The sequence below is a fragment of the Photobacterium sp. WH24 genome, from assembly GCF_019204055.1.
Taxonomy (GTDB): Bacteria; Pseudomonadota; Gammaproteobacteria; order Enterobacterales; family Vibrionaceae; genus Photobacterium; species Photobacterium arenosum.
On record NZ_JAGSOZ010000014.1, the window covers coordinates 57,672 to 101,929 of the forward strand.

A 44,258-nucleotide genomic window follows, 5' to 3' on the forward strand; every position below is an offset into this window, starting at 1 on the left:
AGTGGTCGCCCGGTAATTGGTAAGACATTCAATACAAACGCGCCGTAACCTGGCGGATACGGCGCGTTTTGATTAGCGAAGTAAGCAATGACTCACATCGCTTCCAGCTTGGCGTACTGAGTCACCAGCCACTTGATGCCTTCCCCGTTGAAAGCCACCTGAACCCGGCTCTGGGTGCCGCTGCCTTCAAAATTGATGATGGTGCCTTCCCCGAATTTGGGATGCTGTACCCGCTGGCCCAGATTAAAACCGGTCTGATTAAAGTTATCATTGACCTGGGTCTGGCTGAAACGGCCGCCCGTTGACGGACGCGACACCTGCGCTTTCATCCGCACTTCTTCGATAAACTCTTCCGGGATTTCCCGGACAAAACGCGACACTTTATGGAAATTGTCTTTGCCGTACAAACGCCGCATTTCGGCATGGGTGATAAACAGCTTTTCCATCGCCCGGGTCATACCCACATAGCACAGGCGGCGCTCTTCTTCGAGGCGGCCATGCTCTTCGGAGGTGCGAAAGCTCGGGAACATGCCTTCTTCGACTCCCACCATAAAGACCACAGGGAATTCCAGCCCTTTGGCGCTGTGCAAGGTCATCAGCTGAACGGCATCATCGTATTCATCGGCCTGGCCTTCGCCGGCCTCCAGCGCGGCATGCGACAGAAAGGCTGCCAGCGGGCTCATTTCCTGGGCTTCTTCCGGCACTTCAAACTGACGGGTGGCGGTCACCAGCTCTTCCAGGTTTTCAATCCTGGCCTGGGCTTTCTCGCCTTTTTCCTGCTCGTACATGGCCCGCAGACCCGATGCGCGAATAGCCTCGTCGGTCTGCTGATACAGCGGCAAGTCGCGGGTGTCGTCTTCCAGCGCATTCACCAGCTCAACAAAGCGGCGCAGTGAATTGGCCGCGCGCCCTGCCAGGACTTTTTCGTCCAGCAGTTCAACACTGGCCCGCCACATAGTGATACCGCGATCGCGGGCCGCCATGCGTATGGTATCCAGAGTGCGCTCACCCAAGCCCCTGGCCGGGGTATTGACCACCCGCTCAAACGAGGCGTCATCATTGCGGTTCGAGATCAGACGCAGGTACGACAGCGCATCTTTGATTTCCTGACGCTCGAAGAAACGCATGCCGCCATAAATCCGGTACGGCATACCGGCCTGGATCAGGGCTTCTTCCAGCACCCGCGACTGGGCATTGCTGCGATACAGCATGGCCGTGTCATTAAGCGCGCCGCCGCTGTCCTGCCAGCTTTTAATCTTACCCACCACAAAACGGGCTTCATCCAGCTCGTTAAAGGCCGAGTAAACGGAAATCTTTTCCCCTTCGCTGCCGTCGGTCCACAGATTCTTGCCCATACGTTCATTGTTATGGGCAATCAGGGCGTTGGCGGCCTGAAGAATGTTGCCGGTCGAGCGATAATTCTGCTCCAGAAAAATACTGGAAGTATTGGCAAACTCGCGCAGGAAGCGCTGGATATTTTCAACCTTGGCACCCCGCCAGCCATAGATAGACTGGTCATCGTCACCAACTATCATCACATGGCATTCCGGGCCGGCCATCAGGCGCAGCCAGGCAAACTGGATGTTGTTGGTATCCTGAAACTCGTCCACCAGTATGTGCTTGAAGCGCACCTGGTAGTGCTCGCGGATATGCTTGTTGTACTTCAGCAGCTCAAAAGCACGCAGCAGCAATTCGGCAAAATCGACCAGACCGGCGCGATCGCAGGCTTCCTGATAGGCGGTATAGAGCCGCAGCCAGGTCTGTTCAACCGGGTCATTAAAGGTTTCGACATGCGCCGGGCGCAGCCCCTCATCTTTCTTGCCGTTGATATACCAGGCCGCCTGACGGGCCGGCCACTGCTTTTCATCCAGGTTCTGGGCTTTGATCAGGCGGCGCAGCAGGCGCATCTGATCATCAGAATCGATGATGTTGAAATCTTCCGGCAATTTGGCGTCGAGATAATGGGCGCGCAGCATGCGGTGGCTCAGGCCGTGAAAGGTGCCGTTCCACATCCCGGCGCAGTTGCCCTGCATCAGCGCATTGATGCGTCCGCGCATCTCTGCCGCAGCTTTGTTGGTGAATGTCACCGACATCAGTGAGAAAGGCGAGGCTTCTTCTACCCGCAGCAACCAGGCGATCCGGTGCACCAGCACCCGTGTTTTACCACTGCCGGCGCCGGCCAGTACCAAGTGATTCCCCAGCGGTGCCGCCACCGCTTCGCGTTGTTTGTCATTAAGACCATCTAACAAGAGTGAAACGTCCATCGCCTTTCTACTGGTTATTTATACACTGGCGGTGATTATAACAGCTCAGCCAGAGAATGCCTGCCCTGTCGCCGGCTTCTTTCTGCCCCCCGTCACCGACCCACAATCACTTTTCAGCAAAAAATCACACCTGATTGAAATTTATCCGCCCGCCAGCCTTTCTAGTCTTTATAAGAGGGTCTAGTCTGCAAATGAGCCACTCAGTGGTGGCCAGGTACTGCAAGACGGACGTTCGTTCACCGCAACATCTCACTGTTTACTGAAAGAGGAATGATAATGAACAAGAGCCACTTAGCCTTAGCCTCCGCCGTCTCCGGTCTGTTAATTCTGGCCGGTACACTTTCTGCACCTGCTATTGCCGCCGAGGCCAAAGAAAAATGCTACGGCGTTGCCAAAGCCGGTAAAAATGACTGCGCCACCAAAACCGGCTCCTGTGCCGGTACCGCCAAAACCGATGCTCAGAAAGACGCCTTTATCATGGTGCCCAAAGGTCTGTGTGACCGTCTGGCAGGCGGCAGCACGCAAAGCAGTTAATCATGATGCGTGATCATACCTTTGAACAGGTGGGGGTTGGCCTGCGTGCGCCCCACCTGAGTCTGTTTGCCGCGATGAACCCGCCTGAAGTCGGTTGGCTGGAGATTCACAGCGAAAACTATTTCAACCCCGACAGCCCGGCACGCCGCAGTCTCAACACCATCGCTGACCATACTCCCATCAGCTGCCACGGTATCGGCCTGTCACTGGGCTCTGCCGATCCGCTGGATGTCCGCCACCTGGCTCAGCTCAAACGCCTGATCGACGACATTCAGCCCCTGGCCGTATCCGACCATTTAAGCTGGAGTTCGATCAGCGGCCAGTATTTCAACGATCTGCTGCCCATTCCCTACACGGAACAAGCGCTGAATGTGGTTTGCACTAAAATCAGTCAGGTGCAGGAGACGCTGGGACGCCAGCTACTGCTCGAGAACCCGTCCAGCTACCTGAGCTTCCACCATGCCACGTATACCGAGTGGGATTTTCTGGATCTTGTCCAGCAGCGCACCGGCTGCGGCCTGCTGCTGGATCTCAATAACATCTACGTCAGCAGTTTCAATCACGGCTTTGACTGTGCCACCTATCTGGCGGCGCTGAACCCTAACGCCGTCAAAGAAATCCACCTGGCTGGCTTTACGGTCAAACAACTTGATGAGGGTGAAATCTGGATTGATACTCACAGCCGCCCGGTCAGTGATCCCGTCTGGCAACTGTACCGGGACTGGGTACAAACTCACGGCTCAGTGCCGACCCTGATCGAATGGGACCTCGACATTCCCCCGCTGGCAGTGCTGCTGGGCGAAGCCGAAAAGGCCCGGCAGATCCTGCGTAACACCCACCCTGGCGGAGGCAATCATGAAAGATGATGCGCCTGATCTGGCCACCCTGCAGACGAGTTTTGCCCAGGCCTTACAATACCGGCCAAGCGATGTCGCCGGCCTGATCACCGATAACCTTTTCAGCGCCGAACAGCGGCTGCAAATCTACCGCAACAACTTTGTGATCAGCCTGAGCGAAGTGCTGGAAGCGACCTATCCGGCAGTCAAAGCCGTGGTGGGTGACGAGTGTTTTTCCGCACTGGCCCGCCAGCATATTCTGACCACACCGTTGGAGCAGGGCGATGTCAGCCATTATGGCGGCGGTTTTGACCAGACGATTTGTGCTCAGGCAACACTTACCGATGCTGTGCCTTATCTGGCCGATCTGGCGGCCTTAGAGTGGCTGGTCGACCGGGCGTCTATGTGCAATGCGGCCCTGGCGGCGTTTCCGCTGGAAAAACTGCAGGGGCTGACAGAGCAGCGTCTGGCTGAAGCCAGATTGATCCCTCATCCTGCCTGCTGGTTGCTGGACAGCGACTATGCAGTTGCGTCGCTGTGGCTGGCGATACGCGATGAACAGCTGGACGGATTGACCATCCGGACGAGTGAATCCGCCATAGTGCTGCCCGGACCGGCCGTGATCGCCACCACTCAGGCGGGAACCGCACTGGTGCAGCTGGCGCGCCAACATCAACCACTGGGACAAGCCAGCCAGGACATGCTGGCGGTGCTGGGGGAGCTGATTGCTGCACAGGTTTTTAGCGATATTCTCTATGCTGATGAGATGTAATCACCTTTTTTGCCACTTTGGTTTCACTACTCGATCAAAGTGGCTCGCCTGCAGTCCAGGAGGCTGACATGCTCTACCTTATTAAAGACACAGATACCCGGTTCAGCCGTCTGCTGGCGCCGCTGATCCCCCTGCTGTTGTTATTCACCCGCTTGTGGGTGGCCTGGGTCTTTTTCAACTCAGGTATGATCAAATACCAGAGCTGGGACAGCACCCTGTATCTGTTTGAATATGAATATCAGGTTCCGCTGCTGCCCTGGCGGATAGCGGCCTATCTGGGCACGGCAACTGAGCTGATAGTGCCTGTGTTTCTGGTACTGGGCTTGCTGACCCGGCCGATGGCACTGCTGCTGTTTGTCTTCAACATCATAGCCGTGGTGTCCTATCCGCTGCTGTGGGAGAAAGGCTTTTTTGACCACCAGCTGTGGGGCATGATGCTGCTGGTGAATGTATTCTGGGGCGCGGGGCTGGTGTCTCTGGATCATCTGTCCGGCCTGGCGCGACGGCCCAGCCGCTTACTGGAATAGGCTCACACCAGTAACAGCAGCTGATCCAGAGTGTGGATTTCAACATCCGGCAGCCATGTCGCTTTAGACTCCTGATGCATCTGACGTGACTGATCATTAAACCAGCAGGCTTGAAAACCGCTGCGACGGGCGCCGGCCACATCGCTGATCAGGTGATCGCCGACATGAAGAATATCCGCCGCCGACACTCCCAACAGTGCCTGAGCCTGGATAAATAAATCCGGCGCCGGTTTGGACAAGCCGTCACGGCCTGCCACCAATACCCGGGAGAAATACTGGCCCAGGCCGATTTTATCCGCGTCCACATTGCCGTTAGTGATCGCCAGCAGCGGCACCCGCGTGGCCAGTTCGCTGAGCACGGCATGGGTCATATCAGGCACATCGACCTGATTTCTGACGGTTAATACTATGTGCAGCCCTTCTTCCGTCGCCTCCGCGGCCTGGGTCTGCGAATAGCCGAGCCGGATCAGACCGGTACGCAGCATCACCCGGCGCCACTCGGTGACATCGTGGCGCAGCATAGGGTTGTCCTTTGCCAATTGGTATTTGAGCCGCTGCCAGTCTGCGGGCGTCAATGCATGTGAAGCCGGATGCGCGGCGGCCAGCCAGTCATACATCGCCTGCTCGGCGCGCAGAATCACCGGATGGTTATCGTACAGGGTATCGTCCAGATCAAAGGTGAGTGCTTTGGGAGAACGAAAACTGCGGTAAAACTGCATGACACCGGCTCCTTATTTGGTCTTCTTGGCACGCGGATGTGCCTGATCATACACCTTGGCTAAATGCTGAAAGTCTAAATGGGTGTAGATTTGTGTGGTACTGAGATTGGCGTGGCCCAGCAGCTCCTGCACCGCGCGAAGATCACCGCTGGACTCCAGCATATGAGTGGCAAAACTGTGACGCAGCTTGTGTGGATTAATATGACTGGACACCGCTTGCTTTTGTCCCCATTCCGCCATACGTTTCTGCACGTTACGGTTGGAGATGCGCTGGCCCAGCTTGGACACAAACAATGCCGGTTCACCGGGAGCGGCCAGTTGTCCGCGCATTTTCAGCCAGATCCCCACCCATTCCCGGGCCAGACCGGCAAAAGGGACAATGCGTTCTTTGTCGCCTTTACCTATCACCCGCAGATCGCCCTTGCTCAGGCTGATGTCTTTCACGTTCAGCCCAACCAGTTCCGACAAGCGCAGGCCCGCGCCATACATAAGTTCCATCATGGCGCGATCCCGGACCGACAAGGGATCATTCTCATCAACACTGAGCAGCTGATCCATCTCATCGACATCGAGGTTTTTGGGGAGAGGCCGGGATTTACGCGGTGCTGACACCCCTTTGGCCGGATTGGCCTTCAGCTCTCCCTGATGGACCAGATAATCCAGAAAGCTGCGCAACGCGGATAATCGCATAGCCAGGCTGCTGGCCTTGAGGCCGTCGCGCATCCCTTTGCTCGCCACCTGACGAACCCAGGCAGCATCTAAGGTGTGCCAGTCGGAGACCCCCAGTTCGAGCAGTTGCTCAGCCACTGTGGTCAGCTGGCGCTTGTAGTTCTGCTGGGTATGCAGACTCAGCTCCCGCTCACTGCGCAGATACTCGTAAAAGCGGTCAAGTGAGCGGGTCAGACTGGCCGGCAAACTCATTCAATAACCTCACGGCTGTATTCCCAGTGGCGGATCAAGCGTCCCAGCACGTCGGCCAACTGAGTCACAAACAGGGTGTCCATCCCGGGTTGAAAATGGCCGCCATCCCGGCTGGCAAAACACAGTACACCGTCAGGCCGTTCCGATTCACCCAGCTTGAGCACGATGAATGAGCCCAGCTGAGGGGGCTGTTCGAACAGCATTTCGCTTTCGGCACTGCGCAGTCGGCCAAGATAAACATCCTGCGGGTTGAGCCGGGCGCGTCGAAACCCTTCAAACGCCTGCCGGCTCAGCGACAGTTCGGCGTCCATGCTGTCAAACAACCGTACACTGACCCGTAAATCCAGTTCCGTCGCCAGTGCAGTCAGCACACTCAGCGCCTGGTAAATATTGTGGGTCTGAAACAATTGCTGCTGGGCACGAGCAAAGGCAGCAAATAACGCGCTGTTACTGGCCGCGACAGACATCATGCCATCGATCTGCTTTTCCAGTTCCGCCACTTTATGGCGCAGCCGCTCCATCTGGCGCTCCACCAGCGAAACCGATCCGCGCTCGGTATGGGGCAGCCTGAGCTGCTCCAGCAGCTCGGGCTGCTGGATAAAAAAGTCAGGATTGGCAGTTAAAAAAGCCGCGATCGCCTGCGGGTTGAGCGCTGCACCCTCATCATCCGCAGGGCGTTGGTTCAGTTGGGTCATCTCAGTCATCACTTGCAGATTTGGTTAGGCTCAATGGGGCCAGACAGCCCCACCGGCAACTTGCCATTTGCCACACTTCAGAGCGTGATTTGGCCATCGAACACATGAGCAACAGGCCCGGTCATATACAGAGGCTGACCATCGCCAGCCCAGCGAATATGCAGATCGCCACCGGGCAGGCTGACGGTCACATTGCTGTCCAGCAAGCCCTGGCGCTGACCGATAGCAACAGCAGCGCAGGCTCCGCTGCCACACGCTTGGGTTTCGCCCGCACCGCGTTCGTAGACCCGCAGGCGGACGGCAGCGCGCGACACTACCTGCATAAAGCCGACATTAACCCGCTCAGGAAAACGTTCATGGCTTTCCAGCAGCGGGCCGAGCGTCTCGACATCCGCCGTATCCACATTATCCACCACGGTCACACAGTGCGGATTGCCCATACTGGCGGCACCGCAGAATACGGTGCTATCTTCCGCGCGCAGTATGTAGGTTTTTTCTTCCTGTTTGGCCTTGAACGGAATTTTTTCCGGCGTGAACTCAGGGACGCCCATGTTGACCGTCACCTGGTTGTCGTTCTCCAACTGCAGCACCATCTTGCCCGATTTGGTACTGACCGCGATCCGGTACTTATTGGTCAGCCCTTTCATAGAGACAAAGCGGGCAAAACAACGGGCCCCGTTACCGCACTGCGACACTTCGCTGCCATCGGCATTAAAAATGCGATAGTGAAAATCCGTCTCGGGATCATAAGGCGGCTCTACGACCAGAAGCTGATCAAAACCCACCCCGCGATGCCGATCCGCCAGACGCCTGATGGCGTCCGGGGAGAAGAAGATGTTCTGGGTCACACAGTCGACGACCATGAAATCATTGCCCAAACCATGCATCTTAGAAAATTGAAACTGCATCGGCGTTCTCTCGCTTATGGGTTAAGGCAACAGGCGCTCAGACTGCCACAACTGACTCAGTGTTTCACGTTCACGCACCACGTGAGCCTGATCGCCATCTACCATGATTTCCGCTACACGCGGACGGGTGTTGTAGTTGGATGACATCACAAACCCGTAGGCACCGGCAGAACGCACGGCGACCAGATCGCCCTGCTCCAGCTTCAGCAGGCGCTCTTTACCAATGTAGTCGCCGGTTTCACAGATCGGGCCGACAAAGTCGTATTCCAGCGGCTCGCCGTCACGCGGAACAACCGGCACTATCGCCTGCCAGGCATGATACAGGGTCGGGCGGATCAGATCGTTCATGGCGGCATCAACGATGGCGAAGTTTTTGTGCTCAGTATGCTTGAGGTACTCAACACGGGTCACCAGTACACCGGCATTGGCGGCAATCGCACGGCCCGGCTCAAAAATCAGCTCCAGATCCATGTGATTTTCCAGACGCTCCAGCAGTGCTTTCGCGTAATCAGATGGCAGTGGCGGCTGCTCATCATTGTAGGTCACACCCAGACCACCGCCGACATCCAGATGGCGGATCACTATGCCTTCTGCTTTCAGGGTATCAATCAGGGCCAGCAGGCGATCTGTGGCATCAATGAAGGGCGTCAGCTCTGTCAGCTGTGAACCGATATGGCAGTCCATGCCAATCACATTGAGATTCGGCAGGCTGTGTGCCAGACGGTACACTTCCGGGGCACGGTCAAAGGCAATGCCGAACTTGTTGTCACGCAGGCCGGTGGAAATATACGGGTGCGTCTTGGCATCCACATCCGGGTTGATGCGCAGCGACACAGACGCCACTTTGCCCATCTCAGCGGCAACCTGATTCAGGCGCTCCAGCTCAGGCTCTGATTCAACATTAAAACACTTGATGTCCAGTTCAAGCGCCCGGCGCATTTCTGCGGCGGTTTTACCGACACCGGAGAAAACAACTTTCCCGGCATCACCGCCTGCGGCAATAACGCGTTCCAGCTCGCCGACAGAGACAATATCAAACCCTGAACCCAGTCGGGCCAGCACATTCAGTACCCCGAGGTTTGAGTTTGCTTTCACCGCGTAGCAGATCAGATGCGGATGATCAGCTACCGCACTGTCAAACGCACGCCAGTGGCGTTCCAGGGTCGCGCGGGAGTATACATAGAGCGGCGTGCCAAAACGTTCAGCCAGGTCAGTTACTGCGATATCTTCAGCGTAAAGCTGGCCGTCTTGCTGATAATTAAAATAATCCAATGTGGTCTCTTCCCTGTTATGGCCGCGGTTATTCGGTTTGCTCTGTCTGTTCGGTGTCATCGGCTGGCATATACAGCGGACCACTCTGGCCGCAGCCTGCCAATGTCAGTACTGTCAGAATAAATGTTGCTATTAAACCTGTACGCATTTTTAAAGCCAGTGATAATGATTGCAATGCCCTCTATAATCGCACCCACACTAGGAAAAGCAATAGGACTTACAGGATGAACGATACTGAATTTCATAAACTGGCTGATCAGGTACTTATGCATATCGAGGAAGGCATCGATCAGTCCGGCGCAGACATCGAATATGAGACAACAGGCAACGTGCTGACACTGGAGTTTGAAAACCGCAGCCAGATCGTCATCAACCGTCAGGAACCGCTGCATGAAATCTGGGTGGCATCCAAATCAGGCGGCTATCACTTCAAATATAACGACGGGATCTGGCTCTGCACCCGCAGCGGCGAAGAGCTGATTTCACTGATTAAGCGCGAGTGCTCGGTTCACGCGCAAGAAAGTGTCGACTGGTAAAAACAATGCCGGCGCAGCAGATAACACTCTCTGCTGCGCCGGCAATCTGGCACCCAATATGACAAAACAGCTTTAAGACAGACTCATCTGCCCGCCTTTGCCGGCTTCATCCATATTGGCCTGGTTATCGGCCGCCAGCCGACGCTCAGCCTGATACCCGCTCTTGTAAGGTAACACCTGACACTCACCCTCCTGGCCATACACAATATGGTAGAACTGAGGCAGGTTAAAATTGATGAAATTCGAACTGTAACTGAACCTGTCCTGCGCCGAGGTATAAAAACGGTTCACGCCATGGACCATTTCATCCATGTTGCCGCTGCACTGGCGATAAACTTCAATCCGGTTGGTTTCGTCCAGGATATAAATATTGAAACCGTGGTTTTCACAGTCTTCAAAGAAGAACTGGATCAGGCCTTCACTGGCGTAAGCATCGACAATGGACGGCGGATGCGGCTCATCGGTTTTCCCCATCACCACGCTAGCACTGCCCAGCAGCTTATTACTGGAAATACAGCGGTAGAAGTCGACCGAGTTTTCCAGCTTCTGCACCGAGACCCCGCGACGCTCAAAGAACAAACCATGTGTCTGGCTGCCAATGCGGATCGCTTTAAAACGGCGCTGCTTCTCCTGCTGCTCCACCGGCATCAGACGCATCTCAATACACTCGGCCACCAGCTGATACACCAGGTTGCGGATCATCCCGCGCATGTGTTTGCTGTAGCAAAACACATCGACCGATTCGGGCGAAATGGCATCCTGATGCATCTTGCTCAAAATGGTCTTCAGTGCATCCATCATGGCGTTTTCACCCTTGAAGTTCAGGGTACGCACTTCATTCCATGAGTTACGGTAAACCAGATCGACGCTGCCGACCAGACAAGTCTGCTCAGGGCCAAAGCTGAAGATATCGGTATTTTTGAAATCAAACTTCACCGCCCGGCTTTTCATTTCTTCCGTCGGGTCCTGCTCCAGATTGATGAAAATCCCTAACTGGCGGATTTCACACGGGCTGGACAGAGCCTTCAGTCCTGGCTTGGGACGGCGGATCGAAAAGGTATTGCGGATATCGCTCACCATCTGATACAGCTTGTCGATATCCATGGCCGAATCGCGCACCACAGTGTGCAGGTTGGTCGTTTCGGTCAGCAGGCCGTTGAAATAGGCCCAGGCCACCAACTTGCTCAGGTAGCGGTTATGCTCTAACGACGGCTGACCCAGAATGGCGTACGGATCCAGCGGCTGCTTGTACAGGTACCAGCCCGCGGTGTTAGTCCGGCCGGCAGGCACCTGAATAAAGGTCAGATCCCCTTCGTGCAAGTCTGGCGACACCTGCGGGTTGAGCAGGGTCACTTTGCCGGGCAGTACCTCAAAGGCCGCATACAGCTTACGGGCCAGAATACTGATATCTTCCGGGCTGATGGACGAGGTAATGTCATTGCGACGCGCAAACAGGATCAGGTTTCGATAACTGAGCATCAGGGCGTCAAGCAGCTCGTTGTGAGCCCGCTTGACCTGCTCCACCTTCCAGTTGCGGCGGTTATCCAGCTCTTCAATGACCTCACGGGACCATTGCCACTCAGAGGTCAGCTCTGCCAGTACCTCACGACGCCAGGCGACTGAGCCAATACCGGGCTCACGAGTCAGTTTTTCGTGGGTTTTCAGATAGAAACAGCGACGCACCAGATCCAGACGGCGGTGATCGTTAATCCGCTCCAGATAACGGGTCACTTTTTCCAGCATCAGGTAGTAGGCATCCATCGCGTAGTGCGACGACTGCTCGGAGAAAAAGCGCCGCTTGCCGTCCACGCTCAGGAGTTGCGTGTGGGGGTACTCGCAGGAATAAGCTTCCAGCAAAATGGCTTTCAGCACCGATTTATAGGGAGAGTCGATACTTTTGTACAGATGCCACAGGCTGGAACCGAAATATTCTTCAGCCGGAATGCGGCACAGGCCGCCAAAGTCAATCCACTCATCGCGGTTGATATAACCATTGGCCGCCAGATAAGCGACGTAATCGTCATAACACTCTTCCATTTCCGGCGGTACCAGATACCACAAGAAGCGCTGTCCTGCCAAATGCACGGCCGAGCGGTAAAACTCGTCCAGCAACAGCAAATGCTGACTGGAACCACAGTTATCGCCACTCAGGGCTTCCGAACGGTTATGGCGGAAACGGTTATCATCGATCAGGAAAAAGTTAGCTTCCACGCCCTGTGTCTGCGCCCAGCCGGACACGGCTTTACACTTGGTAAGCAGCGCTTCACGCTCATCTAACGGCATACGGGTGCGGATACAAACCCAGATATCCAGATCACTGGTCAGGCTCTGGCCCAGCGACGAGGTGCTGCCCATCGCGTATAAACCCAGAATGTCACCATCCGGTGAGTCATGAAAAAAAGAAGCGGGAAGATCGAAAGCAAAATGCTCACGGATCAGCGTCGACTGACGTGATGTAGGAACAAATGACGCAATACCTTGCGGTACTTCGGCATCCTGGTAGCCAGGCAATGCGGGATGGTTAACATGCAACAGCACAGGCAGCACACTGAACACCTGCTCAGATTGTGCGTTCATGGCAAGACGCGCACGTTCAACCCGACGGTGGTTATGCTTATCCAACCTGCCAATTAAGGTATTAATATAATTTTGCAAATTACTCTTCCAAGAGCTACCAGCATCCAGAGCGGCCCGAATCTTGTCATCGTTAGGGGACTCTGTGAGCCATTCGTGAGCAAAAACGTGATCAATCTAACAGTTTTCAGGCATTCCGTAAAGTCTGCACGGTCAATCAAGCGGAAACCTGCTTCGTGATGCTCAATTCCATTCTGTATCACCACAAAATAGTACAATGACTCGAAATCGCCAGCACCTTGGACTTTGGAAGCCAGATCACACTCAGTAATGTGACATATCTCCCATAAGCGATATCACAGAACCGGACAAATGCGCTTCACCGCACCGGCAACAACATCTACATTACCTTACCCGTATCGGAGTGGTACGATTAGTATATTTAGAGCAATTAGATGGACCCCCAAGCTATGACTGAGATGCCAATCCGGATCGCAACCCGAAAAAGCCCACTCGCCCTATGGCAGGCGGAATATGTTAAGGCCGCACTGGAGCAGGCCCACCCAGGCATTACTGTCGAACTGGTTCCTATGGTCACCAAAGGCGACATCATTCTTGATACCCCGCTGGCCAAAGTGGGTGGTAAAGGTTTGTTTGTCAAAGAGCTGGAACAGGCGATGCTGGAAGGTCGCGCTGATATTGCAGTCCACTCCATGAAGGATGTGCCGGTCGAATTCCCCGACGGTCTGGGACTGGTCACTATCTGTGAGCGTGAAGACCCGCGCGATGCGTTCGTGTCCAATCACTACGCCGATCTGGACGCGCTGCCACAAGGCGCCATAGTTGGCACCTCCAGCCTGCGTCGCCAGTGCCAGCTGCTGGCCAGCCGCCCGGATCTGCAGATTAAAACCCTGCGCGGCAACGTAGCGACCCGTCTGCGGAAATTGGATGAAGGCGAGTACGACGCCATAGTGCTGGCCTGTGCCGGTCTGAAGCGCCTGAAAATGGACGACCGCATCCGCTGTGCCCTTGCCCCTGAAGTCAGCCTGCCGGCTGTCGGCCAGGGCGCCGTAGGCATTGAATGCCGTCTGGACGATACCCGTATCCGCGGCTTGCTGGAGGCCTTAAGTGACACCACCACCACCACCCGCGTTTTATGTGAGCGGGCGATGAACAACCGGCTGGAAGGCGGCTGTCAGGTGCCGATCGGCAGCTATGCTGAACTGGAAGGCGATCAAATCTGGTTACGCGCTCTGGTGGGTGAGCCGGATGGCAGCAAAATTGTCGCCGGTGAAATTCGCGGACCGATTGCGGAGGCGGAAAACCTGGGCACTCAACTGGCCGAAGAGCTGCTCGAACGCGGGGCTCGCGAGATACTGACCCGACTGTACGACGAGGCCGAATGACAGTCCTGATCACCCGACCGGCCCCGCACGGCGAGGCACTGGCACAAGCATTGGCCGCTCAAGGCATCAAGGCACTGGTTCAGCCACTGCTGACCATAGCCCCCGGTGCCGGCCTGCTGACTCTGGGTGATCAGCTCGCCACACTGAAAAAAGGCGATTGTCTTATTGCTGTCAGCCCCCACGCGGTAAAAATGGCACATACTTACCTGACCGAAAAAGAGATTTGCTGGCCCGATAGCCTTCATTATATCGCCGTCGGCCAGCAAACCGCCGCCACACTGGCAAACGCCTGCGGTCAGCATGTCGATGCACCGCAGCAGGAAGACAGTGAGGGGCTGCTGGCCCTGCCAGCACTGATGACACCGGCAGGGCGCAATGTACTGATACTGCGCGGCAACGGCGGCCGCGAACTGATTTTCGAGACACTGACTGAACGTCAGGCCAATGTCTCCTACTGTGAAACTTATGCCCGACACTGGCTGGCACTCAATGGCGCTGTTTTGAGCCAGCAGTGGCAACAACAGGGTGTGGACTCACTGGTGGTCACCAGTGGTCAGCAACTGGAATACCTGTACCGACTGATGCCGGCGCAGGCAAAGCCATGGCTGATGACATGCCACTTGCTGGTACCCAGCAAGCGAATTGCCCGTCAAGCCAGGGACATTGGCTTTTGCCATATAACGACTGTGGGCAGTGCCAGCAATGCCACACTGCTTGCTACACTAAGTACAACAGGCACAACGGGATAAACGGATGACTGAGAAGAAAACCAATAACGATACCCCTAAGACAGACAAGCAGTCTGATGCCTCTTCCAAGGCCAAGGAAACGCCACACACTGCCGGCACGCCACCCAAGTCGTCTGCCGCCAGCCAGCCTGCTGCCCCCGCCGAGTCAGGCAAAGGCAGCAAAACCGGCTGGGTCGCCATTGCTCTGGTTATCCTGTTGGGTGCTGGCCTGTATTATCACGGCCACCAGCAAAACCGTGACCAGCTGGCACAGGTGAGTGCGCTGCAAGCCCAGCTCAATACCCTGAAAAGCGAGCTGGCTAAAAATACCCAGGATGTCAGAAGTGAGGTTGATCAGCGCTTACTCAGCGCCTCAGGCAAGCTGGAGCAGCAGAACAATGACATTAAAGGCCTGCAGTTGGCGATGTCGGAAGTCAAAGGCCGTCGCCCGAATGACTGGTTACTGGCCGAAGCGGATTACCTGACCCGTATGGCGGGGCGCAAACTCTGGCTAGAGCACGATGTGGCCAGTGCCACCGTATTACTGGAAACTGCCGATAACCGCCTTGCCCAGCTCAATGATCCGAGCCTGACGGCACTGCGCAGTGCCATGAACGACGACATTGCCAGCCTCAAAGCCGTGGCCCGTGTTGACCGTGACGGTATCGTATTACGCCTGACCAGCCTGCAGCAGATGGTCGCCAATTTGCCGCTGGCCAACGCGATCGTGCCTGAGTCACTGGAACAGCCACAGAGTGAAACGGTCAGCGAGTCGGTGTCCGACTGGCAGTCCAACCTGATGACTTCCCTGAAGCAGTTCAGCGAACACTTTGTGACTTACCGTAAGCGCGATGGCAATGTCATTCCGCTCTTGTCCCCGGAACAGGATTTCTACCTGCAGGAAAACATCAAATCCAAGCTGGAAACCGCCATTAAAGCTGTGTATCGCGAACAGGGTGAGCTGTACACCCAGTCCCTGACCATGGCCAAAGACTGGGCCAGCCAGTTCTACAACACTGACGATGTTAAAACGCAGAGCTTCATTAAAGGCCTCAATGAGATGGCCGGCCAGAATATTGAAGCCAGCTACCCTGAGCAGCTGAAATCGCCCTCGCTGTTAGCGGATCTGGTGAACCAGCGCCTGCGGCAACAAATCGCTCCCATTAAGACTGAGGAGGATCCGGCATGATTAAACTTCTCCTGCTGGTCGCCGCGCTGATTGCCGGCATCGTTGTCGGCCCCATGCTGGCCGGCAACCAGGGCTATGTGCTGATCTCCGCCGCCAACCAGACACTGGAAATGAGCCTGACCACGCTGCTCTTACTGGTTATTGTACTTTTCGGTGCGTTTTTTCTGCTTGAGCATCTGCTGAAGTGGCTGCTGTCACTGAGCAGTGTCACCCGCGGCTGGTTCTCCGACCGTAAAACCCGCAAAGCACGTGAGCTGACTTCCAGCGGCCTGGTCAAAGTACTGGAAGGTGACTGGAAACAAGCGGAAAAGCTGGTCGTCAAATCGGCGAATCACAGCGAAACCCCGCTACTGAACTATCTTGCCGCAGCGGAAGCCGCGCAGGGACAGGGGCAGTTGCATCAGCGTGACGAATACCTGCGTCTGGCGGCCGAACAGGACAGCGACAGCCTGGCGGTAGCACTGACCCGCGCCAGACTGCAGTGCCAGCAGCATCAATATGAAGAAGCTGTCGCCACTCTGCAGGAGATGAAAAGCAGCCATCCGCGTAATCCGCTGTTACTGGAACTGCTGAAGCAATGCTATGTACAGCTGGAAGACTGGCCAGCTCTGCTGGGCCTTATTGCCCCGCTGAAAAAGTACGGCAGCCTGAGCGGCGAGCAGCTGGATAAATTAGAGGAACAGGCCGAGTGCGGCTTGATGGCGCAGATCAGCCTGCACAGTGGCAGTGATGGCCTGATGGGACACTGGAACAGCCTGAGCCGTAAAGCCAAACAGAATCCGGAGCTGGTCACCTGCTTTGTCCGTGAGATGTGCGCCCGCAACGCCGACAGCGAAGGCTATACCATACTGCGCGAAGCACTGCGCAAGAAGGTTGATTCCCGTCTGATCAGCCTGATGCCGACCCTGAAACTGACCGATTATCACCCCGCCATTGTGACACTGCAGGATTTGCTGAAATACGACAGTAACAATGCAGCCACCCACAGTGCGCTGGGACAATTGTATCTGCGTGACGGTAAAGCCAAAGAAGCCCGCACGCACCTTGAGCGGGCAATTGAACTGCACCCGACTGTCGCTGATTACGGCTACCTGGTCGAGGTACTGGAAACCCTGAACGATAAAGCTGCCGCGGCCCGCTTATCAAAAGAAGGCTTAACCCTGGCCCTGCCGGCCAAAATCTGACCTGACAGACATACCTGTTACCAAATGTAAAAAAGCGCCGTAACAGGCGCTTTTTTGTTCTATTTAACATTGCATTAACGAGATTTAATCCGCTTTTGTATCCATCTGTTAATAGCCATTTCATCATATATATTTGCTATTGATGGAAGTATTTAAAAACTATTCAATGTGGCCTCTTTTAGCGCTATAGATGGAAGTAAGGCTATGCTCCCTTGGTTAATTGTTTCTGGCATTATTGTTGCGGTAATCACTTGCCTGATGACAGCTGTGCTGATTAAAGAATCCTGATTGATTCAGTTCCCCCAGAAACCAAGAAGCCTCCGTTAACGGAGGCTTCTTTTATTTACCGGGCTGCAGGCAATGATCAGGCACTGGCTTTATAGATCAGCTTGTCGAATTTTCGCTGTATCTGCTCAGATTTCTTCCGGTACTTTTCCGCCTTCTTCAGGTACTTGTCGGTTTTCTTGAGGCGTTTACGTTTCTTTTTAGCCAGCTTGCGCAGCTTCTTATCCAGTTTCTTGACCGACACGCTCAGCAAACCCACCGGCACCCCCACCATGGCACCGCTTTCCAATCGCTCACCCACAGGCGGCAACGCCGGCTCCTGACCTGAGACAGGCGACGGGGCCATCACAGATGCCGCAGTGACCGATGGGATCGTCGCTGGCACCCTCTTCTGGCCCTGCACGGGTAAGCGACCCGGTTTGCAGAGAGAAGATTTACCATTGGCGACCCTGGCACAGCTACGGCAAAAATACTGGGGCGCACTCACCAACTCAGCAATTGACGCAATCTTCTCGCTGATCTCTGAACGACGGTACTTACACAATGACCTGGACATTTCGGCTTTCTCCAACCTGCAACAGCCAGCGGCCGTCAGCGGCTACTTCATAGCCGCTTTGACATACACATCAAAGCGGTTCTTCTTGGTATTGATCACGGTTGACGGCGATTGACCATCCAACCAGGGGGCATAGTCAGGACGCTTGACCACTACACGTTTGTTCGCCAATGTCAGCGCCGGCGTCAACAGCTGATCGGCATCCATATCAGCACCGACCAGACTCTGGAACACACGCATTTCTTTCTTTACCAGAGCCGATTTCTTTTTGTGGGGAAACATAGGATCTAAATACACCACATCCGGTAACACATAGTCAGGATCTGCCGCCAATCCAGTGAGCGCATCCTGGCTGGTAGCATGTAACAGGCTCATACGTTCACTCACCCAGCCGCCGATTTCCGCATCGGCGCAAGCGCGGCGCAAACCATCTTCCAGCAATGCCGCCACCACAGGATGGCGCTCAACCATCTGTACCCGGCAACCCAGAGATGCCAGCACAAACGCATCACGGCCCAGCCCCGCCGTGGCATCCAGTACAGTCGGTGTGACCCCGCTTTTCAGGCCCACGGCTTTGGCGATAGCCTGACCACGCCCGCCGCCAAACTTGCGTCTGTGCGCGGCGGCGCCACCGGCCAGATCGACAAAAACCGCCCCTAGCTTGGGTTCATCCTGCTTGAGCAATTCCAGACGCTCTGCCGTCAAAGACAGCGCAAACTGCGCTTGAGCATTATGCTCCAGTCCCCAACGGGCAGCCAGTTCAGCCAGCTCGGCGTGACGTTCAGGTTGCTCACAAAGTAAAGCGATTTGCACGGGTGTCTCCGCAAAACAATGTCCGCCCGGCACGGGGCTGGCAGACAGGAATCCATATATTGTGGCGGATTATACCCAATCGGGATCGGTTATTGGTCTACTTTTTGACAAGGAAGACAAGCGGCAACAAGGCAGCGGGTAAAGTGGCGCTCCCCCTGAACACGCGATACCAACTATCAAGAGGGATTTACAGGATCGTCTCTGCTGCTGAGGAAAGGGTTAAACTCTCAACCAGCCGGGCCAAAGGCATAGGTTTACCAAATTGGTAACCCTGCGCATAATCCACCCCCAGCAGCTCCAGACGCCGCAAAATGGCTTCGTTTTCGACAAACTCAGCAACTGTCTGCTTACCCATTTTCTTGGCCAGATCGTTAATGGCTTTCACCATGGCAAAATCGACTTCATCATCGGCAATGTCACGGACGAACATACCGTCAATTTTGATCAGATCAACGGGCAGGCGTTTCAGGTAACCAAAGGATGACAGACCGGCGCCGAAATCATCCAGCGAAATCAGGCACCCCAGCGCTTTCAGCTGAGTGAATAACTCAATGGCTTCACTCATGTTGCCGATCGCGGCGGTTTCGGTAATTTCCAGACACAGCTTACTGGCCGGCACACTGGATTGGCTAATACGCGCCAGCAGAAAATCGACAAAATCAGGATTGCCCATCGACTGTCCGGACAGGTTAACCGAGCACAGCTTGAGCGACGCAACGGCTTCCGGGTGTGCTTCCAGCCAAAGGAGAACCGCGTTAACCACATACCGGTCGATCAGGTGCGCCAGGTTGTAGCGTTCAGCTGCTGGCATAAACAACCCGGGCGGTACCATTGCCCCGTCGCTGCTGCGCATCCGGATCAGAATTTCATAGTGATGACCGGCGGACGCCGTTGCCAGCGGTGCAATCGCCTGAGCATAGAGTTCAAACCGCTGTTCATCAAGCGCACGCCGGATATGGTTGACATACGCCATTTCCCGCTCGCGCCGTTGCAATTCTTCATCATCCGGACGGTACAAATGCAGGCGGTTGCGGCCTTCATCTTTGGCGGCATAACACGCTGTATCGGCCTGGGCATGCACCTGCTGAGGGGAACCGGCAGTATCATCAATCAACCGGATGCCGATCGAGGCACTCAGGCTAAAACGGGTGTTCTGCCAGTAGAACTCGCTTTCTTCCAGCAGATGCAGGATTTCCGCGCCCAGACGCAGCGCTCCTTCCACTTCACAATGGCTGAGAATGATGGCAAATTCATCGCCGCCCAGCCGTGCCAGCGTCGCCTTATGCGGCATAATCCCCCGCAGCAGCCAGGCCACTTGCTTGAGCGCTTCATCGCCGGCTTCGTGGCCTGCCGTATCATTAATGACTTTAAACTGATCGAGATCCAGATAGAGCATGGCATGACGGGCACCTTTGTCTCTGGCTTCGGATAACGACACGTCAAGCTGGCGCTCGAAATAGCTGCGGTTGAACAAGCTGGTCAGGTAGTCATGATTTGCCTGGTATTCGAGTTTGGCTTCCAGCTCGCGGGTACTGGTAATGTCTTCACCGACCAGCAGCAACTGATGCTGAGATACGGAAGATCGTATGGTTTCCCGAATCCAGACCGCTTTGCCGCTGGCACTGGTATAGCGCAGCTGGCGCCGCCAGACGTTCTGGTCATCTTTGCCCTGATGGGCCGAAATAAAATGCTGGGGGATCTCTTCATCGTCCAGGTAAAAGTCGGTCACTTTATGGCCCAGCATTTCCCGCTTGCTGTAGCCCAGTAACTCAGTGGCAAACTGATTCACAGACTGAATGCGGCCGTGCTGATTGATCGCCAGCAAGATCACCGGCTGCTGTTCGTAGAGCAGGCGGTAGCTGATTTCCCGTTCCCGCAGTTTTTCTTCCATATGATGGCGGGAAGTCACATCCCGGGCTTCAAGCAGTAACTGCCCCTCGACACCGTCAGTATGGGGCAGGGGTTTGATGGAGATATCCAGTATCCGCGTGCCGTCTTCACTGCTGTTGATACCGGTTTCAAATCTCACCAGCTGGCTGCTGGTCGCCGAAAGGAAAGACTGTTTTAGCTGCTCTGTGCTGGTCCGCTCCCAGCAGCCCCAGTCCCAGAATGGGCGGTCATATTTGATCACTGAGCGGCCGAGCAAATCCTGCAGCGCCAGATTGGCCGATTGCAGCTGACCGTTCGGGTGCAAGATGGCAATGAACTGGAAACTCTGGTCAAACACCCCTTCGAACATTGTCCGGCTTTGGGTCAGTTTTCTTTCACTGCGCCGCAGGCGCCGGATAATCACAATCAGCAGCAGGATCACCGAGAGCATCACCGCCAGCACCAGACTGAACAGCCTGACCTGACCGGCGTACTTGTCAAACCAGCTCAGCGGCCGGTTCACCAGCGACACCTGCTCCTTGTCCACAGTCACATTCCAGCGTTGCATGGCCGGGTAATTAAACATTACCTGGCGGGGACTGTTCCGGAACACTGGATAATGAGTATTCGTATCGTTCAGCACCTGCTTTAACAACTGCCCCAGTATCATGCCCTGATCGTAACCGCGGCTGACCACCCCACCCAGTGCGCCGTCCTCCAACAGAAAACGGTAGGACACATACACAGGCACGCTGGCCTTGCGGGTCAGGGTCTGCATCAGCTCACGGCCCGACATATACACCCCGTTACCATCAACAAAATAACTGAGGAAAATAATCGCAGAATCAGGCGGTAACTGGCCGACTACCTCAAACAAGTCGGCAAACGACTGCGGACTGAGATAGGTGTAATCCAATTCAGGATGCTGGCTGAGATAGCGCTGGGCATCCTGCCAGAGCTCACGCCCGGTTGCGGTGTGATCGGTAATAAAATAATACTGCCGGACATCGGGCTGAATGGTCTGAATTAAATTAATATTGGCCGACACATCATTGGCTTCCAGTACACCACCGATCCGGGTCAGATTGGCATGCTTGGCGGGCTTGTAGGTATTGATGCCCGACATCAGCACAGGCGTCGGGCCGATTTCATCTGACAGCTGATTGACCAGCCACAAGGCGTTATCGTCGGTCACCAGGATGGCATCAAACTTTTCACTGCTGAGTTTGGCACGGTATACATCCACCAGCTGATCCAGATACCAGGGCGACTGGTAGCGTTTGCTGTCCATATAATCGACCTGCAGACGCACCGATTCAGAACGCAGGGCGGCTTCCAGCCCAGCCTGTTGGGCATCCGTCCATTGCATACCTTGATGATAGGAATGAATCACCAGCACATTAGCTTCAGCCAGCGCCAATCTGGGTATGACTAGTACCAGTAGCAAGAGAACTAAGCGCATGAAGAGACAGTGATATCCTTTATTTATGCCGTGATTGTGATCCGATCCTAATCCGTGCGTCATGAGTCGAGCCAGTATATGATGCAGTAGTTGCGAACTACCACGGAAAGATGCCATGACCCCGCTACCTCGTCTTGATGATTTAGACCGAGATATTCTGAATGCCCTGATGCACGATGCCCGGATCCCGTATGCCGAAATGGCCAAGCGCTTCAATGTCAGCCCGGCCACCGTCCATGTCCGTGTCGAAAAAATGCGCGCCGCCAACATCATTACTGGAACTGAAGTGATTATCAACCCTAAGCTTCTGGGATATGACGTCTGCTGCTTTATTGGTATCAATCTGAATGCGGCCAGAGATTATCATTCCGCTCTGGCAAAACTCAATGAACTCGACGAAGTGGTGGAAGCCTACTACACCACAGGGGCCTACAATATATTCGTCAAGCTGATGTGCCGCTCGATTGAAGAGCTGCAGTATGTGCTCATTGACAAGCTCCAGGCCATTGATGAAGTGCAATCGACAGAAACCCTGATCTCGCTGCAAAACCCGATCAATCGCAACGTTAAGCCCTGATCATCAGGCAAGAAAAAAGCGAGCCGGGCTCGCTTTTCTGAGGCGTTTACTTTCTGTCGGCCACACTGGCCTGACGTTCTGCAGCTTCCGCCGCCAGCCATTCGGCCACCGACTTGGCAAAGTAAGTCAGAATACCGTCAGCACCGGCACGCTTGAAGCACAGCAGAGATTCCATCACGGTTTCTTTTTCTTTCAGCCAGCCATTCTGGATCGCCGCCATGTGCATGGCATACTCCCCTGAGACCTGATAGGCAAACGTCGGCACCTGCAGTTCTGTCTTCACCCGACGCACCACATCCAGATAAGGCATACCTGGTTTCACCATCACCATGTCCGCTCCTTCCTGCACATCCATCGCCACTTCATGCAATGCTTCATCGATGTTGGCCGGATCCATCTGGTAGGTTTTCTTATCGCCGCCTTTGAGGTTGCTCGCCGAGCCGACCGCATCACGAAACGGGCCGTAATAGTTAGACGCGTACTTGGCTGAATACGCCATGATTTGAGTATGGATATAGCCGGCTTCTTCTAACGCTTCGCGGATGGCGCCGATACGGCCATCCATCATATCAGACGGTGCCACGACGTCCGCACCGGCTTCAGCGTGTGACAAGGCCTGCTTGACCAGTACTTGCGTCGTTTCATCGTTGATCACATAGCCGTTGTCATCAATGATGCCGTCCTGACCGTGGGTGGTGAACGGGTCCAGTGCCACATCCGTGATCACTCCCATCTGGGGTACATGCTCTTTCAGCAGACGCACCGCGCGCTGTACCAGGCCTTCAGGGTTATAGGCCTCGGCGGCGCAAACACTCTTGAAGTCCTGCGACACCACAGGGAACAAGGCAATGGCCGGCACACCCAGCTTGGACAGGTACTCAGCTTCCAGCAGCATCAGATCAATTGACAGACGCTCCACACCCGGCATGGATTCCACCGGCTCACGGCGGTTTTTACCCAGCAGGATAAACATGGGATAGATCAGGTCGTTTACTGAAATCTGATTTTCTGCCGTCAGTCGGCGACTGAAATCTTGCTTGCGCACACGGCGCATACGACGGGCCGGAAATGCCCCCTGAATAGATACAGACACTGCTCACTCCTTGTTGGTTATGCGGCAACGCGTACCGCAGTCAATCACAGTTGCGCTTCATATTATCATCGAACAAAGGTTTACGCTGGCTCGATCTGAAAAAATGCCCGGGTTGTTGAAAAAGCCGCCGCCATGCACTCCTCGGGCGACTGTTGCCGGCACGCTGCCACCGCTTGTGCGATATGGGGTAAATACGCCGGTTCATTGCGGCTGGACTTGGGCTTGGGCCGCAGATCGCGCGGCAGCAGATAAGGACAGTCCGTTTCTATCATCAGCCGGTTGCCCGGAATATGCCGCACGATATTGCGCAACTCGGTGCCCCGGCGCTCGTCGCAGATCCAGCCGGTGATACCAATGTGCAGATCCAGCGCCAGGCAATCTTTCAGCTCCTGCTCACTGCCGGTAAAGCAATGCAGCACCGCCGCCGGCAGTTTATCGCGCCAGGGTTTGAGTATCGCCAGAAAGCGCTCATGAGCATCCCGGCAATGCATGAACACCGGCTTTTTCAGCTCAGCCGCCAGCGCCAAATGCGCCTCAAAAACAGCTTCCTGCTGTGGGCGGGGCGAAAAATCACGGTTGAAATCCAGACCGCATTCGCCAAGCGCGACCACAGCCGGATCGGCCGCCAGTTCGCGAATCGCAGGCAGAGAGAAGTCCGACACCGATTTGGCATCGTGCGGGTGCACACCAGCGGTACTGAAGCAGTAGCCCGGCCACTGATGCGCCATCGCCAGCGCCTGCCGGCTCTCATCTTCACTGGTGCCGGTCAGGATCAGGGCGGTAACACCAGCCTGCTGCGAACGGGCGATGACAGCTTCCCTGTCTTTATCAAAACGGCTGTTGGTCAGGTTGACGCCAATATCTATCATCACTGTGCTATCCGCAGAAAAAGAACCCCATTCTACACACCGGGTGGTGACAAAGAAAAACCGCGGAAACAAAAACAGCCGCACCGGGCGGCTGTTTTTCAGCAATCAGTCAGCAAAAAGCGACTTAATCTTCTTCGGACGGCGCCTGCTCATTGGCGCGAATATAGAAGCGCGAGAAGAACAAGCCGACCTCAAACAGCAGGCACATAGGAATCGCCAGCAAGGTCTGGGAAATAATGTCCGGCGGGGTCAGCAGCATACCCACAACAAACGCCGCCACTATGATATAGGGCCGCTTCTGGCGCAGGCTCTGCGGATCGGTCGCGCCGGTCCAGCACAGCAGAATAATCGCCACCGGAATTTCAAAGGCGATACCAAACGCCAGGAACAGCGCCAGGACAAAGTCCAGGTAACTGGCGATATCGGTCGCCACCTGCACCCCTTCCGGGGCTATGCTGGTAAAAAAGCCGAACACCAGCGGGAACACCACAAAATACGCAAAGGCCACACCGCAATAGAACAGCAGAGAGCTGGAAAACAGCAGCGGCATTACCAGCCGGCGCTCGTGCTTGTATAAACCCGGCGCGACAAACGCCCAGATTTGATACAGGATCAGAGGCACGGCCAGAAACACAGAGGCAACCAGCGTCAGCTTGATCGGCGTAAAGAAAGGAGAGGCCACATCAGTGGCAATCATGCTGGTGCCTTCCGGCAGTCTCTCCACCAACGGGGCCGCCAGCAGACTGTAAATGTCATTGGCAAACCACACCAGGCAGAGAAACACCACCAGGACACTCAGGATAGAACGGAGCAGCCGGTTACGCAGCTCCAGTAGATGACTGAACAAGGGCTGGGTGTCTTCCACACTCGACATGAGGCGTAATTAATCCTGTTTTTGCGATGAAGTTGGATGCGGCTGCACCGGGTCATCCTGATGATAATCCGCCGGCGGACGGTCATCTGCCGCCGCACTTTCAGGCGTGATCTGAGGCTCAGAGTCCGCCTTAGCGTAAGGGCGTTGCACCGATGCCGCGGCCTCTTTCAGCTCGTCGACTGACTTTTGCAGCTCAGGAGACAGATCTTTCATGCCCGCCTGCTCGGCCTTTTTCAAGTCCTGCTGCAGTTCGTGAATTTTCAGTTCCTGAGACAGCTCAGTCTTCACCGCACTGGCCATGTTTCTGGCCGCATTGACCCACTGCGAGACTGAACGTATCGCCACAGGCAGCCGCTCCGGTCCAAGAACGACCAGACCGACTATGGCAATTAATATCAGCTCCCAGAACCCGATATCAAACACGCGTTAAACCTGCTCTTTATCTTTTGGGTTTTTCTGTGGCTCAGCGGCCTCTTTTTTATCCGCCAGCGACTTTTGCTCAAAATCGGCATCGGCCTTATTTTTCGCTTCGTCGTCGTCACTCAGGGCTTTTTTAAAACCTTTGACCGCCGACCCTAAGTCACCGCCCATTGAGCGTAACTTTTTGGTCCCGAATAATAAGACGATGATCAGGGCAACGATTAAGAGTTGCCAGATACTGATTCCACCCATGTTTACCTTTCCTCAATAAGATTCATAAAACGCGGTGCCACACAGCAGCACAGCCGTTATTTTGTGTAAGCCCGCCAGCCAAACAGCCAGCACATCGCACCAGCTGTGGCCGATACGACCGGATAAACATCCACCTGATTACTAAAAAGTATGGCAGAGCATATAATCAGCGTCGCCCCAACCCCAAAACAGAACCTGGCCTGGGCTTGCTGACGACGGCTAGTCATGAAATTGTCGTACAGTTTATCAATCCGCTGATTCATCACCTTGCCCTGGCGCAAACTGTCATAAAGAAGTTCCGGCAATTCAGGTAATTTCTCGGCCCAGAAAGGCGCCTTGTCCCGTACCGCACCAATAATGGCCTGCGGCCCGACCTGACGCGACATCCAGTCTTCCAGAAACGGCTTGGCGGTATCCCAGAGATCCAGCTGCGGATACAACTGCCTTCCTAACCCTTCAACATACAGCAAGGTTTTTTGCAGCAGCACCAGCTGAGGCTGAACTTCCATATTAAAGCGTCGTGCCGTATTGAACAGGTTCAGCAGCACGTGGCCAAAGGAGATATCTGCCAGCGGTTTCTCGAAAATTGGCTCACACACGGTACGAATCGCAAATTCAAATTCGTCGACATTGGTATCGGACGGCACCCAGCCTGAATCCACGTGCAGCTCAGCCACTTTGCGGTAATCCCGGTTAAAAAACGCCAGCAGGTTTTCCGCCAGATAGCGCTTATCTTCACGATTCAAAGTACCCACGATACCAAAATCCAGCGCAATCCACTGTGGATCAACCGGATTCTTGTGCGACACAAAAATGTTGCCCGGATGCATATCCGCATGAAAGAAACTGTCACGAAAGACCTGAGTGAAGAACACATTCACGGCTTTTTCCGACAGCAGCTTCATGTCTGTGCCGTTGGCTTTCAGTGCCTCGACATCAGACACCTGGATACCATAGATGCGTTCCATGACAAGAAGATTACTGTGCGAATAATCGGTAAATACTTCAGGCACATAGAGTGAGTCGCTGCCCTCGAAGTTGCGTCTTAGCTGAATGGCATTAGCCGCTTCACGCATCAGATCCAACTCATCGAGCAAGGTTTTTTCATATTCCCGGATCACTTCCACCGGTCGCAGGCGACGCGCCTCGGGCATAAAGCGAGACAGCAAACGGGCCATGCGATACATGAGTTTGATGTCGGCCTGAATCACAGGCAGGATGTCCGGGCGGATCACCTTGAGCACCACTTCCCGGCCGCTCTCTTTCAGTGTAGCAGTGTGGACCTGAGCAATGGATGCCGAGGCCAGCGGCGTCTGGTCGAAATCGGCAAACCAGGTATCCAGCGGCCCGCCTAACGATTTTTCAATCTGCTTTCGGGCCAAAGCGCCGTCAAAAGGGGCTACCCTGTCTTGCAGCAACGCCAGCTGATCAGCAATGTGCGGCGGAAACAGGTCACGTCGGGTCGACATCATCTGACCGAACTTCACCCACACCGGCCCCAGCGTTTGCAACGCCAGTCGCAGGCGCTCACCCAAAGGTTTGTCAAGATGCTGGTTACGGATCCAGAACAGGCTTTTTCGCATCAGTTTCGGCAGCCGGGTACGCGGATCGTCCGGCAATAAATCGTCCAGCCCGTATCGCAGCTGGACGGCAGTAATCTGGTATAGGCGCTTAATTTCGGAAAAACGGCTCATGGGCTATCAGGACGGGCTAGTGGGTTGCGCCAGCCGTTCAGCCAGCTTGTGAATCCGGGCTTCGAGACGGGCCAGTTGTGAGGCGGCTTCGTCGACCTGGTCGGCAAAATGGGCAATTTCCAGCGCCGGCGGCGCCAGTCGCCATTCTTCAGTGACGATTTCACCCAGATCGCGGCGGCGCTCACCCAGCAGGTGCTGCAGTCCCGCCAGCTTGTGCCGGGCACCGCTCACGACTGTATGGGCAACCACATCCCCGCTGTAACGAGATAAACGTTCCGCCACATCCGGCTTCAGGCCACTGAGCAGTGCGGAAAACTGCTGGGCGAGCTGAATATCCCCTTCCAGTGCCAGTTTATCGGCTTTGATCAGTTGGGTGAGATTGGCCTGCTCACGCAGTTCAGGCAGCGCGGCCAGACTCAGGGCCAGGCGGCAGTCCGCCTCGCCTTCATACGCGGCCAGCACATCTATTTGCTGACTGAACACAAAGAACAGCTGCTTGCCGAAATCATTTATCTGCACGCTGATCACTTTGCCACGCAGACGCGCCAGACGACGCTGACTGGCCTCTTCATCTTTCAGCAAAGCATTCAGGGCGGTTTCCACCACTGCGGTGACTAAAGCATCAACTGGCATCCGGACCTCAGAATTTATAACCACGGTGCAGGGCAACAATGCCGCCCGTCAGGTTATGGAAGCGGGTTTGCTCGAAACCGGCTTCCTGCATCATAGTTTCCAGTGTGGCCTGATCCGGGTGCATGCGGATAGATTCGGCCAGATAGCGGTAGCTGTCAGCATCACCCACTACCATTTCTCCTACTCGAGGCAAAACATAGAACGAATAGGCGTCATAAACTTTTGACAACGGCTCTATCACTGGCTTGGAGAATTCCAGCACCAGCAGGCGACCGCCTGGCTTGAGCACGCGAAACATCGAACGCAGTGCTTTGTCTTTGTCGGTGACGTTGCGCAGACAGAAACTGATGGTAATGCAGTCAAAGTAGTTATCCGGGAACGGCAGCTCTTCGGCGTTGGCCTGCACATAGGCCACGTTACCGACGATACCGCGATCGCGCAGCTTGCTGCGGCCCACTTTGAGCATAGAGTTATTGATGTCAGCCAGCACGACCTGACCGTCTTCACCGACCATACGCGAAAACTTGGCCGTCAAATCGCCAGTACCGCCACCCAGATCCAGCACCCGCTGACCCCGGCGTACGCCGCTGCAGTCCACAGTGAAACGCTTCCAGATGCGATGGATACCCATAGACATCAGGTCGTTCATCAGATCGTATTTGTCCGCAACCGAGTGAAACACTTCCGCGACCAGCTGTGCTTTCTCATCTTTAGCGACCTCGCGGTAGCCAAAATCAGTGGTATTTGTGGGTTCAGTCATGCTCGTTCCATCAATTCTCATCTAATTGCCGTAGTTTACTTGAAGCGCTAAGGTGTGTCATTCACCGTCTCGGTCAGCCTGTGGGCAGTATCACTGTCACGCTGGGCCTGCTCGGTCAGCGCCTGGGGTAAATCCCGTTTCACTTCAACGCCCAGTTGCTTAAAGCTTTCAGCCTGACGGATAATATTGCCCCGTCCGGTCGCCAGCTTGTTCATTGCCCCCTGATAGCTCTGGCTGGCTTTCTCCAACGCCGAGCCGACATTGTCCATGTCGGCCACAAACAGCCTCAGCTTGTCGTACAGCTTGCTGGCCCGTTCCGCTATCTGTTTGGCATTCTGATTTTGCCTTTCATTGCGCCACAAGTTATTGATGGTGCGCAAAGCCACCAGCAATGTGGTCGGACTGACCAGCATAATATTGCTGTCCATGGCATCGCGGATAAGCGTAGGGTCAGCTTCTACTGCGGTCTGAAACGCCGGCTCAACCGGTATGAACATCAGCACATAATCCAGACTGCGGACGCCGTCCAGTTGATGGTAATCTTTGCGGCTCAGACCACGGATATGGCTGCGCAAAGAGACCAGATGGTCGCTGAGGGCCTTGTCGCGCTCCTCCTGGCTTGGGGCATGAAAATAACGCTCATAGGCGACCAGCGACATTTTGGCGTCGACCACTACGTCTTTATCCTGCGGCAGGTGTACTACCACATCCGGCTGATAGCGCTTACCGCTGTTGTCTTCCAGATTCACCTGAGTGTGGTATTCGTGGCCTTCCCGCAGACCGGACTCACTCAGCACCCGCGCCAGCACCACTTCGCCCCAGTTACCCTGCGCTTTGTTATCACCTTTCAGCGCTTGGGTCAGATTGACGGCCTCACGAGCCATCTGTTCATTAAGCTGCTTCAGACTGTTGATTTCATGGACCAGCGTATGCCGCTCTCTGGCCTCATTGCTGAAACTGTCGTTGATCTGCTTGCGAAAACCTTCCAGTTGCTCCTTGAGCGGACTGAGCAGGCCATCCAGACTCAGCTTGTTCTGCGCGTCCACGCTGCGGCTTTTTTGTTCGAACAGCCGGTTGGCCAGACTCTCAAACTGCTGCTGAAGCCGGTTCTCGGCATTTTCCAGCAGGGTGATTTTTTCCTGCGCGGCCTTTTGCTCTTCACGGTAACGGGTTTGCAGCTCACGCAAATCGGCAGCCAGGCCGGATTCCGCCTGGCGGGTTGCCTCCAGACGCTCAGTCAGTTTCAGGTTTTCCTGCCTTAACGTTTCCAGGTAACGCAGTTTTTCTACCGCCGCCGCCAGCCGGGCGTGCATCTGCCGCAGTTCATTACTGAGGCGATCACGCTCGACATCCAGGCTGTCGAGTTCCTGTTGCTGCTCTTGCAGATCGTGACGGAGTTGCAGCTCCTGCTGCTGGGCCAGCCGGGTTTCTGCTGCCAATTGCTGCTGCCAGATCGCCGCCTGCTGCCGTAAACGTCCCTGAAACCACAGGGCCGTTGCACCGCCGGCGGTCGTCGCACCGGCAATCGCTGCCGCCAGCCACTGGCCGTTATCACTGAGCCATTCACCCATCATAGATCTGTTTCCTGCATGCTTTTGTATTTATACAATAAGGCTAAAAAGATACTGGATAAATGTCCAGATATTGTCATCAATTAAGGCACGCTGATACCGAATTTCAGACTGGCTGAGTAAGCGCAAATGGCATAAACTGGCCCCTTTATGACGGGCAGCGGTTCACCCTGCCAGTCACACTGACACCAGCAGCAGGAAGCCGCAGTATGCAGGAAAAGAAAGCGATCGGGTTCGGCCTCGCCGCCGTGCTCTTATGGTCGACCGTCGCCACCGCCTTCAAGATCACCCTCGATTACTTTTCGCCGATCCAGATGGTGGCGGCGGCCAGTTCGGTATCAGCCATCGCCTTGCTCGCCATCGCCGGTTATCAGGGCAAACTGAATCAGCTGTTACCTACCCTGCGCACCCGCCCGCTGTATTACCTGATGCTCGGATTGATCAATCCCTGTATCTATTATCTGGTGCTGTTTAAAGCCTATGATTTACTGCCGGCCTCTCAGGCCCAGCCGCTTAACTACAGTTGGGCCATCACGCTGACACTGATGGCCGCCCTGTTCCTCGGCCAGAAAATTCGCCCGCAGGACTGGGTGGCCTGCTTATGCGGTTACCTGGGTGTGGTGGTGATTGCCACCAAAGGCGACATCATGGCCTTGCAGTTCGACAGCCCGCTGGGTGTGGCACTGGCGCTGGTGTCCACCCTGCTGTGGGCGCTGTTCTGGATTATCAACACCAAAAACCAGGCCGATCCCGTGGTCAGTGTGTTGCTGGGCTTCGTGCTGTCGCTGCCTTTCTCCATCGGTTTGAGCTTGTACATGGGCGGCTGGCAGCCCATTCCGTGGCAAGGCTGGCTGGCGGTCAGTTATGTCGGCCTGTTTGAAATGGGAATCACCTTTGTGCTCTGGCTCAATGCCATGAAGCTGACTCGCAATACCGCCAAACTGAGCAATCTTATTTTCCTGTCACCTTTTATCTCGCTGATCCTGCTGGCAACCATTATCGGTGAAACCATTCATCCGGCGACCCTGGTCGGGCTGGTGATGATCATCATAGGCCTGCTGATCCAGCAATGGCGGGGCAAAGCCAACGACGCCAGCGCCTCCTGCTGATCCCTTATCTGCAAACGAAAAAAAGCCTGTCACAGCAGTGACAGGCCAAGCGAGAGTTCAAAAGGGTTGTCGAGACCCAGCGCCTTTTTCAGGCGTCTAGTTATGAGCTAAAAATCTGACGCATACGGTTAATCCTGCGCCGGTGCCGGATGCCACTGGCGGCCTTTACGTGATAACAAAATCAGCAGTCCGGGTAGCAGCAGCAACATCTGAAAGGTCAGCAATAATGGCGGGGACAACTCCATCCGCTGGGTCAGACTGACCATCAGGCCGGCACCGCTCATCTGGAACAGACCCAGCATTGCCGCTGCGGTACCCGCTCTGTCACCGAATGGTGCCAGCGCTTTACCGGCCGCCGAACCGAGCACGAAGGCAAAACCAAATGAGCTCATAAAGATGGGCACCATAAAGGCCCATGCCGCTGAGATATCTTTCAGTGCCAGCATCATCACGCCAGAGATCACCAGCATCGCCAGCCCCGACATCAGGGTGCGGCGGGTACCCATCTTATCCATACATTTCGGCGCTACCATGCAGGCAATAATGTTCAGCACCGCATTGACACCAAACCAGGCCGTAAACTGTCCCATATCCAAGCCCAGATGCACCATCAGCCACATAGGCGCAGAGGTCACATAAGCCAGAATTACCGCCATTGCCAGCATAGACATTGAGGCATGGAAGACAAAAACCGGCTCACGCAGGACAGAAAAGTACCGCGACGGACTGAACATCGCGCCGCTGACAAAGGTCTCCGCCGGACGGGTTTCACGGAAAAACACACTCAGCAGGCCACCGGCCACCAGCGCAAACCCGGCCATAAAGCTGAAGTTAGCGCGCCAGCCAAACTCATGGGTCAGCCAGGAACCCAATAAAGGTGCCAGTGCCGGAATAAAACAAATCGCCCCGTTCAGATAGCTGATCATCCGGCCACTGCGTTCAGGACCAAAGCTGTCACGGGCTGCCGCAAACGCTGCCACTGAAGTGGCGCAAGCGCCGAAGCCCTGCAGAAAACGCGCGAGCAGCATGATATCCAGCGACTGGGCGGTATAAGCCAGTGCCGAGCTGAAGGCGTACACGGTGACACCGATCAGCGCAATCGGGCGACGGCCGAAACGATCTGCCAGCGGCCCGGCAAAAACCTGTCCCAGTCCTAAACTGAACATGAACCAGGTGACAGTATCCTGCACCAGAGTCGGGTCGACGGCAAAACTGTCAGCCATAGCAGGCAAAGCAGGCAGATAAATATCGATGGCCAGCGGGCTGAACAGCACCAGCAGGACCATTAACGCCACAATACGGCGGTGAGACGTTGTCGTTTCAGGCTTCATTCACTCGGTTTCCTATCAGAAGACGGCGCCAGTCTACGGCCTTAGTGATATGAATCAAAATGGTTTATATTCACTACTAAAATTCCATATCAGAATATCACTGCTAAAGTAACGGACTTATTATGACTGTTGATAAATTAGCCCGCCTCGATCTCAACCTGCTGGTTTGCCTCCATGTCCTGCTGCAGGAATGCAGCGTGACCCGGGCAGCCCAGCGTTTATTTCTCAGCCAGTCGGCGGTGAGCAAAAGCCTGGCCAGGCTGCGCGAGCAATTCGATGACGCACTGTTTGTCCGCAGTGCCCACGGCCTGCTGCCCACCCCGCGCGCCAAAGTGCTGCAGCCGGTGCTGGAAAAACTGCTTCAGGATATTGAAAACCTGACCGAACCGACTGAGTTTGTACCGCAAAACAGCCACCGCCACTTCAAAATGTCGCTGGTAGAGAGTGCCTATCCGCTGTTAATGCCGCGTTTTCTCGGCGAAATCTTCAGTCAGGGACCCAACATACTGCTCGATACCCATGCCTGGGAGCCGGACACCTTCGACAAGATGCTGCGCGGGGAAATCGACTTCGGCATTACCGGCAAGGATCTCAATCCACACGACGCCCAGCTCACCCTGATGCCGCCCAAAGGGATCATTTTTCAGGAACTTCACCGCGATACCCAGCGCTGTATTGTTCGCCCCGGCCACCCAGTGCTGGCGCTGGTTGAGCAGGGCGAGTGGACTCAGGCCAATTATCTGCTGCAGCGCCATATTCAGGTGCGCTGCGGGCGCGATGACCGCTGGCTGCTGGATTACAAGCTGGCGGAACAAGGCTTGCAGCGCGACATCGCCATGTATGTGCCAGACTTTAATAGTGCCGCCAGCTTGTGTACCCATACGGATCTGATTTTTACGGCGCCGAGCCATTTTGCCGACTATGTCGCCGCTCAGCTCAACCTGGTGGTGCTGCCGCTGCCCACACCGCTGCCGGCAATGGCCTACACCCTGTTCTGGCCACAACATCAAGAGAATGATCCTGGCCATTGCTGGTTACGCCAGATAATCATTAACGGATGCCGCGAATTGTCCAGTCGATAATTGCAGCCTCTCATTAAAAGCGCTACCGTTACCGGATCGGCCTGCTGCTGCCGTCAGGGTGACCAAGGGGCAGGTTTAGAGCATCCCCATTCGGATGACAACAACAGAAAGGAATATAGACAGATGCAATCAGTGATCTCACAACGCGTGGCACAGATTCGCCAGTGGCTGGAAGCGGAACAACTTGACGCCCTGGTGATTCCGCATGAAGACGAATACCTGGGCGAATACATTCCCGAACACAACGAGCGCCTGTTATGGGCCACCGGATTTACCGGTTCTGCCGGCGCAGCGGTGATCGGCCGTGACACAGCGGCCATGTTCGTCGATGGCCGCTATGTGGTTCAGGTTCGCAAGCAAGTGCCGGGCGATGTGTTTGAATACCGTCATCTGATCGAAGAGCCACCAATGCACTGGGTGCAGGAGCATTTGCCGGCCGGCAGTAAAATCGCAGTTGATCCCCGGCTGCACAGCGGTGCCTGGCTGGCACGCGTCCAGCAACATCTCGACAAAGATCAGCAGCTGGTGCTGATCAGCAGTAATCCGATCGACGACCTGTGGCACGACCGTCCGGCCCCGACTCTGTCCGATGCCAGACTGATGGGCCTGGATTTTGTCGGCCAGAGCAGCCAGGACAAACGTGCCGGCATTGCGACCAGCCTGCAGAAACAAAAAGCCGATGCCGTACTGCTGACCCAGCTCGACAGCATCGCCTGGCTGCTCAACGTGCGCGGCAGCGATGTGCATTGCCTGCCGGTACTGCTGTCAGCAGCGATTGTGCATCAGGATGCCAGCGTCGATTTCTTTATCGATCAGGCCCGCCTGCCTGCTGAGTTTGCGGCGCATGTTGGTGAAGGTGTCCGCGTTCAGGCCCCTGAAACCCTGAAAAATAGCCTGACAGCCCTGAGCGGCAAGCGGGTGCTGCTTGATCCGGCCACCAGCAATGCCTGGGCCGGGCAGACACTGCGCGACGCCGGCGCGGTTATTATCGAAGGGGCTGATCCCTGTATGCTGCCAAAAGCCGCGAAAAACCCCACCGAAGTGGCCGGTATGAAAGCCAGTCACATCCGCGATGGTGTCGCCGTGTCCAGATTCCTGGCCTGGGTCGACCGTCAGGTGGCGGCCGGCAACCTGCTGGACGAAGCAACACTGGCCGATCAGTTGTGGCAGTTCCGCATCCAGGATCCGAGCTGCACTGACGTCAGCTTTGACACCATTTCCGCGGCCGGCGGCAACGCGGCCATGTGTCACTACAACCACAACAACCAGCCTGAGCCGGGCGTCCTGCAAATGGACAATGTCTATCTGGTCGATTCAGGCGGTCAGTACCCCGACGGCACCACAGATATCACCCGCACCATTGCCATTGGCAATCCTGATGCCGAAGTGAAGCAAACCTTCACTCTGGTTCTGAAGGGTCATATTGCTCTGTCGACCGCCCGCTTTCCCCGCGGCACAACAGGATCTCAGCTCGATGCCCTGGCGCGCCAGCACCTGTGGGCCCATGGCTTTGATTTCGACCACGGTACCGGCCACGGTGTCGGCCATTTCCTGAACGTGCATGAAGGGCCGCAGCGTATTTCAAAAGCACCGAATCCGACCGCCCTGCTGCCGGGTATGGTGCTGTCCAACGAACCGGGTTACTACCGTGCCGATGCTTTTGGTATCCGTATCGAAAACCTGGAGCTGGTGATAGAAGTGGCAACCGAGGGCGACATGACAGTACTGGGCTTCGAGTCGCTGACCCGTGCCCCGATTGACCGCCGCCTGGTGGATCTCAGCTTGATGACAGAGACAGAGCTCGACTGGCTGAACCGTTACCATCAAACCGTGTTCGATGTCATCAGCCCTTCTCTGCAGGGTGAGGATCTGAGCTGGCTGCAGCAAGCCACGGCACCGCTCAGTCGTTAACACTGAAATCTATTGATCTTCACACTCTCAGCCCGGCCATGTATGCGCTGGGCTTTTTTATCACTGTCAGGCTCACACTTCAGTTAATCAAACACATAAAAGCCAGAACACTAGTAACAACCACCACTATTGATTGTTTTCACAACATAATAATGCCGTTAGCATCCCCAATGAAATTATACTCACTAGAATTCATAAGGTTATGCTATGAAAAAATATGTTCTCTATGCGTTAGGCTGCTTATCTTTTGCCGCCTTCGCCAATACTAATCCGCACCTGGAAAGCTATACCAAATCGGTCAGCCAGACATTAAGCAAAGGCCAGCGTGTCAACTTTACCGTTAACTTTTCCCTGCCGCCTGCTGACCGACGCCATCTGGTCACGCTGGGTTTTGATAACAATCAACCCAGCGCTATGGACTGTACAATCAGTATTTACAATGCCGCCAGCCAGAGACTGCATTATCTCGACTGTCGTCCGGGCTGGGGAGAATTACATTTTGATACGCCAAACGAGTATTATCAGAATGGCTACCGCGCCGTTATTTCCCTCTATAACGCCAACTTCAGTAAGCCGAGCCAGCGCTTCGAAGGTAACTTCCGCTTTAACTTTGGCGAAAGCAGCAGCATAGACAATGATCGCCTGCCTACCTGGTGGAAAAAAACCTATGAGGTTGTCGGGCTGGATGCCTATACCGACTACGATGGTGACGGCTTCACTCTGATGCAGGAATATTTCGGCAACAGTAAACCCAACGATGCCGCCAGCTTCCCGGATCACGATCCGGTGATCGATTTTGATGAGACACTGACCGCAGGCACCTCAATCTATGCCAGTTTTGGCACGCCTGTGACCAAATGGCTGGAAATTACGCCCTACAACAATAAAAAAGTGAAGTCACTGGAATTGATCGTAGATACCACAGCCAATGCGCGTAATCAGTCTGTCGTGGCCTTCTTCTACAACGAGAACAATGAACGTATTTATCCCAGTTACCTGAAATATCCATCCGGGAATTTGTCTGTCTTTTTTGACCAGCCGGTTGAAGTGCAGAAGTTGAAAGTGGAGCTGACTGCCCGTCATTACTCCTCCAATATCACCGCCCGCTATGACGCCAAAGTCAATGCTGTCTTTACCGAATAAGTAACGTAAAAAATCAGGCTGATATCATTCATCAGCCTGATTTTGTCATCAACACAAACCCGAGTGCCGACTTAGAGCGGCAGTCCGGAATAGGCGTGATGCCAGTCTTTCCACACCACCTCAAAACCGTGCTGTTTCACTGCATCGGCAACATCAGCCACGGCACGCTCATCACTGATAGCAAACTGCTCCAGCTCAGGTTCATCATCGGCATAGCCGCCAGGCTGGGTTTTGGAGCCCGCCGACATACTGGTGATCCCTAGTGGCAACACATTATCGCGAAAATGCGGCGACTCCCGGGTCGACATGGACAACTCGACTTCAGGATTAAACAGCCGGTAGGCACAAATCAGCTGCACCAGCTGGCGGTCGCTCATCACAGACTTCGGCTCCAGCCCCCCCGTGCAGGGGCGCAGGCGCGGAAAGGAAATCGAATAACGGCTCTGCCAGTAAGTGCGTTCGAGATAATCCAGATGACTGGCGGTAAAAAAGCAATCTGTGCGCCACTCCTCCAGGCCAATCAGGGCACCAATACCGATTTTGTCGATCCCGGCGCGTGCCAGCCGATCCGGCGTTGCCAACCTGTATTCAAAATCCATTTTATTGCCGCGCAGATGATGCTTGGCGTACGTCGGAGCACTGTAAGTTTCCTGATACACCATGACCGCATCCAGCCCCAGGGTTTTCAGCTCAGCATACTCGTGCTGATCCAGCGGCTGGACTTCCATCGACAGATAACTGAAGTGGCGTTTAATCGCCGGCACACATTCGCGGAAATAGGCCATGCCGACCTTGCGCTCGTGCTCACCGGTGACCAACAGCACATTATCGAAGTTTAATGCCTTGATCGCTGCACATTCCCGCTCAATCTCGTCAAGATTTAACGTCCGTCGCTTGATCTTGTTTTCCATGGTAAAACCGCAATAGGTGCAGCTGTTGGCACAGAGGTTCGACAGGTACAAAGGGACATAAAACCCGATTGTCCGGCCAAAACGCTGCCGCGTCAGCGCGGCAGACTGCTGCGCCATCTGCTCGAGATACGGTTCCGCCGCAGGCGAAATCAGTGCTTTGAAATCTTCCAGATCGCGCTTTCGTCTACTGAGTGCCCGCTCGACATCTGCAGCTGTTTTACTGTAAATCGACATCCGGACATCATCCCAGTCCAGCTGCCGCCATACATCCACATAACTCATGGCGTCTCCTTACGCGCTGGCGTCTAAAAACGCAGTTAACGGGCTGGACGCCACGGCATGGCTGACTTTACCGGCCAGGCCGGCTTCGTACGCCATCCGGCCGCTCTCCACTGCCAGTTTAAAGGCCAGCCCCATCGCAACCGGATCCGCCGCTGCCGCAATCGCCGTATTCACCAGCACAGCATCTGCACCGCGTTCCATGGCTTCAGCCGCATGTGAAGGGGCGCCGATCCCGGCATCTACAATCACAGGCACCCGGGCCTGATCGATAATGATGTCGAGAAAATCACGCGATGCCAGTCCTTTATTTGAACCTATCGGTGCGCCAAGAGGCATCACAGCTGCACAGCCCACTTCCTCCAGCCGCTTACACAACACAGGGTCAGCATGGCAGTAGGGCAGCACAATGAAGCCTTGTTTGACGAGCGCTTCGGCTGCCGCCAGCGTTTCAATAGGATCCGGCATCAGGTATTTCGGGTCTGGATGGATTTCCAGTTTCAGCCAGTTTGTTCCCAAAGCTTCACGGGCCAGCTGCGCGGCAAAGATCGCTTCTTTCGCATTCTTGGCCCCCGAGGTATTCGGCAGCAGGTTGACCCCCGCTTCGCGCAGCGGGGAAAGAATGTCGTCATCACGGTTATCAATATCCACCCGTTTCAGTGCCATGGTCACCAGCTCAGAACCGGATGCTAGAATTGACTGTGCCATTATGTCCCGGCCGGCATATTTGCCCGTACCGGTAAAAAGTCGGGATGAAAAGGTTTTATCGGCAATGGTCAGCATGTCAGCCTCCTGCTATCGCTTGAAACAAGGCGATTTCATCGCCGTCATTGAGCCGCTGATCGGCCCAGAACTCGCGGCCCAAAATGGCCTGATTGAGTGCAACGGCCGTCGCATCCAGCGGCATGGTCAGTTGCTCCAGCAACTGTTGCAGCGAGCTTTCCGCCGCCAGCTGCATGGCTTTATCGTTCACCAGAACGGTTATTGTGGTCATAAAGATTCCTTACTGCATACAGGACATTGAGGGTTGGCTGGCAAGGTAAACTGCTGCCATTGCAGGCTGAGGCCGTCGAACTGGCGGAACTGGCGGACACAGAGATCACCGCTGTCGGTGATGGCTTTCACCGCCTGCAGCGCCTGAAAGGTTCCCATAATGCCGACAACAGGCCCGGCAATACCTGTCTCACTGCAATTTTGCGGTGCTTGCATTTCCCCCTGAGGAAATAAGCAGTGGTAGCAAGGCCCCTGCTGTGCGCGAAAATCAAAGCTCATCAGCTGTCCCTGCCAGCGAATCGCCGCGGCAGAGATCAGCCGCTTGCCGTGTTCAAAGCAGGCCTGATTAATGGCATGCCGGCTGACAAAGTTATCGGTGCAATCAAGCACCACATCAGCCAGACTGATTTCCATCGCCAGTTGCAGCTTGACCAGTCTGGCCGTCACTGCGCGGGCACGGATCAGCGGATTGAGCGCTTTGACCTGCGCCACGGCGGCCTGCGCTTTGCTCTCACCCTGATTATCATCACGGTAGATAATCTGGCGCTGGAGGTTAGAACGCTCGACACGATCGCCATCGGCAATCACCAGACTGCCAACGCCCGCCGCCGCCAGATATAAGGCCGCCGGCGCACCAAGCCCACCTGCACCGATAATCAGCACTCTGGCTTGTTGCAGGGCCTGCTGGCCCTGCTCTCCGATTTCCGGTAGCTGTACCTGGCGCTGATAGCGCAAAAAAGACTCGTCTGTCAGCATGACTACCTCACCAGCTTGTCAGCAAATGCCGCCAGTGCCTGCTCGGTATCCTCAGCGGCTGTAACGGCACGCACCACTGCCACACAGGACACGCCTGTCTGCCAGACATCCGCAACATTGGTGAGATCAATACCACCAATGGCAACGGTCGGGTAACGGCCAGCCACAGTATTCAGGTGCTCTTTTAACTGGGCGACACCCTGTGGCGGAGTCGGCATGTCTTTGGTTGGGGTCGGGAAAATATGGCCGATCGCCACATAGCTGGGTGCCAGTGCCAGACCGCGTTGCAGCTCAGCTGCTGTTCGGGTTGACACCCCCAGCCGGATATCTGCCTGGCGCAGCGCATCAAGATCCGCGATATCCAGATCTTCCTGCCCCAAATGCACACCATAAGCACCGTGCCTGAGCGCCAGCTGCCAGTAGTCGTTAATAAACACCTGGGCGTTGTGCTCCCGGCCCAGACGAATCGCTTCAATAATCTGCGCTTCCAGCTCAGGATGGGCCGGATCTTTGATCCGCAGCTGAACGGTTTTCACCCCCAGTGGCAGCAACCTGGCAATCCAGCGGACATGGTCAACAACAGGATAGAGCGGCCCGATGCCGCCCTCCATAACAGGAAATGACGCTTGCATCACATCACTCATGCCTGCTCTTCCTCATGGCTTTTTGCCTGATGGTAGAGCTCGCTGCCCTTGTCACGAAACTCCTCCGCTTTCTGGCGCATCCCTTCCAGCGGATCATCAAGCATTTGAATCACCTGGGCGTCTTCTTGCGCTTTAGCGTAGTCCCGCACTTCCTGAGAGATCTTCATGGAACAGAATTTCGGTCCGCACATTGAGCAGAAGTGGGCTACTTTGCCCGATTCCTGTGGCAAGGTTTCATCATGGAAAGCCCGCGCGGTATCCGGGTCCAGCCCCAGGTTGAATTGATCTTCCCAGCGGAATTCGAAACGGGCTTTGGACAGGGCATTATCACGCACCTGTGCGCCCGGATGTCCTTTGGCCAGATCAGCGGCGTGGGCACACAGCTTGTAGGTGATCAGACCGGTTTTAACATCGTCTTTGTTCGGCAGGCCAAGGTGTTCCTTGGGGGTGACATAGCACAGCATGGCGCAGCCAAACCAGCCAATCATCGCCGCACCTATACCTGAGGTAATGTGATCATAGCCAGGGGCAATGTCCGTCGTCAGTGGGCCTAATGTATAAAAAGGCGCTTCATGGCAGTGCTTGAGCTGTTCATCCATGTTTTCTTTGATCAGGTGCATAGGCACATGCCCCGGCCCTTCGATCATCACCTGGACATCGTACTCCCAGGCTACCTTAGTCAACTCACCTAAAGTCCGCAGCTCACTGAACTGGGCTTCATCATTGGCATCAGCGACCGAGCCGGGACGCAACCCGTCACCCAGCGATAGGGAGATATCGTATTGGGCACAGATTTCGCAAATCTCGCGAAAATGCTCATACAGAAAACTTTCTTTGTGGTGCGCCAGGCACCATTTCGCCATGATAGAACCACCGCGAGAAACAATCCCGGTTACCCGCTTGGCGGTCATAGGGACAAAGCGCAGCAGCACACCGGCGTGGATGGTAAAATAGTCAACGCCCTGCTCCGCTTGCTCCAGCAAGGTGTCTCGAAAGACTTCCCAGGTCAGGTTCTCAGCAACACCGTTCACCTTCTCCAGCGCCTGATACATAGGGACAGTCCCGATGGGCACCGGGCTGTTGCGGATGATCCATTCGCGGGTTTCATGAATATTTCGGCCCGTCGACAAATCCATCACGGTATCGCCGCCCCAGCGGGTCGACCACACCAGTTTTTCCACTTCTTCTTCAATTGAAGAGCTCACGGCCGAGTTACCAATATTGGCATTCACTTTCACCAGGAAGTTGCGGCCAATGATCATCGGCTCGGATTCCGGGTGGTTGATGTTCGACGGAATAATCGCGCGGCCTTCAGCCACTTCCCTGCGCACAAACTCGGCTGTGATGTCTTTGGGCAGATTGGCACCGAAGCTGTGTCCCGGGTGCTGCTGGTTTAGCACCTCATCACGGTATTGAGCGCGGCCCATGTTTTCCCGGATCGCGATATATTCCATTTCCGGGGTGATAATGCCCTGCCGGGCATAGTGCATCTGAGTCACACACTGGCCAGCTTGAGCACGGCGTACACGGGCTCGGTGAGCAAAACGTAGATCTTCAAGTGTATCGTCGGCCAGACGCTCTTTGGTATAGGCAGAGCTCAGTTCATCAAGCAGTTCGGTATCGCCGCGCTCCTCGATCCAGCTTTCACGCAGTTTTGGCAACCCGTTATAGATATCAATAGATTGGTCAGGATCGGTATAAAAGCCTGAAGTGTCATAAACTCGAATCGGTTCATTAGGCTCAAAGATAGGGTTGTTCTTATCGCCACCGACCAGGGAATCGGCCTGAGCGATTTCACGCATACCAACACGGATATCATCCCGGCTGCCGGTGACATAGACTTTCCGTGAATTAGGGTAGGCTTGGGTGGTGAGTGAATCAATGAATTGTTTCGCTTCCAGTCTCGCTTGTTTGCGACTCGACATAGCAATTTCCTTTTTCAAAGTTAGGGAAGTTGCTTGACGGATGGGCGCGTAAACAAGAGGCGGACACATGTAGGGCGTGTCGCATCGTCTGATACAGCAGCAGTACAAATATGGTACAGCTAGGCAGATGATTTACTCTTGTTCCCTTCGCAGATACTAATCTGATCAGGTTCAACGGATCCCGCAATGCGGTCTCAGCCAGTTGGCACTCCGACAAGTTTCAGTCAAAGAGTATAAGGAAGCATCACCCTCTCAGCAAGTCGTCTTTTTCATCCCCACATCACTACAGCGTTTTCTGCTGGCAGATCAGCACATCACACTTCAGGTGTTGCGCCAGTTCATAACGTAAATCACCCAGCCAATGTATTCCGGGTTTGTAGTTACCCGTGATCACTAAATCGACTTTGATCGTCTTCCCCAGCGCAATCAGATGTTTGGCAACATCACCATCGGCCAGATGGATAGCCGCAATCGGATGCGGTGAGTGTTTTGCCAGAGCGGACAACTGAGCCATTCTTTTCAGCTCCTGCTCGTTATGCGCCTCGTCGAGTTGTAAATCGATATCCAGAAAGCTGACATTCCCTACACCAGGTTCTACATATGCCAGATGCAGATCCGCATTATTTTGCTCTGCAATCACGCCTGCTTTTGCAACCAACTGTTTTACATTCAAATCATCAGGGTTGATTGCCAGTAAAATGGTATGGTACATACCCATAATCACCTCTACTCCTGCTAGGATTAGTGCACAATGTAAACCTTCACGTGAAAAAGCAAGTCACTCTGTGGCAGCAGGATTTACTCATGCCTTTTTCACAATAGCATGTAATGACTTTGTCACCATCAGGGCTTTCTATGAACCAACTGATTATTCTGGGCTATGTTGCTATGGGCGGGGCGCTCGGGGCCTGTTCACGCTACCTGATTGCCGAACTCTCTGTGATTTTATTAGGCAAGGGATTTCCGTACGGGACACTGGCCGTCAACATCACAGGCTCTTTGATTATGGGTATGCTGAGCTCAGCACTTAACCAGGGCATGATAGAAGCTACACCTTGGCGCCCATTGATTGGCATCGGTATGCTGGGTGCTTTAACAACTTTTTCCACATTTTCGATGGATAACCTGATACTGCTCCAGCAAGGCGCCTATATCAAAGCTGGCTTAAATATTATGCTGAACTTATCTCTGAGCCTATTTGCTTGCTTCGTTGGATTTCAGTTGCTTCAGCGTGGATAGGCGGATGAATTGCCTATTGCGTCTAAAAGGGAAGTGAGGTTCACTCCAAGCCCTAACATAGGCCTGTGAGTGAAATTGAGGCATAGAAACCCCGCCTGATGACGAGGTCTTTATACCATTCTAAGTAAGAATATGATCTAAC

At 54.9% G+C, this 44,258-nt stretch carries 44 protein-coding genes and 1 riboswitch (1 of these 45 only partly in view); of the genes, 16 read left to right on the forward strand and 28 right to left on the reverse strand.

From position 1 onward, the window contains the following. Window positions 1-16 carry the end of a gamma-glutamyltransferase gene (gene ggt, locus KCG43_RS16350; RefSeq protein ID WP_218386293.1) on the forward strand. Its footprint begins 1,730 nt before the window's first position, so only the last 16 of its 1,746 coding nucleotides appear in the window; the start codon falls outside the window, past its left edge; its stop codon occupies window positions 14-16. Between the two features lie 76 nt (window positions 17-92). On the opposite strand, the gene uvrD is transcribed toward ggt, so the two are convergent. Further along, window positions 93-2,264: a DNA helicase II gene (gene uvrD / locus KCG43_RS16355; RefSeq protein ID WP_218386295.1), complete on the reverse strand. Its 2,172-nt coding sequence runs from the start codon at window positions 2,262-2,264 to the stop codon at window positions 93-95. A 276-nt stretch (window positions 2,265-2,540) separates the two neighbouring features. Between uvrD and KCG43_RS16360 the strand changes: the two genes are divergently transcribed. The 4 genes from KCG43_RS16360 to KCG43_RS16375 all read left to right on the forward strand — a co-directional run bounded on the left by KCG43_RS16360 (window position 2,541) and on the right by KCG43_RS16375 (window position 4,933). Next, window positions 2,541-2,798, forward strand: a complete 258-nt coding sequence (locus tag KCG43_RS16360) for a DUF2282 domain-containing protein (RefSeq protein WP_218386297.1) — start codon at window positions 2,541-2,543, stop codon at window positions 2,796-2,798. 5 nt (window positions 2,799-2,803) lie between these two features. Further along, window positions 2,804-3,664, forward strand: coding sequence for a DUF692 domain-containing protein (locus KCG43_RS16365; RefSeq protein WP_218386331.1), 861 nt, complete (start codon window positions 2,804-2,806; stop codon window positions 3,662-3,664). Further along, window positions 3,654-4,406, forward strand: a complete 753-nt coding sequence (locus KCG43_RS16370) for a DNA-binding domain-containing protein (RefSeq protein ID WP_218386300.1) — start codon at window positions 3,654-3,656, stop codon at window positions 4,404-4,406. The genes KCG43_RS16365 and KCG43_RS16370 overlap by 11 nt, the downstream gene beginning before the upstream one ends. A gap of 68 nt (window positions 4,407-4,474) precedes the next feature. After that, window positions 4,475-4,933: a DoxX family protein gene (locus KCG43_RS16375; RefSeq protein WP_192017408.1), complete on the forward strand. Its 459-nt coding sequence runs from the start codon at window positions 4,475-4,477 to the stop codon at window positions 4,931-4,933. A gap of 2 nt (window positions 4,934-4,935) precedes the next feature. Here KCG43_RS16375 and yigB read toward each other — a convergent pair whose 3' ends face one another. The 6 genes from yigB to KCG43_RS16405 form a co-directional block, all read right to left on the reverse strand. Beyond that, window positions 4,936-5,652, reverse strand: a complete 717-nt coding sequence (yigB, locus tag KCG43_RS16380) for a 5-amino-6-(5-phospho-D-ribitylamino)uracil phosphatase YigB (protein WP_192017407.1) — start codon at window positions 5,650-5,652, stop codon at window positions 4,936-4,938. 12 nt (window positions 5,653-5,664) lie between these two features. After that, the gene (gene xerC, locus KCG43_RS16385; RefSeq protein WP_027251490.1) at window positions 5,665-6,573 is read right to left on the reverse strand and encodes a tyrosine recombinase XerC; all 909 of its coding nucleotides are present in this window, start codon (window positions 6,571-6,573) and stop codon (window positions 5,665-5,667) included. Further along, entirely contained in the window at window positions 6,570-7,268 is a 699-nt protein-coding gene (locus tag KCG43_RS16390) for a DUF484 family protein (RefSeq protein ID WP_225445338.1), read from the reverse strand. Before KCG43_RS16390 ends, xerC begins: the two co-directional genes overlap by 4 nt. Window positions 7,269-7,345: 77 nt before the next feature. Beyond that, window positions 7,346-8,176 (reverse strand): diaminopimelate epimerase, encoded by an 831-nt coding sequence (gene dapF / locus KCG43_RS16395; RefSeq protein WP_192017405.1) that lies wholly within the window; start codon window positions 8,174-8,176, stop codon window positions 7,346-7,348. 21 nt (window positions 8,177-8,197) lie between these two features. Next, window positions 8,198-9,448, reverse strand: a complete 1,251-nt coding sequence (gene lysA / locus KCG43_RS16400) for a diaminopimelate decarboxylase (RefSeq protein WP_192017404.1) — start codon at window positions 9,446-9,448, stop codon at window positions 8,198-8,200. 28 nt (window positions 9,449-9,476) lie between these two features. Next, entirely contained in the window at window positions 9,477-9,596 is a 120-nt protein-coding gene (locus tag KCG43_RS16405; RefSeq protein ID WP_192017403.1) for a lipoprotein, read from the reverse strand. Window positions 9,597-9,672: 76 nt separating this feature from the next. Between KCG43_RS16405 and cyaY the strand changes: the two genes are divergently transcribed. Further along, the gene (gene cyaY, locus KCG43_RS16410; RefSeq protein ID WP_192017402.1) at window positions 9,673-9,984 is read left to right on the forward strand and encodes an iron donor protein CyaY; all 312 of its coding nucleotides are present in this window, start codon (window positions 9,673-9,675) and stop codon (window positions 9,982-9,984) included. A gap of 72 nt (window positions 9,985-10,056) precedes the next feature. Here the strand turns inward: cyaY and KCG43_RS16415 are convergent, their stop codons facing one another. After that, window positions 10,057-12,639, reverse strand: coding sequence for a class I adenylate cyclase (locus tag KCG43_RS16415; protein WP_192017401.1), 2,583 nt, complete (start codon window positions 12,637-12,639; stop codon window positions 10,057-10,059). Between the two features lie 389 nt (window positions 12,640-13,028). Here KCG43_RS16415 and hemC point away from each other — a divergent pair, with 389 nt between their 5' ends. Genes hemC through KCG43_RS16435 form a run of 4 tightly spaced genes read left to right on the forward strand, consistent with a single transcriptional unit; the run spans window position 13,029 to window position 17,065 of the window. Continuing rightward, on the forward strand, window positions 13,029-13,964 hold the full coding sequence (hemC, locus tag KCG43_RS16420; protein WP_192017400.1) for a hydroxymethylbilane synthase: 936 nt from the start codon (window positions 13,029-13,031) through the stop codon (window positions 13,962-13,964). Then, the gene (locus KCG43_RS16425; RefSeq protein ID WP_218386302.1) at window positions 13,961-14,713 is read left to right on the forward strand and encodes a uroporphyrinogen-III synthase; all 753 of its coding nucleotides are present in this window, start codon (window positions 13,961-13,963) and stop codon (window positions 14,711-14,713) included. The genes hemC and KCG43_RS16425 overlap by 4 nt, the downstream gene beginning before the upstream one ends. A gap of 4 nt (window positions 14,714-14,717) precedes the next feature. Then, window positions 14,718-15,881 carry a uroporphyrinogen-III C-methyltransferase gene (locus tag KCG43_RS16430; RefSeq protein ID WP_218386304.1) on the forward strand — a complete coding sequence of 388 codons (1,164 nt, stop codon included), beginning with the start codon at window positions 14,718-14,720 and terminating at the stop codon, window positions 15,879-15,881. Beyond that, window positions 15,878-17,065, forward strand: a complete 1,188-nt coding sequence (locus KCG43_RS16435) for a heme biosynthesis protein HemY (protein ID WP_218386306.1) — start codon at window positions 15,878-15,880, stop codon at window positions 17,063-17,065. The genes KCG43_RS16430 and KCG43_RS16435 overlap by 4 nt, the downstream gene beginning before the upstream one ends. A gap of 364 nt (window positions 17,066-17,429) precedes the next feature. On the opposite strand, the gene KCG43_RS16440 is transcribed toward KCG43_RS16435, so the two are convergent. The 3 genes from KCG43_RS16440 to KCG43_RS16450 form a co-directional block, all read right to left on the reverse strand. After that, on the reverse strand, window positions 17,430-17,906 hold the full coding sequence (locus tag KCG43_RS16440; RefSeq protein WP_192017396.1) for a hypothetical protein: 477 nt from the start codon (window positions 17,904-17,906) through the stop codon (window positions 17,430-17,432). A gap of 42 nt (window positions 17,907-17,948) precedes the next feature. Beyond that, entirely contained in the window at window positions 17,949-18,719 is a 771-nt protein-coding gene (locus tag KCG43_RS16445; protein WP_218386308.1) for a class I SAM-dependent methyltransferase, read from the reverse strand. A 187-nt stretch (window positions 18,720-18,906) separates the two neighbouring features. After that, complete coding sequence (locus KCG43_RS16450; protein ID WP_192017394.1) at window positions 18,907-22,050, reverse strand: EAL domain-containing protein; 3,144 nt, start codon at window positions 22,048-22,050, stop codon at window positions 18,907-18,909. Between the two features lie 115 nt (window positions 22,051-22,165). Here KCG43_RS16450 and asnC point away from each other — a divergent pair, with 115 nt between their 5' ends. Then, on the forward strand, window positions 22,166-22,627 hold the full coding sequence (gene asnC, locus KCG43_RS16455; protein WP_027251479.1) for a transcriptional regulator AsnC: 462 nt from the start codon (window positions 22,166-22,168) through the stop codon (window positions 22,625-22,627). Window positions 22,628-22,673: 46 nt separating this feature from the next. On the opposite strand, the gene hemB is transcribed toward asnC, so the two are convergent. From hemB to rmuC, 9 genes are all read right to left on the reverse strand, one after another. Beyond that, window positions 22,674-23,720 (reverse strand): porphobilinogen synthase, encoded by a 1,047-nt coding sequence (hemB, locus tag KCG43_RS16460; RefSeq protein ID WP_192017393.1) that lies wholly within the window; start codon window positions 23,718-23,720, stop codon window positions 22,674-22,676. Window positions 23,721-23,800: 80 nt separating this feature from the next. After that, window positions 23,801-24,589 carry a TatD family hydrolase gene (locus KCG43_RS16465; protein ID WP_192017462.1) on the reverse strand — a complete coding sequence of 263 codons (789 nt, stop codon included), beginning with the start codon at window positions 24,587-24,589 and terminating at the stop codon, window positions 23,801-23,803. 124 nt (window positions 24,590-24,713) lie between these two features. Beyond that, a complete protein-coding gene (tatC, locus tag KCG43_RS16470) occupies window positions 24,714-25,463 on the reverse strand; it encodes a Sec-independent protein translocase subunit TatC (protein ID WP_046221825.1) in 750 nt (249 codons plus the stop codon). 9 nt (window positions 25,464-25,472) lie between these two features. Beyond that, window positions 25,473-25,886: a Sec-independent protein translocase protein TatB gene (tatB, locus tag KCG43_RS16475; RefSeq protein ID WP_192017392.1), complete on the reverse strand. Its 414-nt coding sequence runs from the start codon at window positions 25,884-25,886 to the stop codon at window positions 25,473-25,475. 3 nt (window positions 25,887-25,889) lie between these two features. Then, the gene (gene tatA, locus KCG43_RS16480) at window positions 25,890-26,135 is read right to left on the reverse strand and encodes a Sec-independent protein translocase subunit TatA (protein ID WP_027251474.1); all 246 of its coding nucleotides are present in this window, start codon (window positions 26,133-26,135) and stop codon (window positions 25,890-25,892) included. A 56-nt stretch (window positions 26,136-26,191) separates the two neighbouring features. After that, on the reverse strand, window positions 26,192-27,829 hold the full coding sequence (gene ubiB, locus KCG43_RS16485) for a ubiquinone biosynthesis regulatory protein kinase UbiB (protein ID WP_218386310.1): 1,638 nt from the start codon (window positions 27,827-27,829) through the stop codon (window positions 26,192-26,194). A gap of 6 nt (window positions 27,830-27,835) precedes the next feature. Further along, complete coding sequence (locus tag KCG43_RS16490) at window positions 27,836-28,462, reverse strand: SCP2 domain-containing protein (RefSeq protein ID WP_218386313.1); 627 nt, start codon at window positions 28,460-28,462, stop codon at window positions 27,836-27,838. A gap of 7 nt (window positions 28,463-28,469) precedes the next feature. Continuing rightward, window positions 28,470-29,222, reverse strand: coding sequence for a bifunctional demethylmenaquinone methyltransferase/2-methoxy-6-polyprenyl-1,4-benzoquinol methylase UbiE (ubiE, locus tag KCG43_RS16495; protein WP_192017389.1), 753 nt, complete (start codon window positions 29,220-29,222; stop codon window positions 28,470-28,472). Window positions 29,223-29,269: 47 nt separating this feature from the next. Further along, complete coding sequence (gene rmuC, locus KCG43_RS16500) at window positions 29,270-30,793, reverse strand: DNA recombination protein RmuC (protein ID WP_370630704.1); 1,524 nt, start codon at window positions 30,791-30,793, stop codon at window positions 29,270-29,272. Between the two features lie 209 nt (window positions 30,794-31,002). On the opposite strand from rmuC, the gene KCG43_RS16505 reads away from it, so the two are divergent. Then, the gene (locus tag KCG43_RS16505; protein ID WP_218386315.1) at window positions 31,003-31,902 is read left to right on the forward strand and encodes a DMT family transporter; all 900 of its coding nucleotides are present in this window, start codon (window positions 31,003-31,005) and stop codon (window positions 31,900-31,902) included. Between the two features lie 128 nt (window positions 31,903-32,030). Here the strand turns inward: KCG43_RS16505 and KCG43_RS16510 are convergent, their stop codons facing one another. Then, window positions 32,031-33,233, reverse strand: coding sequence for a multidrug effflux MFS transporter (locus tag KCG43_RS16510; RefSeq protein ID WP_192017386.1), 1,203 nt, complete (start codon window positions 33,231-33,233; stop codon window positions 32,031-32,033). A 122-nt stretch (window positions 33,234-33,355) separates the two neighbouring features. On the opposite strand from KCG43_RS16510, the gene KCG43_RS16515 reads away from it, so the two are divergent. From KCG43_RS16515 to KCG43_RS16525, 3 genes are all read left to right on the forward strand, one after another. Then, window positions 33,356-34,315 carry a LysR substrate-binding domain-containing protein gene (locus KCG43_RS16515; protein ID WP_192017385.1) on the forward strand — a complete coding sequence of 320 codons (960 nt, stop codon included), beginning with the start codon at window positions 33,356-33,358 and terminating at the stop codon, window positions 34,313-34,315. Window positions 34,316-34,438: 123 nt separating this feature from the next. Then, complete coding sequence (locus tag KCG43_RS16520) at window positions 34,439-36,226, forward strand: aminopeptidase P family protein (protein WP_218386317.1); 1,788 nt, start codon at window positions 34,439-34,441, stop codon at window positions 36,224-36,226. 207 nt (window positions 36,227-36,433) lie between these two features. Next, window positions 36,434-37,369 (forward strand): hypothetical protein, encoded by a 936-nt coding sequence (locus KCG43_RS16525; protein WP_192017383.1) that lies wholly within the window; start codon window positions 36,434-36,436, stop codon window positions 37,367-37,369. 71 nt (window positions 37,370-37,440) lie between these two features. On the opposite strand, the gene thiH is transcribed toward KCG43_RS16525, so the two are convergent. From thiH to KCG43_RS16560, 7 genes are all read right to left on the reverse strand, one after another. After that, window positions 37,441-38,562, reverse strand: a complete 1,122-nt coding sequence (thiH, locus tag KCG43_RS16530; protein WP_218386319.1) for a 2-iminoacetate synthase ThiH — start codon at window positions 38,560-38,562, stop codon at window positions 37,441-37,443. A gap of 9 nt (window positions 38,563-38,571) precedes the next feature. Next, a complete protein-coding gene (locus tag KCG43_RS16535) occupies window positions 38,572-39,342 on the reverse strand; it encodes a thiazole synthase (RefSeq protein ID WP_218386321.1) in 771 nt (256 codons plus the stop codon). 1 nt (window position 39,343) lies between these two features. Beyond that, entirely contained in the window at window positions 39,344-39,553 is a 210-nt protein-coding gene (gene thiS / locus KCG43_RS16540) for a sulfur carrier protein ThiS (protein ID WP_218386323.1), read from the reverse strand. Next, a complete protein-coding gene (locus KCG43_RS16545) occupies window positions 39,550-40,308 on the reverse strand; it encodes a HesA/MoeB/ThiF family protein (RefSeq protein WP_192017380.1) in 759 nt (252 codons plus the stop codon). The genes thiS and KCG43_RS16545 overlap by 4 nt, the downstream gene beginning before the upstream one ends. A gap of 2 nt (window positions 40,309-40,310) precedes the next feature. Continuing rightward, a complete protein-coding gene (gene thiE, locus KCG43_RS16550) occupies window positions 40,311-40,952 on the reverse strand; it encodes a thiamine phosphate synthase (RefSeq protein ID WP_218386325.1) in 642 nt (213 codons plus the stop codon). After that, entirely contained in the window at window positions 40,949-42,877 is a 1,929-nt protein-coding gene (thiC, locus tag KCG43_RS16555; protein WP_192017379.1) for a phosphomethylpyrimidine synthase ThiC, read from the reverse strand. Before thiC ends, thiE begins: the two co-directional genes overlap by 4 nt. Window positions 42,878-43,002: 125 nt before the next feature. Next, window positions 43,003-43,100: riboswitch (TPP riboswitch) on the reverse strand. A 60-nt stretch (window positions 43,101-43,160) separates the two neighbouring features. After that, a complete protein-coding gene (locus KCG43_RS16560; protein ID WP_237795812.1) occupies window positions 43,161-43,589 on the reverse strand; it encodes a universal stress protein in 429 nt (142 codons plus the stop codon). Window positions 43,590-43,732: 143 nt separating this feature from the next. On the opposite strand from KCG43_RS16560, the gene crcB reads away from it, so the two are divergent. Continuing rightward, window positions 43,733-44,116: a fluoride efflux transporter CrcB gene (crcB, locus tag KCG43_RS16565; RefSeq protein ID WP_192017378.1), complete on the forward strand. Its 384-nt coding sequence runs from the start codon at window positions 43,733-43,735 to the stop codon at window positions 44,114-44,116. The last annotated feature ends 142 nt before the right edge of the window (window positions 44,117-44,258 follow it).

Coding starts and splice junctions, on each gene's coding strand:
- uvrD (WP_218386295.1), bottom strand. CDS start 2,264: ATGGACGTTTCACTCTTGTTAGATGGTCTTAATGACAAACAACGCGAA.
- KCG43_RS16360 (WP_218386297.1), top strand. CDS start 2,541: ATGAACAAGAGCCACTTAGCCTTAGCCTCCGCCGTCTCCGGTCTGTTA.
- KCG43_RS16365 (WP_218386331.1), top strand. CDS start 2,804: ATGCGTGATCATACCTTTGAACAGGTGGGGGTTGGCCTGCGTGCGCCC.
- KCG43_RS16370 (WP_218386300.1), top strand. CDS start 3,654: ATGAAAGATGATGCGCCTGATCTGGCCACCCTGCAGACGAGTTTTGCC.
- KCG43_RS16375 (WP_192017408.1), top strand. CDS start 4,475: ATGCTCTACCTTATTAAAGACACAGATACCCGGTTCAGCCGTCTGCTG.
- yigB (WP_192017407.1), bottom strand. CDS start 5,652: ATGCAGTTTTACCGCAGTTTTCGTTCTCCCAAAGCACTCACCTTTGAT.
- xerC (WP_027251490.1), bottom strand. CDS start 6,573: ATGAGTTTGCCGGCCAGTCTGACCCGCTCACTTGACCGCTTTTACGAG.
- KCG43_RS16390 (WP_225445338.1), bottom strand. CDS start 7,268: ATGACCCAACTGAACCAACGCCCTGCGGATGATGAGGGTGCAGCGCTC.
- dapF (WP_192017405.1), bottom strand. CDS start 8,176: ATGCAGTTTCAATTTTCTAAGATGCATGGTTTGGGCAATGATTTCATG.
- KCG43_RS16405 (WP_192017403.1), bottom strand. CDS start 9,596: ATGCGTACAGGTTTAATAGCAACATTTATTCTGACAGTACTGACATTG.
- cyaY (WP_192017402.1), top strand. CDS start 9,673: ATGAACGATACTGAATTTCATAAACTGGCTGATCAGGTACTTATGCAT.
- hemC (WP_192017400.1), top strand. CDS start 13,029: ATGACTGAGATGCCAATCCGGATCGCAACCCGAAAAAGCCCACTCGCC.
- KCG43_RS16425 (WP_218386302.1), top strand. CDS start 13,961: ATGACAGTCCTGATCACCCGACCGGCCCCGCACGGCGAGGCACTGGCA.
- KCG43_RS16430 (WP_218386304.1), top strand. CDS start 14,718: ATGACTGAGAAGAAAACCAATAACGATACCCCTAAGACAGACAAGCAG.
- KCG43_RS16435 (WP_218386306.1), top strand. CDS start 15,878: ATGATTAAACTTCTCCTGCTGGTCGCCGCGCTGATTGCCGGCATCGTT.
- KCG43_RS16440 (WP_192017396.1), bottom strand. CDS start 17,906: ATGTCCAGGTCATTGTGTAAGTACCGTCGTTCAGAGATCAGCGAGAAG.
- KCG43_RS16450 (WP_192017394.1), bottom strand. CDS start 22,050: ATGCGCTTAGTTCTCTTGCTACTGGTACTAGTCATACCCAGATTGGCG.
- asnC (WP_027251479.1), top strand. CDS start 22,166: ATGACCCCGCTACCTCGTCTTGATGATTTAGACCGAGATATTCTGAAT.
- KCG43_RS16465 (WP_192017462.1), bottom strand. CDS start 24,589: ATGATAGATATTGGCGTCAACCTGACCAACAGCCGTTTTGATAAAGAC.
- tatC (WP_046221825.1), bottom strand. CDS start 25,463: ATGTCGAGTGTGGAAGACACCCAGCCCTTGTTCAGTCATCTACTGGAG.
- tatA (WP_027251474.1), bottom strand. CDS start 26,135: ATGGGTGGAATCAGTATCTGGCAACTCTTAATCGTTGCCCTGATCATC.
- ubiB (WP_218386310.1), bottom strand. CDS start 27,829: ATGAGCCGTTTTTCCGAAATTAAGCGCCTATACCAGATTACTGCCGTC.
- KCG43_RS16490 (WP_218386313.1), bottom strand. CDS start 28,462: ATGCCAGTTGATGCTTTAGTCACCGCAGTGGTGGAAACCGCCCTGAAT.
- ubiE (WP_192017389.1), bottom strand. CDS start 29,222: ATGACTGAACCCACAAATACCACTGATTTTGGCTACCGCGAGGTCGCT.
- rmuC (WP_370630704.1), bottom strand. CDS start 30,793: ATGGGTGAATGGCTCAGTGATAACGGCCAGTGGCTGGCGGCAGCGATT.
- KCG43_RS16505 (WP_218386315.1), top strand. CDS start 31,003: ATGCAGGAAAAGAAAGCGATCGGGTTCGGCCTCGCCGCCGTGCTCTTA.
- KCG43_RS16510 (WP_192017386.1), bottom strand. CDS start 33,233: ATGAAGCCTGAAACGACAACGTCTCACCGCCGTATTGTGGCGTTAATG.
- KCG43_RS16515 (WP_192017385.1), top strand. CDS start 33,356: ATGACTGTTGATAAATTAGCCCGCCTCGATCTCAACCTGCTGGTTTGC.
- KCG43_RS16520 (WP_218386317.1), top strand. CDS start 34,439: ATGCAATCAGTGATCTCACAACGCGTGGCACAGATTCGCCAGTGGCTG.
- KCG43_RS16525 (WP_192017383.1), top strand. CDS start 36,434: ATGAAAAAATATGTTCTCTATGCGTTAGGCTGCTTATCTTTTGCCGCC.
- thiH (WP_218386319.1), bottom strand. CDS start 38,562: ATGAGTTATGTGGATGTATGGCGGCAGCTGGACTGGGATGATGTCCGG.
- KCG43_RS16535 (WP_218386321.1), bottom strand. CDS start 39,342: ATGCTGACCATTGCCGATAAAACCTTTTCATCCCGACTTTTTACCGGT.
- thiS (WP_218386323.1), bottom strand. CDS start 39,553: ATGACCACAATAACCGTTCTGGTGAACGATAAAGCCATGCAGCTGGCG.
- KCG43_RS16545 (WP_192017380.1), bottom strand. CDS start 40,308: ATGCTGACAGACGAGTCTTTTTTGCGCTATCAGCGCCAGGTACAGCTA.
- thiE (WP_218386325.1), bottom strand. CDS start 40,952: ATGAGTGATGTGATGCAAGCGTCATTTCCTGTTATGGAGGGCGGCATC.
- thiC (WP_192017379.1), bottom strand. CDS start 42,877: ATGTCGAGTCGCAAACAAGCGAGACTGGAAGCGAAACAATTCATTGAT.
- KCG43_RS16560 (WP_237795812.1), bottom strand. CDS start 43,589: ATGTACCATACCATTTTACTGGCAATCAACCCTGATGATTTGAATGTA.
- crcB (WP_192017378.1), top strand. CDS start 43,733: ATGAACCAACTGATTATTCTGGGCTATGTTGCTATGGGCGGGGCGCTC.